Raw genomic sequence first — 41,344 nt, 5'->3', positions numbered from 1 at the left:
CGCGGGGAGCGGCCTTTGAACGTCATCCTGCGCTGGTTGCTGGACCTGTTCCTGCGCCTTACCCGCACCCTGGACTGGCCGCTGCTGGCGGCGCTGCTGGCGCTGATGGGCATCGGCCTGGCGGTGCTGTACAGCGCCAGCGGCCAGAGCGAGGCGATGGTGACGGCGCAGGCCGTGCGCTACGGCGCCGGGCTGGCGGCGATGTGGGCGCTGTCGCGGCTGCCGCCGCTGCGCCTGCGCGCGGCGACGCCGGCGGTCTACGCGCTCTCGCTGCTGCCGCTGGTGCTGGTGCTGTTCATCGGCACCGGCCGCCACGGGCAGCACTGGATCGATCTGGGCGTGTTCTACTTCCAGCCCGCCGAGCTGATGAAACTCAGCCTGCCGATGATGGCGGCCTGGTACCTCAACCATTTCGGCACCCCGCCACGGATCCGCGATGTGCTCGCCTGCTCGGTGCTCATTGCGCTGCCGACCGCGCTGGTGATGCTGCAGCCCGATCTGGGCACCGCCATGCTGGTGGCGGCCAGCGGTGCGTTCGCGCTGTACCTGGCGGGGCTGTCGTGGTGGTGGTTCGCGGCCGCGGCCGGCGGACTCGCGGTGGCGGCGCCGGCGGCGTGGTTCTGGCTGTTGATGCCGTATCAGAAGGACCGGCTGCTGACCTTCCTCGACCCCGAGACCGACCCGCTCGGTGCCGGCTGGAACATCATCCAGTCGAAGATCGCGATCGGCGCGGGAGGCTTCCATGGCCAGGGCTGGGGGCAGGGCACGCAGTCTCACCTCAACTACGTGCCCGAGCACACTACCGACTTCATCTTCGCGGTACTCAGCGAGGAGTTCGGCTGGCTGGGGGTGGTGGCGACGCTCGCGTTGTACCTGTTCATCGTCGGCCGCTGCCTGTGGATCGCCAGCGAGGCGCGCGATGGCTATGCACGGCTGCTGGCGGGCACCCTGGGCCTGGCGATGTTCGTCTACGTGATCGTCAACGGCGGCATGATCTCCGGCCTGCTGCCGGTGGTGGGCGTGCCGATGCCGCTGCTCAGCTATGGCGGCACCGTGGCGGTGTCGCTGCTGGCCGGCATGGGCGTGGTGATGTCGGTGCATGCGCACCGTCCGGTCAGGGCCGGCGGGCTGGCCTAGGCGCCGCGCAGGTCCTCCGCCATCGCCCGTTGCCGGGTTTCGCGACGGCGCGAACCTGCGCCGCGTCCGCGGCGGTCGCCTCCGTCGGCTGCCCCGACAGGGCAAGCGTCGGCTGAACGCGGGCGGCGGCGCCGGACGCAGGCCGATTTCGCCATGCTAACCTCGCGGCCGATGAACCGACGCGCCGCGCTTCCGCTGGCCACGTGCCTGCTTCCCTTCGTGCTCGCCGCCTGCGCGACCCAGGCCAATCCGTCTGCTGGCGAAGCCGATGCGCTGGATCGGCCCGCGGCCGAGCAGGCCGATGCGCAGCAACCCGGCGCGGAGCTGGCCGGTTCGGAGCGGGCGGACGTGCAGCCGCAGCCGGCGGGCGGGCCGGTCCTGCTGCCGCCGGTGCCGCAACCGCAGGAACGCCCGGTGGCGCCCGAGGCCGTCACCGACCCGGCGATCCCGCGGCAGCAGCGGATCGAGAACTTCATCGACTACACGGTGCGCACCTACGGCGTCGACGCCGCAGCGGTGCGCTCCACCCTCGCTGGCGCGCAGGTGCGACAGAGCATCCTCGACGCGATGTCGCGCCCGGCCGAGAAGACCCGCACCTGGGCCGAGTACCGGCCGATCTTCATCAACGACGCGCGCATCTCCGGCGGCCGCGCCTTCTACGCGCAGCACCGCGAGGCGCTCGAGCGGGTCGCCGCCGAGACCGGCGTGCCGGCCGAGTACATCGTCGCGATCATCGGCGTGGAGACCAGCTACGGCCGCGTCACCGGCAACTATCGCGTGCTCGATGCGTTGTACACCCTGGCCTTCGACTTCCCCAGGCGCGCGCCGTTCTTCGCCGGCGAGCTGGCGCAGCTGTTCGCGCTGGCCGCCGAGGAACCGCAACTGGACATCCCTGCGCTCAAGGGCAGCTATGCCGGCGCCATGGGCCTGGGCCAGTTCATGCCCTCCAGCTACCGGCTATGGGCCGCCGACGGCGACGGCGACGGCCGCCGCGACCTGCTCACCCATCTGCCGGACGTGTTCGCCTCGGTCGCCAACTACTTCGTGGTGCACGGCTGGGAACGCGGCGGGCCGGTGGTGGCGCGCGCGGTGCGCGATCCCGGGGCGGAGGACTTCGCCCCGGAGGGGTACGACCCGGTGTATCCGCTCGCCGACCTCGCCGCGCGCGGCTATCGCCCGCAGCCGGGCGAGCCCATAGCCGCCGGGGCCACGTTGATCTCGCTCGAGGGCGATGCCGGCCCGGAGTACTGGCTCGGCTACCGGAACTTCTACGTCATCACCCGCTACAACCGCTCGCCGATGTACGCGTTGGCGGTGCACCAGCTGGCGCAGTCGATCCGCGCAGGGGCAGGGGCAGGGCCGTGAGGACCGCGGCGGCGCTCGCGGTCGCGGTCCTGCTCGCCGCCTGCAGCGGCGCCCCGACGAAGACCCCGCCGCCCGGCGATGCCGGCCACCGGCCGTCCGCGCCCGCCTCCGGCGCGCGCCAGCCGCGACGCTCGCCGTATCCGCCGGCGCAGGAGGATCTTTCCAAGCGCGGCGACTACACCGCCGGCGGCCTGTACGCCCCGCACATCAACGACAGCGCGCCCGACTACCTCCCCGATGTCGATGCGATCCCGGAGCCGGAGGTCGTCGACGAGCCGCGCTCGCCGTACGGCAACCGCTCGCCCTATCGGGTGCTGGGGCGCAGCTACCGCGTGCTCGACCGCCCGGACGGCTTCGTCGAGCGCGGTCGCGCCTCGTACTACGGCAACAAGTTCCACGGCCGCCGCACCTCGAATCTCGAGGTCTACGACATGTACGCCTTCACCGCCGCGCACAAGTCGCTGCCGCTGCCGAGCTTCGCCCGGGTGACCAACCTGGAGAACGGCCGCTCGGTGGTGGTGCGGGTCAACGACCGCGGGCCGTTCCACGAGGGCCGGGTGGTGGACCTGAGCTGGGCCGCCGCCGTCAAGCTCGACATGCACCGTGCCGGCACCGCCCAGGTGGAGGTGCGCGCGCTCAGCCCCGGCGAGAACGCGCGCCACGACCACGGCGCGGTGGCCGGCGCGCCGGCAGCGGAGGCGCCAACCCCCGTGGCGGCGCCCACCGCGATCGACCGCCTGGTGGAGGCGCTGCCGATCGCTGCCGCCAGCGCCGGCGAGCGCCCCGCAGCCCCGGCCCCGGCAGCCGGGGTGCAGCCGGCGCCGGCCGGCGAATGGCGCTTCGACATGCTGCGCGACGGCCGGGTGATGACGGCCGACGAGTTCGATGCATGGATGGCCGAGCGGCGCGTGCGCGTGGCGACCGGCCGGCCCGGCATCCCCGCGTCGCCCGCGGCGGCTGCTGCCGCGCCCGTGGTGAGCCCCGCACGGGCCGCCGCCACGGCGACCGCGGAAGTCCAGCCCGCCGCACGCGCCGGGGACGGCGTGACCCTGCAGGTAGCCGCTTTCGGGGCCCGTTCCAACGCCGAGCGCGCGTTGTCGATGCTGCGCGGCGCCGGCATCGCGGGGGCGCAGCTGGTCGACGGCGACGCCGGCGGCAAGCCGGTATGGCGGGTGCGCGTCGGCCCGGTCGATGCCGGGCGCGTGGCCGAGCTGAGCGCGCGCTTCGCCGGGCTGGGCTTCGGCCAGCCCCACGTGGTCCGCGAGTAGACTTTCCGCCCATTTCCCACCACATGCCGCGGCCAGGGAGTGCCCGGGCCAATGGAGTTCCGCTGTCGATGAAACGTTCCGCCGTCCGTCCGACCCTCGCCGCCGTCCTGGCCCTGGCCGTTTCCATGCTCGGGCTGGCCCTCGCCCAGGCGCCGGCCCCGGCGCAGGCGCCCCCGGCGGCGCTCAGCGACGACCTGCCGACCCCGCCGCCACCGCCCGTCGTCGGCACCGCCTGGCTGCTGATGGACTACGAGACCGGGCAGGTCCTCGCCGGCGAGAACGTCGAGGCGCGGGTCGAGCCGGCCAGCATCACCAAGGTGATGACCAGCTACGTGGTCGCTGCGGAAATCGCCGCCGGCAAGGTGTCGGCGGACGACCAGGTGATGATGAGCGAGAACGCCTGGCGCAAGGGCGGAGCGATGACCGACGGCAGCTACAGCGGCTTCCCGGTCAACGAGACCGCCACCCTGCTGGACATGGAGAAGGGCATGGCGGTGCAGTCCGGCAACGACGCCGCGATCGCCCTGGCCGAGCACGTGGCCGGCAGCGAGGAGTCCTTCGCCGCGCTGATGAACGCCTATGCCAAGCGCATCGGCCTGAACAACAGCAACTTCGTCAATTCGCACGGACTGTCGGAGGAGAACCACTATTCCACCGCGCGCGACCTGGCGCAGCTCGGCCGGGCGATGATCCGCGACTATCCCGAGGAATACGCCCACAACAAGATCAAGCAGTTCACCGTCGGGCCGATCACCCAGCGCAACCGCAACCTGCTGCTGTGGCGCGACGACAGCGTCGACGGCATCAAGACCGGCCACCATTCCAAGGCCGGGTACTGCCTGCTGTCCTCGGCCAAGCGTGGCGACCAGCGCCTGATCGCGGTGGTGATGGGCTCGACCGGCGAGGCGCAGCGCGCCACCGATTCGCTGGCGCTGCTGAACTGGGGCTTCCGCTTCTTCGAGACCCACAAGCTCTACGACTCCGGCCAGGAGATCACCAGCCAGAAGCTGTGGAAGGGCCAGACCAACGAGCTGCGGCTGGGCCTGTCCGAGCCGCTGCTGGTCAGCATGCCGCGCGGCAAGTACCAGCAGCTCAGGCCGACCATGGACGTGCCGCGCACGCTGGTGGCGCCGATCGAGCAGGGCCAGCAGATCGGCACCGTGCGCGTGACCCTCGACGGCGAGGTGGTCGCCGAACGCCCGCTGGTGGCGCTCGACGCGGTGGAGCAGGCCGGCTTCTTCAAGCGGCTCTGGCACGAGTTCCTGATGTGGTGGAACTCGGACTGAGACGCTTCCGCGGATCGGCCGGGCGGCGCAGGCGCCGCGGTCCGGGTTGGGAAAGGGCCGCGGCGCGCCCATAATCGGTCCATGACCATCAGCTCCGACAACCCCGAACACGGCTTCCAGTTTCCCGGCGATTTCGAGATCACCGCGATGGGGCCGGCCGGTGCCGGGCTCGAGACCGAGATCCCGAACCTGCTGGCCGCCGCCGGCATCACCGTGCTGCACGAGACCGTCGCCACCCGCGAATCCAGCGGCGGCCGGTTCGTGTCGGTGCGGCTGAGTTTCCGCGCCGGCTCGCGCGAGGAGTACGAGACCGCGCACGCCGCGCTGCGCGAGCACCCCGAGGTGAAGTGGACGCTGTGAAGCCCGGACGGCCGGGCCCGGGGCGCCGCCGGTGACCGCCGCCGCACGGGCCATCGTCCGCGATCTGGGCCGCCGGCCCTACGAACCGGTGTGGCGGGCGATGCAGCGCTTTACCGATGCCCGCGACGCGGACACCGTCGACGAGTTGTGGCTGGTCGAGCACGAGCCCGTGTTCACCCTGGGCCAGGCCGGCAGGCCCGAGCACGTGTTGATGCCGGGCGCGATCCCGGTCCTGCACGTCGATCGTGGCGGCCAGGTGACCTACCACGGTCCCGGACAGATCGTCGCCTATCCGCTGCTCGACCTGCGCCGGCTGCGGATCGGCGTGCGCGAATACGTCGATCGTATCGAGCAGGCGGTGATCGAGACCCTGGCCGAATGGAACATCGCCGGCGGGCGCCGCGACGGCGCGCCCGGCGTCTACGTCGCCGGGGCGAAGGTGGCCGCCCTGGGCATCCGCGTGCGCCGCGGCTGCACTTTCCATGGCCTGGCGTTCAACGTGGCGATGGACCTGGAGCCGTTCCGGCGCATCAACCCCTGCGGCTACCGGGGCCTGCAGGTGACCGCGGTGGCCGACCTGGGCGGCCCGTCCGGCCCGGACGCGGTCAAGCCGGTGCTGCTGCAGCGGCTGGCACGGCAGTTCGGACTGGAGCTGCAGGCCGCTGCCCCGCCGGACCTCTCCGCGGCGGCTTGACGACCGCGCCGCCGATCCCCCGCGTAGAGCCGAGCTTGCTCTGCTGCGCAGGATCCGGCGCGGCATGGGCTCCGGGGCGGGGGCAGCGGAGCAAGCTCCGCTCTACGGGCGTGGGGGCGGTGCGGCGGCCGTTCGCGGGACAGCGTCGGTGCACCGTTCTACAATGGCGCCTCACCCGGGATAGCGAGCGGCCATGATGTCCCCTGCCGACAGATCCATCCCGCTGCAGGTGGTGCAGCCCGCGGCCGCGGCGCCGGCGCGCGAGCCGCTGCAGCCCGGCGTCCGCCAGGTCGCCGGCGACAAGATCGCGCGTTCGCCGGTGCAGTTCGCCGACGCCCCCGTCCTGCGCAAGCCGTCATGGATCCGCGTGCGGATCCCCTCCAACGGCGCAGTCGCGGCCCTGAAGTCCAAGTTGCGCGCCAACCGCCTGGTGACGGTGTGCGAGGACGCCAGCTGTCCGAACATCCACGAGTGCTTCGGCCACGGCACCGCCACGTTCATGATCCTCGGCGACGTCTGCACCCGCCGCTGCAGTTTCTGCGACGTGGCCCACGGGCGCCCGAAGCCTCCGGACCCCGACGAGCCGCGGCGACTGGCGGAGACGGTGGCCGATATGGGGCTGAAGTACGTGGTGGTGACCAGCGTCGACCGCGACGACCTGCGCGACGGCGGAGCGCAGCATTTCGTCGACTGCATCGCCGCGATCCGCGCGCACGCGCCGGGCACTAAGATCGAGATCCTCACGCCCGACTTCCGCGGCAAAGGGCGCATGGACCGGGCCCTGGAGATCCTCGCAGCCGACCCGCCGGACGTGTTCAACCATAACGTCGAGACGGTGCCGGAGCTGTACCGCAACGTGCGCCCCGGCGCCGACTACCAGTGGTCGCTGACCCTGCTGCAGAAGTTCAAGGGGCAGCATCCACGGCTGCCCACCAAGTCCGGGATCATGCTCGGCCTCGGCGAGACCATGGACCAGGTGCAGGGCACCCTGCGCGACCTGCGCGCGCACGCGGTCGACATGATCACCATCGGCCAGTACCTGCAGCCCAGCCCGCACCATCACCCGGTGCTGCGCTACTGGACTCCGGAGGAGTTCAAGGCGCTGGAGACGTTCGGCCTGGAGTTGGGGTTCGACCACGTCGCCTCCGGGCCGCTGGTGCGGTCCTCCTACCACGCCGACCGCCAGGCGATGGAGGCCGGGGTCGCCGCCTGAGCCGGGGGCGGGGGCGGGCCCTGGCCGTTTCGCCGGCCAAGCGCCGTTCACGTCCGGGCCACGGCGGCCGGTTAGAGTGGAAATCGCGGTCGCCCGTGCCGGATTGCAACTTTCGGCACTGTTTGCCGTCCATACCGTGTCCACACACTGCAGGCCGGCCCCGCCGGGTCGGTCCCCGAGGGTCCAGCCGCGCATGAAATCCTCCCGCCTGATTTCCACCGTCCTGATCGCCCTGGCCCTGTCGGTGCCACTGGCGCTGATGGCGCGCGCCGACGGCGACGGCATTCCGACCTCCCCGAATGCCGACCAGGCGCGAACGTCCAAGCTGGTCCATGGCCTGCTGTCCGACAGCCGCTATGCCTACCGGCCACGGAAGTTCGACGCGGCGATGTCGGCGGACGTCTTCGACCGTTACCTCGAGGCGCTCGACCCGACCAAGATGTACCTGACCGCCGCCGACGTGGCGCGCTTCGAGCGCCACCGGTCGCGGATGGGCGACGCCATCAGCAACGGCGAGCTCGAGCCGGCCCACGCGATGTTCGCCGTCTACAAGGAGCGGGTGGCCGAGCGGGTGGCGCACGTGCGCGGGCTGCTGGAGCGGGACATCTTCGAGTTCGACGGCGAGGACCGCTGGGAGTACGACCGCGAGGACGCGCCCTGGGCCGCGGACCAGGCCGAGCTGGACGTGCTGTGGCGCCAGCAGGTGCGCAACGACTGGCTGCGCCTGAAGCTGGCCGGCCGCGAGCCCGAGGAGATCCGCAAGACCCTCGATCGCCGCTACGTCAATCACGGCAACAACGTCGCCCAGCTCGACGGCGAGGACGCGTTCCAGAGCTTTCTCAACGCCTATACCGCGGCGATCGATCCGCATACCGACTACTTCAATCCGCGCAGCACGCAGCTGTTCAACCAGAGCATGTCGCTGTCGCTGGAGGGCATCGGCGCGCAGCTGCAGAAGCAGGACGACGTGGTGGTGATCCGCGAGCTGATCGCCGGCGGGCCGGCCGCGATCAGCGGCAAGTTCAAGCCCGGCGACCGCATCGTCGGCGTCGGCCAGGGCGCCGACGGCCCGATCGAGGACGTGGTCGGCTGGCGGATCGACGACGTGGTGGAGAAGATCAAGGGCCCCAAGGGCACCCAGGTGCAGCTCGACGTGGTGCCCGGTTCGGCCAATCTCGACAGCGAGCCGGTACGGATCGTGCTCACCCGCGCCCGGGTGCGGCTGGAGGAGCAGGCCGCCAAGTCCGAGATCATCACCGTGCCCGGCGGCGGCGACGCGGGCGTCGACAAGCGCATCGGCGTGATCAAGCTGCCGGCCTTTTATCAGGACTTCCAGGGCCGCCGCAACCGCGACGGCGACTATGCGTCCGCCACCCGCGACGTGGCGCGCATCCTCAACGAATTCGCCGGCGAGGGCGTCGACGGCGTGGTGCTGGACCTGCGCAACAACGGCGGCGGCTCGCTGAACGAGGCGGTGGAGCTGACCGGCCTGTTCATCGATACCGGCCCGGTGGTACAGGTCCGCGAGTCCGGCGGCCGCGTCAGCGTGGAAGGCGATCGCACCGCCGGTGTCGCGTGGGACGGCCCGCTCGCGGTGCTGATCAACCGCGGCTCGGCCTCGGCCTCGGAGATCGTCGCCGGCGCGATCCAGGACTACGGCCGCGGCCTGGTGATCGGCGAGACCACGTTCGGCAAGGGCACGGTGCAGAACCTGGTCGACCTCGACAGATGGCCCGGCGGCGAGGAGAAGCGTTTCGGCTCGGTCAAGCTGACCGTGGCGCAGTTCTTCCTGCCCGGCGGCAGCAGCACCCAGAACCGCGGCGTGGTCCCCGACATCCGCTTCCCGGTGACCGTCGACGCCAGCGAGTTCGGCGAGAGTACCCACGACAACGCCCTGCCGTGGACCCGCATCGCCGCCGTCCCGCACACCCGCTACGGCGATTTCAAGCCGCTGCTGCCGCAGCTCGACGCGCTGCACGAGGCCCGCATCGTCCAGGATCCCGAGTTCCAGTGGTGGGTGGAGGACGTGGAACAGTTCCGCGCCGAGCGGGCGAAGAAATACGTGTCGCTCAACGAGGCCGAGCGCCGCGCCGAGCGCGAACGGGAGGACGTCAAGCGCCGCGAGCGCCAGGCGCAGCGGCGCGAGCTCGGCCTGCCGCTCGACCCGCTGGCCGAGGACGGCAGCGACGACGGCCTGCAGGCCAACGAGCGCGACGTGGCCCTGGACACCGCCCGGGAGAAGGCCGCCGAGGAGCGTCCGGATCCGCTGCTGCAGGAGTCGGCGGCGATCCTCGCCGATGCCATGCGCCTGCTGACCAGCGATCGCCAGCTGTCGGCGCAGGTGCTTCCGGAGTCGACCCAGCCCGGCAGCTGGGCGCGCTGAACCGAGCCGGCCGGACCGCGGTTCGGCCCGGCCGGCGGAGTCGCGGTTTCCGCAGCCGTCTTGGCCTCGGCCGGCGCCGCGCGGGCAACCGCTGCTGAATCGGGCGCCCTGCAACGGCGCATCCGCAGAGCGACCATGCGCGGTGGGTCATCCCCGTTCCGGAGTCTCCGGCAGGATGCCCGCATGCGGCACGCAGTGTCGCGCACGAGCACCGTTCGCGAGCCCGACATGGGCGTAAGATGACGCGCCTCCGCGCATCTGCCCGCCGTCCCCCGCGCCCCGACCTCTGCACCCCCACCGGACGCTTTCCCATGAGTGCCGTGCCGTCGCTCGTGTCTCGCCCTGCTTCCGCGCTGGCGGTGGCGGGCGCGCTGGCCCTGGTCTACGTGATCTGGGGTTCCACCTACCTCGGGATCCGCTTCGCCCTGGAGGGCGGCTTTCCGCCGCTGTTGATGGCCGGCTCGCGCTTCGTCGCAGCCGGCGCGCTGATGTATGCGGCGCTGCGGCTGCGCGGCGTGCCGGCGCCGAGCGCCGCGCAATGGCGCAATTGCACGATCATGGGAATCCTGCTGCTGGGCGGCGGCAACGGCCTGGTCTGCATCGCCGAACAGACCGTGTCCTCGGGGCTGGCCGCGATCGCGGTGGCGTCGGCGCCGCTGTGGATCGGCCTGTTCGTGACCCTGCGCGGGCAGCGCCCCGGCCCGCTCGAATGGACCGGCCTGGCGATCGGCTTCGTCGGGGTGCTGTGGCTCAATGCCGGCAGTTCGCTGACCGCGACGCCGGTGGGCCTGGTCGCGCTGCTGGTGGCGCCGGTAGCCTGGGCGTTCGGCTCGGTGTGGAGCCGCGGCCGCGACCTGCCCTCGCCGTTCATGACCGCGGCAGCGCAGATGCTCTGCGGCGGCGGCGCGATGTTGCTGGCGGGACCGCTGCTGGGCGAGCGCTTCGACGGACTGCCGACGCTGCATGGCACGCTGTCGGTGCTGTATCTGGTCGGCTTCGGTTCCATCGTCGCCTTCACCGCCTATGTCTGGCTGCTGCACCACGTACGGCCGACGCTCGCCGGCAGCTATGCCTACGTCAACCCGGTGATCGCAGTGGTCCTCGGCGCCTGGCTTGCGGCCGAGCGCTTCACCAGCCACGACATCGGTGCGATGGCGGTGATCCTGTGCGGGGTGGTGGCCATCACCCTGGCCAGGGCGCGGGTGGCGAAGCCGGCGCCCGAAGCGGATCCGGCCACATGAAGGATGCGGCGGGCGAACTGCGCGCCGGGCTCTGGACCGCGGCCGGCGCATTCGTGCTGTGGGGGCTCATGCCGCTGTACTGGCACCTGCTCAAGGCGGTGCCGTCGCTGCAGATCGTCGCCCACCGGATCCTCTGGAGCACGCTGCTGCTGGTCGCCTGGCTGGCCTGGAAGCGCGGCGGCGGCTGGCTGCGCGCGACCCTGGCGCAGCCGCGGCTGGCATGGATGCTGGCGCTCAGCGCGCTGCTGATCGGCTGCAACTGGGCGCTGTACATTTGGGCGGTCAACGCCGGGCACGTGATCGAGACCAGCCTGGGTTATTTCATCAACCCGCTGCTGAACGTGGTGATCGGGGTGCTGTTCCTGCGCGAGCGCCTGTCCACGCCGCAATGGGCGTCGGTGGCGATGGCCGCGGCCGGGGTGCTGTGGCTGACCTTCCACTACGGCAGCTTCCCGTGGATCGCGCTGGGCCTGGCGCTGTCGTTCGCGCTGTACGGGCTGGTGCGCAAGCTGGCGGCGGTGGAGTCGATCCCCGGGCTGGGCGTGGAAAGTCTATACCTGCTGCTGCCCGGGCTGGCGCTGCTGCTGTGGGGCGAGACCCACGGCCAGGGCGGGTTCTTCGCCGGCTGGGGCGCCGGGCTGGTCGCGCTTCTGGTGGTCGGCGGCGCGCTGACCGCGCTGCCGCTGATCGGTTTCGCCTACGCGGTACGGCGGGTGCCGCTGTCGGTGGTGGGGGTGATGCAGTACATCGCCCCGACCCTGCAGTTCCTGCTCGGCGTGTTCTTCTTCCAGGAGGCGTTCGATCGCGACCGCGCGATCGGCTTCGCCTTCATCTGGGCCGCGCTGGCGGTATTCGCGTTCGACGGCTGGCGGCGGTCGCGACGCAGGGCGCTGGCGCCGGTCGCCTGATTCTGCGGCGCCGCTGCTTCGTAGAGCCGAGCTTGCTCGGCTGTGCGGTGGGTCGGGGCTTCGGAGGCGGGAGCAGCGGAGCAAGCTCCGCTCTACGTGCGGGGAGGGGCCGTCGGTTTTCGGGGAGGAAGTCTCTGCTTCGTAGAGCCGAGTTCGCTCGGCTGCGCAGGCTCCGAAGCCTGGCAGGGACCAGGGCCTGTCAACCCCGGACCATCAGCCACAACAGCGCTCCGCTGCCGCCGATCGCCGTCGCCACGGTGGCGAGCCACCAGCGGCGCGCGCGTCGCCGCAGGCGCGCCACGCGCTCGGCGTGCACCGCGCGTGCCTGCTCGATCAGCGGCGCTGCCAGCGCCTGCGCGCGCGCGGTCGCGGTGTCGCGGTCGACGCGGCCGGACTCGGCCGCCAGTTCGGCGTCGTCGTAGCACTCGAACACGCGCCGGTGCAGGTCGGCGTACAGCGCCTCGAGTTCGCGCCGGGGCAGGCGCCGCAGCGCTTCCGGCGCGACGGGCCCGCCCGGCGCGCCGGCGTTCACGCCGCCCGCAGCGCGGTGGTCACCGGCAGCCGCGCCGCGCGCACCGCCGGGAACAGGCCGCCGACGAAGCCGATCGCCAGCGCCCATTTCAGGCCGTTCCACAGCAGTTCGGGGGTGACCCGGAACTCGAAGGTCAGCTGGCCGACGCCGCCGGCGAGCGTGGAGGCGGTATAGCCGTTGAACACCAGCCAGGCGACCAGCCCGCCGAGCACGCCGCCGATCGCCGCCAGCAGCATCGTCTCCAGCATCACCGCCACCACCACCGGCATCCCGCGAAAGCCGATGGCGCGCAGCGTGGCGATCTCGCGCGCCCGCGAGGCCACGGTGGCGAACATGGTGTTGAGCGCGCCGAACACGGCGCCGATCGCCATGATCGATCCGACCACGATGCCGATGATGCGCAGCACCTTGGTCATGCCTTCGGATTGCTTGGCGAAGTACTCGGCAGTCGTCGAGGCCTCCACCTGCAGCCGTGGATCGGACGCCAGGGTCGCCTTGAACGCGCTGAAGGCGCCCGGGTCGGTCAGCTGCGCCGTGATCGAATTGCGGCTGCTGCCGCGCCGGTAGGTGGCGGCCACGATCTCGGCATCGGCCCACATCTCCGATTCCATGGCATCGCCGGATTCGAACACCCCGGCCACGGTCCACACGTCGCTGCCCAGGCGCACCTCGCTGCCCGGGTCCAGGCCGAGGAACTGGCGCCGCGCGCCGGTGCCGACCACCAGTTCGCGGCGGCCGGGTTCGAAGTCGCGACCCTCGACGATGCGCATCCCAGGTCGCACCTTCCAGGCCTCGGCGCCGACGCCGCGCAACTGCACGCTGCCGTCCTCGTCGGGCGCGCCGCCGCGGATCGGCAGGTTGGCGGCGACCACGATCTCGGCAGACGCCAGGGGCTGCCCCTCGGCGTCGCGGGCGACCTCGGGAGCCTGCAGCACCGCCAGCACCGCATCGCGCTCGAGCACCGACATCACTTCCGCGGCGGAGCCGCCGCGCAATACCATCGCGGTCTCCTCGTTGCCGGTGCTGCTCAGCGTTTCGCGGTAGCCCTCGGCCATCGCCAGCAATGCCACCAGCACCGCGACCACGCCGGCGATGCCGATCACCACCACCGAGGAGGCGGCCAGCCGCTGCGGCAGGGTACTGATGCCGACATTGGTGACCGAACCGGCTTGGCGGCCGCTGCGGGTGAGCAGCATCCACAGCGCCAGCACGACACCGAGCGCCACCAGCCCCGGCCACGGCAGGAACGACCACACCGCCAGGCCCGCCAGCACCACCAGGGCCATCGCGCAGCCGAACAGGAACGATTTGAACTTGCCCATGTGCGTGTCCTCTCAGCGGCCGGCGAGTGCGTCGACGATGTTCAGGCGCATCCCGCGCAGGGCCGGCAGCGCGCCCACCAGCAGTCCGATCGCCACCATCAGGCCGAGCCCGAGCAGCCAGCTCTGCAGGCCGATCGGCGGCAGGCTGATCACCCCGCCGCTGGCGGAGGTGACGATCGGGCTCAGCACCGCGGCCAGGCCGAGGCCGAGCACGCCGCCGATCAGCACCAGCAGCACCGACTCGGCCAGCACCATCGCCAGCACGCTGGTGCTGGAAAAGCCGATCGTCTTGAGCACCGCCAGCTCCGAGGTCCGCTCGCGCACCGCCTGCGCCATGGTGTTGCCGGTCAGCAGCAGGAGGGTGAAGAACACCGCGCCCATGATCGAGCCCACGATCAGGCCGATGTCGGCCATCTGCTTGAGCTGCGAGGCGAACGCCGCCTGCTCGGTCATGGTCTTGGTCTCGTCGGGCGAATTGGCCGACAACGCGTCGATCGCCTTGGCGGCGCGGTCGGCCTGGCGGACGTCGCCGACGCGGCTGACGTACCAGCCGACGTCGCCGTCCACGTAGGGGGTCGACTCCTCGAAATAGTCCCAGCGCAGCAGCAGCAGGCTGTCGTTGAAGCCTGCGCTCTTCTCGTCGCGCGAGCGCAGGATGCCGACGATGTCGAACTCCCAGTTCAGGCTGCCGTCGCTGTTGGGAAAGATGGTCGACTGCAGCGGGATGCGGTCGCCCACCTTCCAGTCGAAGCGCCGGGCCAGGTCCTGGCCGACCAGGATGGCGGTGCGCGTGCTCGCGAACGCCTGACGCTCCTCGGCGCTGACCTCGATCTCCGGGTACAGGTCGAGATAATTGTCCGCCACCGCGAAGCTGAAGATCTGGTTGCGTGGGTCCTGGTAGGCGCCGCCGAACCAGTTGGCGTAGGTCACCGCCTCGATGTTGTCGACCCGGGCGATGCGCGCCCCCAGCGACAGCGGCAGGGTCTCGATGAACGACAGCCGCGAGCTGGTCTGCAGCCGCTGCGCGCCGTCGGCGTTCTGGCCGAGCTGGGCGAAGCTGGTGCGGATACCGTCGAGCATGCCGAACAGCAGGAACGCCGCGACGATCGAGGCGAGGGTGAGGAAGGTGCGGGTCTTGCGCCGGAACAGCGCCGCCCAAACCAGGTGCAGGTATTTCATGCCGGCATCTCCCGGTCAGGCGGCCTGGGCCGGGGCTTCGACCAGCGTGCCCTTGTCCAGGTGCAGGGTGTGCGAGGCGTGCTCGGCGGCCTTGGGGTCGTGGGTGACCATGACGATGGTCTTGCCGTGCTCGCGGTTGAGCGTCTGCAGCAGGCCGAGGATCTCTTCCGCCGACTGGCGGTCGAGGTCGCCAGTGGGCTCGTCGCAGATCAGCAGGGTGGGATCGGAGACGATCGCGCGGGCGATCGCCACGCGCTGCTGCTGGCCGCCGGACAGCTCCATCGGCTTGTGCCGGGTGCGGTCGGCCAGGCCCACCAGGGTCAGGGCGATCTCGGCGTTGCGCTTGCGCTGCGCGCCGCCGAGCTTGGTGAGCAGCAGCGGCAGTTCGACGTTCTTCTGCGCGGTCAGCGCCGGCATCAGGTTGTAGAACTGGAACACGTAGCCGACGTTGCCGCTGCGCCAGGTGGACAGCTGGCCGGCGCCCATCCGGTCGATGCGCTCGCCGGCAACCTCGATCTCGCCGGAGGTCGGGGTATCCAGCCCGCCGATCAGGTTGAGCAGGGTGGTCTTGCCCGAGCCGGATGGGCCCATCAGCGCGACGAAATCGCCGGCCTCGATCTCCAGGTCGATGCCGTGCAGCACCTCGATCTTCTCGGGACCGCGCTGGTAGGTCTTGGTCAGGTTGCGGATCGAAACCAGGGATGTCATCGGCGTTGCCTCGTAGTCTGCGGGAATGGCCGTCGCCCGGCCTGCAGTTGCCTGTGCGTGGTTCGCGGCAGGCGGCTGGAATGTCACGGCCGGGGGGCGCAAGCGCCAACGCCGGCCCTACTGCTGTGCGATGCGGATCCTGTCGCCGTCGGCCAGGTCGGCGGGCGGGTCGAGCACCACCTCGTCGCCGGGCGCCAGCCCCGAGAGCACCTCGCGCTGCTCGCCGGCGCCGCCCGCGACCTGCAGCACCCGCCGCTCGACCCGGTCCTCGCCGGCCAGCGCGAACGCGACCGTGTCGCCGTCGCGCTCTACCACCGCCGCGGCCGGCACGCGGAGCGTGCGGCGCTGCGCCTCGCCCTCGGGGCGCGCCTGCTCCAGGAAGCTCACCGAGGCACCCATGTCCGGCACGATGCGGGGGTCTTTCTCCTTCAGCGCGACGCGCACCTTCACCGTGGCCTTGCCGCGGTCGGCGGTGGGGACGATGGCGATCACCTCGGCGGGGATCTTCCAGTCGGGATAGGCATTGAGCGTCGCCTCCACCGGCATCTTCGGCTTGACCCGGCCGATATAGGCCTCGCCCACGTCCACCTCGATCTCCAGCGAATCCATGTCGACCACGGTGCCGATGCCGGTGCGGGTGAAGCCGCCTCCGGCCGAGAGCGGGGAGACGATCTCGCCCGGCTGCGCCGCCTTGGCCACCACCACGCCGTCGAACGGGGCGCGCACCACGGTGTTGTCGACGCCGATGTCGGCGATCTTCAGCTGGTCCGCGGCGACATCGACGTTGCGCTGCGCCGACGCCAGTTGCGCGCGCAGCGAGTCGCGTTGCGCCACCGCCTGCTCGTACTGCGAGCGCGAGACCAATTGCTGCTCGACCAGCGTGGCGAGGCGGCGCGCGTTGGCCTCGGCCTCTTTCAGCTGCGCCTGGACGTTGCCGACCTGTGTGCGCGCCGCGGCCAGCTGCGCCGAGGTCAGGCTGCGCTGGGCGTCGGCGTCGATGGGGTCCAGCGTGGCCATCACTTGGCCTTCCTCGACCCGCATGCCTTCCTCGATCAGGACCTCGCGCACGCGACCGGTGATCTTGGCGGAGACCGTGGCCATGCGCCGCGCCACCACGTAGCCGCTGGCGTCGAGCACTGAGGCCCCGGCACCGCCGCCGCCGCTGGCCACCACCGGCGCGGTGCGCACCTCGATGGCGCCGTCGCGGGCGAACAGCGCCCACGCGGCAAGGGCCACCACCAGCAGCGCCACCACCACGGCGATCGCGATCCACAGGCCGCGCCGCGAGGGCGGCGGACCGGGCTTGCGGTCGATGCGCAGTTCCTTGAGCAGATCGGCTTGGCTGTTCATGCGGCTTTGGACGGAGGATGCGGTGCGAGTGTGACCGGGCGAGGCGCCGGCGCCAGTTGCCGGAAGTCATCGGCTGCCCGCCGCGGCAGGGCGGCGTCGGCACAGACTGCCGCGGATCCCGCCGGCGATCACCTGACGGTTGTCATCCGCTTTTCCTGATCCCGGCCACTGCCGGCATCGGGCCCCGGGGCCGAGCATGGCGTCATCCGGTCATGAGGGCAAGCGACGATGGCAGACGACGATTCCACGCTGGCGCAGCTGAGCGCGGCCGCAAAGCGCTATGGCGGGACCTGCGCGCTCGACGGCGTCGACCTGTCGCTCCGCGGCGGCGAGGTGGTGGCGCTGCTCGGCGCCAACGGCGCCGGCAAGAGCACGGCGGTGGGCCTGCTGCTGGGGCTGCTGCAGCCCGACGCCGGCCGGGCGCGCCTGTTCGGCATGCCGCCCAGCGCGCTGGCGGCGCGCCGCGGCGCCGGGGTGATGCTGCAGGCCGCGGGCATTCCGGCCACGCTGCGCGTCGGGGAACTGCTGCAACTGACCCGCAGCTACTACCCGGCGCCGCGCAGCGTCGCCGACTGCGTCGCGCTGGCCGGCCTGGAGGGCCTGCTCGGGCGCAGGTACGGCAGGCTCTCCGGCGGGCAGCAGCGGCGGGTGCAGTTCGCGCTGGCGATCTGCGGGCGGCCGCGGCTGCTGTTCCTCGACGAGCCGACCACCGGGCTCGACATCCAGGCGCGCGAGCAGGTCTGGCGGGCGGTGCGCGAACTGGTGGCGCAGGGCAGCGCGGTGCTGCTGACCACGCACTACCTGGAGGAAGCCGAGGCCCTGGCCGATCGCGTGGTGATGCTCGACGCCGGCCGCGTCGCCGCCGAAGGGAGCGTGGCGCAGATCCGCGCGCGGGTGGTGCAGCAGCGGATCCGCTGCGTGTCGACGCTCGATGCCGCCGTGGTCGCGGGCTGGCCGCAGGTGCGCAGCGCGGTGCGCCTGGACGACACCCTGGAGATCGTGACCGCCGGGGCCGAGGCCGTGGTGCGGCGGCTGCTCGACGAGGACTCGGGGCTGAGCGAGCTCGAGGTGCGCCGCGCAAGTCTCGCCGAGGCGTTCCTCGAACTCGGCCGCGAACCGCTGCCGGAGGCTGCCTGATGAACGCGCATATCCGATCCACGCATCTGTCCGCGGCTGCACCGCGCTGGCGCAGCTACCTCCTCGAGGCGCGCTGCGAGTTCCTGCGCCTGCTGCGCGAGCCGATGTACGTCCTGCCGACGCTGCTGTTCCCGGCGCTGTTCTATCTGCTGTTCGCGGTGCTGCTGGGCAGCGGCCGCGGCGCCGCGGGTCCGGCGCTGCTCGCCAACTACTGCGCCTTCGGCGTCATCGGCGCCGGATTGTTCGGCTTCGGCGTCACCACCGCGATGGACCGGGAGCAGGGATTCCTGCAGCTCAAGCGTGCGCTGCCGCTGCCGCCCGGCGCATGGCTGCTGGCGCGGATGGCGATGGCGGTGTTGTTCGCGATCATGGTCGCGCTGCTGCTCATGGTGCTGGCCGCCGGCGTCGCCGGCGTGGTGCTTCCGGCCGCCACCTGGGCGCTGCTGCTGGCGGTGAGCGCGCTCGGGGTGCTGCCGTTCTGCGCGCTCGGCATGTATCTGGGTTCGCTGGTCAGCGGCAACGCCGCACCGGGGCTGATCAACCTGCTGTTCCTGCCGATGGCGTTCCTGTCCGGCCTGCTGCTGCCGCTGGCGGTGCTGCCCGGCCCGCTGGCGGCGATGGCGCCGGCCTGGCCCGCCTTCCACCTCGGCCAGGTGGCGTTGAAGGCGGTCGGCAGCGATGCGGGCGACAGCCTGTGGTTGCACCTGGCGGTACTGGTGCTGGTCACGCTGGCGTTCTTCCTGCTCGCGCACCGCCGCCTGGCGACGGTGGGCTGAACCCGTCGACACACATACTGGAGCCAACGATGACAAGACTGCCTGAATTCCTCGCCCTGGGCGCGCTGGTCGCCGTGCTCGGCCTCGCCGTCGCACGCGGCGGGCCAGACGGGGGTGCCGCTCCCGGCGATGTCGACGGCTTCGCGATCCGCGACGTGCGGGTGTTCGACGGCGAGCGCGATCTCGGTCCGGTCACGGTGGTGGTACGCGAGGGACGGGTCGCCGCGGTCGCGGCCGATGCCGTGGCGCCAGCAGGAGTGCCGGTGATCGACGGCGCCGGACGCACCCTGCTGCCCGGCCTGATCGACGCGCATGTGCATGCCTGGGGCGACGCGCAGCGCGACGCGGTGCGCTTCGGCGTCACCACCATGCTCGACATGCACGGCATGGCGGACCGGCTGCCGGCGATGCGCGCGCAGCGCGAGTCTCTGGACCGCGGCGACCGCGCCGACCTGTGGGCGGCGGGCTACGCGATCACCGCGCCGGACGGCCACGGCACCCAGTACGGCTTCCCGGTGCCGACCGTCGACGCCGATACCGATGTTCCCGCCTTCGTCGCCGCGCGCGTGGCCGAGGGCGCCGACTACATCAAGTTGATCGTCGAGGACCTCGCCGCCCACGGCAGCGAACGCCGGTTGCCGACGCTGTCGCCGGCACAGGTGCAGCAGGTCGTCGCCGCCGCCCATGCTGCCGACCGGCTGGCGCTGGTGCACGTCTCGGCGCAGGAAGACGCGCGCCACGCGCTGGCGGCGGGCGCCGACGGGCTGGTGCACGTGTTCGTGGACGAAGCGGCCGACGACGCGCTCGTCGCCGCCGCCCGCGACGGCGGTGCGTTCGTGGTGCCGACGCTGTCGGTGCTGGCCTCGTTTTCGGGGCGCAGCGACGGCCCGGCGCTGGTGGAGGATTCGCGGCTGGGGCCGCTGCTGACGCAGGCGCAGCGCGAGTCGCTGGAGGCCGTGCCGCCGTGGGGCGGCGGCCGCGGCCAGGCGCTGGACCATGCACTGGAGAGCGTGCGCAGGCTGCACGCTGCGGGTGTGCCGATCCTTGCCGGTACCGATGCGCTCAACCCCGGCACCGCCCACGGCGCCAGTCTGCATGGCGAACTGGCGCTGCTGGTGCGCGCCGGCCTGTCGCCGGTGCAGGCGCTGGCCGCCGCCACCTCGCTGCCGGCACGCCACTTCGGGTTGGGCGACCGCGGCCGCATCGCCCCCGGGATGCGCGCCGATCTGGTGCTGGTCGAGGGCGATCCGCAGACCGATATCACGGCCACGCGCGCCATCGCCGGGGTGTGGAAGAACGGCCGCCGCGTCGAGCGCGATCCCGGCGGCGCCGCGATCGCGGTCGCCCCGGCGGGCGCGCTGGTCAGCGACTTCGAGGCGGGGGCGGCAGAGGCCGCGTTCGGCAGCTGGCAGCCGACCACCGACCGCATGGCCGGCGGCGCATCGGAGGTCGAACACCGGATCGTCGCCGGCGGTGCCGGTGGGTCGCGCGGCGCGCTGGCGGTGGAAGGCGAGGTGCGCGCGGGCTTCGTCCATCCCTGGGCGGGGGCGATGTTCTGGCCCGGCGGCGCGCCGATGGAGGCGGTCGACCTGTCGTCGCGCTCGACCCTGGTGTTCAAGGTGCGCGGCGACGGCCGGCGCTACAGCGTGCTGCTGTTCTCCGGGGAGTCGATGCAGGGGATGCCCGCGATGCAGACCTTCGAGGCGGGACCGGAATGGAGCGAGGTGCGTCTGGACATGGGCGGCTTCGCCGGCGCCGACCTCACGCGCCTGCGCGGCATCGCCTTCACCGCCGGGATGCCCGCCGGTCGGTTCCGGTTCCTGCTCGACGATCTCGAGTTGCGCTGAGTCGATGGCATGATGCCGGCATGAATCCCGACCGGCTGCCGCGATGGCTACGCCCGGCCGCCGACTCGGTGGTCGGGCACGCCATGCGTCTGGGCAAGTCGCCTTGGATCGAGGCCGTCCACCTGCTCTGGTCGGTGTGGATCTTCATCACCCCGGCGTTCACCCCCCACGGCTACGACCTGCGCTGGCTGCTGCTCACGCTGGCGTCCTATCCGCTGTTCCTGCTGCTCTATGCGCGGGTGCTGCTGGCGCCGGCGCGCACCGCGCACCGCCATGCGGTGGCGATGGTCGCCATGAGCCTGGCGCTGCTGCCCTGGTATCCGGCCGGCCTGAGCTATTTCGTGTTCGGCTGCGTGCTGCTGCATCCGCAGCGCATGCGCGCGCTGCCCTACCTCGGGCTATTGCTGGCGCTCAATGGCATCCTGATCGGCTGGGCGCTGTGGCTCGGCTACCCGTGGCGAACGCTGCTGGCGATGCCGCTGGTCACGCTGGTCGTCGGCGTCGTCGTCCACGTCGAGCGCATCGGGCAACGCAATGATCGCGCGCTCAAGCTGTCCCACGACGAGGTGCGGCGGCTGGCCGCCACCGCCGAGCGCGAGCGCATCGGCCGCGACCTGCACGACCTGCTGGGCCACACCCTGTCGATGGTGGCGTTGAAGTCGGATCTGGCCGCCCGATTGGTGGCGCGCGATCCCAACGCGGCGCGCGCCGAGATCGAGCAGGTCGCGCGCGGTGCCCGCGATGCGCTGGCGCAGGTGCGGCGCGCGGTCAGCGGCATCCGCGCTGCCGGCATTGCCGCGGAGCTGGCATCGGCGCGGCTGCTGCTGGAAACCGACGGCGTGGCGTTCGGCTACCGCGTCGACGGCGACGCCGGCGCGGCGGCGCTCCCGCCCGGCGTCGAGACGGCGCTGGCGCTGACCGTGCGCGAGGCGGTCACCAACATCCAGCGCCACGCGCGCGCGAACCATGCGGAGGTGCGTCTCGCCCTGGAGGATGGCGAGGCGGTGCTGTGCATCGTCGACGACGGGCGCGGCGGGGCCATCGTCCCCGGCAACGGCCTGGGGGGAATGCGCGAGCGGCTGGAGGCGGCGCGCGGCCGCCTGTGCATCGAGCCGGCTCCGGGCGGCGGTACCCGGATCGAGGCGCGGGTGCCGCTCGGCGTCCAGGAGCAGGGTGCCGCTTGATCGCGGCGATGCATGGAGGATCGTCGCACCGAGCCGACCCGATTCGATTCGATTCGACCAGGCGCGATGGAGGACGCGGCGCGCGCCGCGTCCGCTCTGCTATGTTGCGCCGATGCCCGTCCTACGACCGTACCGCCGATGATCCGCGTGCTGCTCGCCGAGGACCAGGCGCTGGTGCGCGGCGCGCTGTCGGCGCTGCTGGGGCTGGAGCAGGACATCGAAGTGCTGGGCGCGTGCGCCGAGGGCGAGAGCGCCTGGCGCGAGCTGCAGCGGCTGCGGCCCGACGTGCTGGTCACCGACATCGAGATGCCGGGGCTGACCGGCCTGGAACTGGCGCAGCGCATCCAGCGCCACGAATTGCCGGTGAAGGTCGTGATCGTCACCACGTTCGCCCGGCCCGGCTTCCTGCGCCGGGCGCTCGACGCCGGCGTCTCTGGCTACCTGCTCAAGGACGCCCCGGCGGAAGACCTGGCCGAGGCGTTGCGCAAGGTGCATCGCGGCGGCCGTGCGCTGGACCCGCAGCTGGCGCTGGAGGCATGGTCCGAGGCCGACCCGCTCAGCGATCGCGAGCGCCAGGTGCTGCGCCTGGCCGGCGAGGGACGCTCGGCGGCGGAGATCGCCGGCCAGCTGGGGCTGTCGCAGGGCACAGTACGCAACTACCTGTCCGAGGCGATCGGCAAGCTCGGGGTGGGCAACCGTATCGAGGCCTACCGGCTGGCGCGGCAGAAGGGGTGGCTGTAGGCCCCGGGGCACTGGATGGCGCCGCGGGCCGGGAGTAGGCTCGGCGCCGTCGCCTGACGATCCCGGGGAGGGAGCATGGACACGACGAAGGTGCCGACCACGTTCTGGGTGGTCGCGGCGCTCGCGCTGGTCTGGAACCTGATCGGCGTGGCGATGTTCTTCCTGCAGACGAACATGGGCCCGGAGCAGATCGCGGCGCTGCCGCCCGAACAGCAGCAGATCTATGCGGTGATGCCGGCCTGGCTGGACATCCCGTACGGCGTGGCGGTGTTCGGCGGCGTGCTCGGGTCGCTCGCCCTGCTGCTGCGGCGGCGCTGGGCGGTGGCGGCGTTCGCCGTTTCGCTGCTGGCGGTGGTGGTGCAGATGGCCGGCGTCTACGCGCTGACCCCGGCGTGGGCGGTCTCCGGCGCATCCGGACTGCCGATGACCCTGTTGATCGTCGCCATCGCCGGGTTCCTGGTCTGGTACGCGAACCGCGCCGCGGCGCGGGGCTGGCTGCGCTGACGCCTCGACGCGGGCATGCGCCGCAGCCACGGCGCGGGGCGGTAGACTGGCGGCCTGTCCCGCCCGGTTTCCCGTCATGTCCGCAGCCGAAGTCCTTCCCGAGCAAGCCAACGCCCGACAGCGCTACGAGGTCCGCCGCGCCGATCTGCCGCTGAGCTGCCCGCTGCCGGCGATGGCCCTGTGGAATTCGCATCCGCGCGTGTACCTGCCGATCGAAGCGGAGGGCGGCGAGTCCGACTGCCCGTACTGCGGCGCCCACTTCGTGCTGGTCGACTGACCGACGGCGCGGCGGCGCCGCACCGGCCCGGTCCTGCAGATGCCTGCCGCCGAACCTGGGTTGACCGTGGTGCAGCTGCTGCCGGCGCTGGAGTCCGGCGGCGTCGAACGCTCCACCCTGGAAATCGCCGGGGCCCTGGTGCGGGCGGGCCACCGCGCGGTGGTGGTCTCGGCCGGGGGGCGGCTGTTGCCGGCGCTGCGCGACACCGGCGCCGAGCACGTCGCGCTCGATATCGGCCGCAAGTCGCTGCTCGCCCTGCGCCATGTCCGCACCCTGCGGCGGTTGTTCGCCGACACCGGCGCCGACATCGTGCACGCGCGCTCGCGACTGCCGGCCTGGCTCGGCTGGCGCGCGCTGCGCGGCATGCCCGCCGCCGCGCGCCCGCGTTTGGTCACCACCGCGCACGGGCTCAACTCGCCCTCGCGCTACAGCGCGATCATGGCGCGCGGCGAACGGGTGATCTGCGTGTCGGCGACGGTGCGAGCGCACCTGTTGCACCACTACCGGGACACTCCGGCGGCGACGCTGCGGGTCATTCCCCGCGGCATCGACCCGGCCGCGTTCCCCGCCCGGCCGCTGCCGGACCCGGCCGCGCGCGCGCGCGTCGCAGTCGAGCATTCGCAGTTGGCGGGGGACGGGCCGCTGCTGCTGCTGCCCGGCCGTGGCACCCGCCTGAAGGGCCACGCCGACGCGTTGGCGCTGCTGGCGCGGCTGCGCGCCGAAGGGCGTGACGCACGGTTGTGGATGCCCGGCGCGCGCGAGCCGGGCCGCGAGCGCTATCTCGTCGAACTCGAGCAGCGTGCCGCCGCCCTCGGCATCGGCGAAGCGCTGGCGATGACCCCACCGATCGCCGCCATCGCCGAGGCCTATGCCGCCAGCGACCTGGTGCTGCAGCTGTCGCGCAAGCCGGAGGCGTTCGGGCGCACGGTGATCGAGGCGCTGGCGGTCGGGCGCCCGGTGCTCGGCTGGGACCACGGCGGGGTGGGGGAACTGCTGCGCGAGCTGCAGCCCGGCGGCGCCGTGGTCCCGTTCGACGACACCGCACTGGCCGCCGCCGCCCACCTGCTGCTCGGACAGGCCCCGGTCCTTCCCGCTACGATGCCCTACACCCTCGATGCCATGCAGGCCGCTACCCTCGCCGTCTATGCCGAACTCGACCGCCGCTGACCGTTCCCCCGCCGTGCCGGGCTGGCGCTGGGCGCCGCACTGGGTGCTGGCCTTCGTCGCGCTGTGGCCGGCGCCGGGCTATGCCGAGGGCGTGATGGTGCTCGGCGCGCTGGTGGCGATCGCGCGGCTGCTGATGGCGCGCTTCGCCAACGGCACCGCGCTGCTCAGCGTGCAGGCCTGGGCGTTGACCAGCGTGCTGTTCTGCGCCTACTGGCTGCCGGAACTGTTCTCCTCGATCGGGGCGGTCGACGGCGGCCGCGCGCTCCGCGAATCGGTGGTCGATCTGCGCTACCTGCCGTTCTTGTGGCTGGTGGCCTCGGCGGTGGCCACCGCGCGCGGCCGCCGCATCACCTTCGGCGGGCTGGCGGTGATCGTGGGGATCTGGACCCTGGACGGCCTGGCCGAGGCGTTCTTCGGCACCAGCCCGCTGTTCTTCGGGATCGATGCCGCCAAACAGCTGATCAGCGGCCGGCCGATGTGCTCGGCCGAGGACGTGGCCGCCGTCGACCGCCTGAGCGGCGTGCTCGGCCCGTGCAACCTCAAGATCGGCCTGGTGCTGGCGAGCCTGTCGCCGTTCGCGCTGTACTTCGCCGGGCGCCGCTTCGGCAGCGGCGGCTGGATCCTGGCGGCGGTGGCGCTGGGGCTGGTGATCCTGTTGGCCGGCGCACGGGCATCGTGGCTGACCTTTGCGCTGGTGCTGCTGTTCTCGGGCTGGCGCCTGCTCGGCTGGAAGCGGCTGGCTGGCGTGTTTCTATTCGGCGTGGCGACCGTGGGCCTGCTCACCCTGGCTTCGCCGCAGGTGCGCGACCGGATCGAGCGCACCGCGCAGATGGTCACGGCCGACGAGTCCGGCGTCGACATGGCGTTGTCCGGACGCACGCGGATCTGGGGCGCGGCGCTGTGCATGGTTGGCGAGCGCCCGATTAACGGGGTCGGTGCGCGCGCCTTCCGCGAGGCCTTCCCGGCCTGCGACCCGCATGCCGGCAAGGTGGCCGCCTGGGGCGATGGCCCGGCGCTGCATGCCCACCAGATCGTGCTGGAAATCCTCAGCGAGACCGGGGGACTGGGGTTGCTGTTGTGGCTGGCCGGCGCCGCCCTGGCCTGGCGCGCCTGGCGCTATGCCGACGCCGAGGCGCGCGACCGTGCGCGTCCGGCGATGCTGGCGCTGGCGGTCACGGTGTTCCCGCTCAACACCCACCTCGCCTTCTATTCCACCTTCTGGGGCGGCCTCACCCTGCTGCTGGCCGCGCTCTACGCCGGCAGCCTGCTGGCGCGTGTGGAGCCGGGGATCGGGAATCGGGAGTCGGGAATGGGCGATGGAGGCGGCAACGACACAGGGGCGGAGCAGTTGCCGGTAGCGGAGAGGTAAGAGCGGGCGTACCGCGCCTCCGCCGCCCGCCCTCGAAGGCAAGCGCTGTTCCGGCATCCAGGACGGTGCGCTCCCGAATGGATGGGGGCTCCCGGCGGACGTGAAGCCGGCGGGAGGTCGACGACGGACGCAAGCTTTTCCCGATTCCCGATTCCCGATTCCCGATTCCCGGCCCCTAGTACACCGCCCCCCCATCCGGCCGCCGCTTGAAGCGCCGGTGGATCCACAGGTACTGCGCCGGCGCCGCGCGGGCCATCGTCTCGATGCCTGCCACCACCCGCGCGGTATCGGCGGCCGCGTCGCCCGAGGGGAACTCCGCAAGCGCCGGCAGCAGCCGCAGCGTGTAGCCGCCGTCGCCGCGGCGCTCGTGCTGGAACAGCACCACTGCGGCCCCCGACAGCCGCGCCAGCTGGTGGGTGGAGGTGAGGCTGTGCGCCGGCTGGCCGAAGAAGGGCACGTAGACCGCGTCGCCGCGGCTCGGATCCTGGTCGGGCGCGTACCAGAGCAGGCCGCCGCGCTTGAGGTGCCGCACCGTGCCGCGCACGTCCTGCTTCGGGAACATCGCCGCGGCATAGCGGGCGCGGCCGCGGCGGACCGCCCATTCCATCGCCGGCTGGGAGTGCGGGCGGTACATGCCGGCCAGCGGCGCGTGATCGCACATCAGCCGCCCGCAGACCTCCAGGGTGGTGAAGTGGCCGGAGACCACGATCACCCCGCGGCCGCCGGCGCGCGCGGCCTGCAGGTGTTCCAGACCTTCCACCACCAGGCCGCGCCGCAGCGGCGCCACCGATCCCCACCAGGCGCGGGCGAACTCGAACACACCGGTGCCCAGTGAGGCGAAGTGCGCGCGCAGCAGCGCCGCGCGCGCACTCGGGTCGAGTTCCGGAAAGCACAGTTCGAGATTGCGTTCGGCTACCCGGCGGCGCGACGCCAGCAGCACGCGCAGCGCGCCGCCGAGCAGGCGTCCCAGCGCGCGCTGCCAGGACCAGGGCAGGCGCGCGAGCGCCGCCATCAGGCCGATGCCGATCCAGGCGGGCCAGTGCCGCGGCGCAAGGGGGGGGCGGCCAATGGGGTCCTTGCCGGTCATGCGGGGAATTGTAGGGGCAGGGTGGAACCTGCCGTGATTGCGGGAATCGGGAATCGGGAATCGGGGATCGGGAGTTGCAAGGCAATCTCCGCCGCGCCGGCGCGGCGACAGCGCGAATCCGGGCGCGCCGCTCACGGCACACCCGGTATCCTTCGCCGATGCCCGAGCCCCTCGTCGAACGCCTGCTGCGCGGCCTGTACTCGGCCGTGCTCTACGTGCTGGTGCCGGTGACGGTCTATCACCTGATCTGGCGTGGATTCCGCCAGGCCGAGTACTTCCAGCGCTGGAGCGAGCGCTACGCGTCCTACGCCGATGCGCCGCAGGCGGCAACGGTGTGGCTGCACGCGGTCTCGGTGGGCGAGGTCAACGCCGCTGCCCCGCTGGTCGACACCCTGCTGTACCAGCGGCCCGACCTGCGGCTGCTGGTGACCACCATCACCCCGACCGGCTCGGCGCGGGTGACCAAGCTGTGGGGCGAACGGGTGGAGCACGTCTACCTGCCCTACGACCTGTCCGGCGCGGTGCGCCGCTTCCTCGACCACTATCGCCCGCAACTCGGGCTGATCGTCGAGACCGAGTTGTGGCCGAACCTGCTGTTCTGCTGCCGCGATCGCGGCGTGCCGGTGTACATCGTCAACGCGCGGCTGTCGGCGCGCTCGCTGCGCGGCTACCGCCTGCTGCGGCCGCTGGTCGGCCGCGCGCTGCGCACCGTGCGCGTGATCGCTGCGCAGTCGGCGGACGACGGCAGGCGCTTCCAGCGCCTCGGCGCCGAGGCGGGGCAGATCGTGGTCACCGGCAACCTCAAGTACGACATCGCCGTGGATCCGCAACTGCCGGGCTTCGCGCGCGCGTTCCGCGACGGCGTCGGCCGGCGCCCGGTCTGGATCGCAGCGAGCACGCACGAGCAGGAGGAGGCGGCCGTGCTGGAGATCCACCGGCGGCTGCGCCGGCGCTGGCCGGAGTTGCTGCTGCTGTGGGCGCCGCGGCATCCGGAGCGGTTTCGAGCGGTGGCGCAGCAGGCGGTGGATGCCGGCTGGCGTACCGCCACGCGCCGGCTCACCCGCGCGCCCGACGCCGGGGACGCGGTGTTCGTGATCGACACCCTGGGCGAGTTGATGAGCTTCTACGGCTGCGCCGACGCGGCCTTCGTCGGCGGCAGCCTGCAGGAGGTCGGCGGACACAACCTGCTCGAGCCGGCGGCCGTGGGTACGGCGATGGTCACCGGCCCGCACCTGCACAACTTCAGCGAGATCGCGCGCCGTCTGGAACGCGCCGGCGGGCTGCGCATCGGCGCCGATGCCGAGGCCGTGGGCGAGGCGCTCGCCGAACTGCTCGGCGACCCGCAGCGGCGCGCGGAGATGACCGCCGCCGCCGCCGCCCTGGTCGAGGAGGGCCGCGGCGCCGTGGACCGCACCATGACGGTGGTGTACGCCGACCTGCCGTAAAGCGGAGCCTGCGCCCGCGCGCTTCGCCAGGGCGGCGGTCTCGCATCCGCGGGTGCGGGGCCGCATATCGATGCCGTCGATCGCGGCACGAGAGTCGCGCCGAGCCCGTTGCGGCAGCCGTGCCGGCTGGACCGCCGCAGCCGAGCGAGCTCGGCTCTACATGGCCGGGGTGGCCAGGCGCGACTCGGCGTCGGCGGTGAGCAGCAGGTTGATCTCGCGCACCTGGTCGATGCCGAGCGACCCCGCCGCCTGCGCCAGCAGGAGTCGGTTCTGCAAGTAGTTGTAGCGGGCCAGCGCATACTCGCGCTCGGCGTTGAACAGGGTCTGCTGGTTGATCAGCACGTCGACCACGGTGCGGGTGCCGACCTCGAGGCCCACCTGCGAGGCGTCGTAGGCGCTGCGCGCCGAGACCACCGCCTGGCGCCTTGCCTCGATCTCGGACACGCCGGCCACCACGGTCTGGTAGGCGTTGCGGGTGTTGCGCTCGAGCGCACGTCGGGTCTGCTCGACTTGGTCCAGGGAGATGTCGCGCCGCGCGATGGCCTCCCGCACGCCGGACTGGGTGGCGCCCCCGCTGAAGATCGGCACGGTCAGGGTCAGGCCGACGTTGTGGCCTTCGTTGGCCGGTTGCAGCCCTGTTTCAGGGTCGCCGGCGAGGCGGCCCCATGACGCGCCGTTGCTGTAGCCGGCGCCGAGCGTGATCCGCGGCAGATGGCCCGACCTGGCCGTGGTGACGCCGTGCTCGGCCGCTTGGTACGCGTATTCGGCGGCGCGCAGCGACGGGTTTTGGGCGATCGCCATGGCCACCCAGTCCTCGACACCGCCCTGCGCCGGTACCTCGGGCTGGAAGTCCTCGGGCAGCGCGCGAAGGTTGCGCACCGGCTGGCCGGTGATCTCGGCCAGGGCCTGGTAAGCGTCCTCGAGCTGGTTGCGCGCGAGGATGACGTTGGCGCGGGCGCCGTCGTACTGCGCGCGGGCCTCGTGCACGTCGGTGATCGGTGCTAGGCCGACTTCCAGGCGCTTGTCGGCGAAGTCGTACTGCTTCTGCAGTGCGGTCTCGGCGGCCTCGGCAGCGGCCAGGGTCTCGATCGCCACCAGCACGTCGAAGTAGGCTGCCGAGGTGCGTGTGATCAATTGGTCGTTGGCAGAGTCGAGGTCGTAGCCGGCGGCGATGTCGAGCTTGGACTGCGCGCGCAGGTTGGAGATCTGCCCGAGGTCGAATACCGTCTGGTTGAGGTCCACCCCGGCACTGCGGCGGCGCAGGTCGCCATCGGCTCCGGCCACGTAATTGCGGCTGAGGGAGGCGTTGCCGTTGATCGACGGCAGCAGCTGCGCCCGCGCCTGTACCCGGCCTTCGCGGGCGATGTCGCGGTTGGACTCGGAGATCGACAGTTGCGGGTCGCCGAGGCGGGCCAGCTCGTAGGTCTGCAGCAGGTCCTCGGCGAAGGCCGCGGTCGGCAGCAGGGCGAGGGTGAGGGCGAGTGCGAGGGGGCGGCGGAGCATGGGAAGTCCTTTGCGTGGCAGGAGCGCGCAGGGAAACGCCTGCGGTGCCCGGGTCGGAGCTGGATCAGAGCTGGAATTCGGGGACCGGCGCGGCGCCGGTGAGATAGCCAAGGTCGGTCTCGAACAACGATTCGGTCACGGGCGCGTTGACATCGCCGCCCCGGCTGCGCACCAGCACCGCTTCCATCGCGGGCGCGCGACCGCGGACGACGAAGATCCTGCCGCCTGGACGCAGCCAGGCGAGGAACCGTGACGGGAGCCCGTCGACCGCGCCATTGACGCAGATCGCATCGAAGCGGCGGTCGGTGTCCCAGGAGAAGGCGTCGGCAGTCTCGACCGCGACGTTGGCGATGCCCTGCGCGCGCAGGCGCCCGCGGGCGGCCTCGGCCAGATCGGCGTGGCGCTCCAGGCTGACCACGTCGCGCGCCAGGCGGCCCAGGCAGGCGCTCAGGTAGCCGCTGCCGGTGCCGATCTCCAGCACCTCTTCGCCGGCGGCGGCTGCCAGCGACTGCAGGATGCGGCCGGCGAGCACCGGCTTGAGCATGCGTTCGCCGTGGCCCAGCGGGATCTCGATGTCGGCATAGGCGAGCGCGCGGTAGGGCTCGGCAACGAAGGCCTCGCGCGGCAGTTCGGTCAGCACGTCGAGCACGCGCTGGTCCAGCACGTCCCAGGGCCGGATCTGCTGCTCGACCATGGTGTCGCGGGCTTTGGCGTAGTCGATCGTCATCGGAAGGTCTCGTGCGCGGGAGGCGCAAGTTTAGCGGGCATTGCTTGCGGCGGGCCTGCTGCGGCCGCGGACAGCATCGCCGCGCGCGGCCCCGGCCACTGAGTGCCATAAGTCATCGCGACCGGCGTCACGGTCGCGGCCGCGAATCCTGCCCCGCAGTCGCGTAGGCGCGCAGGAACATGTCCACCGAAGCTTCGATATGCGCCTCGCGGTGGGCCTCGCACATCTGCTCGTCGTCGCAGCACTGGAACACCAGCCGCGCGTGCAGGTCGCCCTTGAGCAAGGTGAAGAACTGCGCCGAGGCGCGCGGGATGTCGGCGATCTCCAGCTCGCCGGCGGCCGTGCGCTGGCGCAGCAGTTCGGCGAACGCGCTCTGCACCCGCATCGGGCCACCTTCCCAGAACAGCTTCGCCAGCCCCCTGTCGACCATCTGCGGGGTGCAGAGCAGGCGGTGGCCGGCGACTGCCTCGGGCGAAAAGACCATGGCGAAGAAGGCGCGCGCGATCTCCATCAACCGTTCGCGCAGCGGCGTGCCGGGGGCAGGGGCGAACACCGAGGCCGGCATCTGCTGTTCGCAATAGGCCCTGGCCGCCTCGGCGAACAGGGCGTCCTTGTCGCCGAAGTGGCTGTATACGGTGAGCTTGGAGACGCCGGCCTCGGCAGCGATCTGGTCCATGCTCACGCCCTCGTAGCCGTGCTGCAGGAACATCCGCTCGGCGGCGTCGAGGATCGCCGCGCGCTTGGTCAGGTCCTTGGGCCGGCCGGGGCTGGCGGCTGGCTTGGGCGTGCTTTTTCGCGACATCGGTCAATACTAGACCAACCAGTTTGTTATTTATACTATACGCTCCAGTTCATTAATTTGCCGGAATGGCACGGAGCTCCGCGATGTACGGGAAGACCGCCGCCGCATTGGTGATTTCGGCGCTGCTGGCCGGTTGCGGCAGCGAGCCGGTGCCGGAGGCCACCCCCCGGCCGGTGCTGGTCGAGCGGGCCGGCGGCCGCGCTGCCGCGGCCGCGATGGCGCTGCCGGGCGAGATCCGCGCCCGCGAGGAAAGCACGCTGTCGTTCCGGGTCGGCGGCAAGCTGGTCCGGCGCCATGTCGATCCCGGCGCCCGGGTACGGCGCGGCGACCTGCTGGCCGAACTCGATCCGGGCGACCAGCGCCTGCAGGCGCGGTCCGCCGGCGCGCAGGCGGCGGCGGCCGAGGCCGAGCTGGAGCGCGCCCGCGCCGACCACGAGCGCTACCGGCGCCTGGCCGCCGAGCAGCTGGTCAGCCGTTCGACCCTCGACGCCCAGACCACCGCCCTGCGCGCCGCGGAAGGGCAGGCCCGCGCCGCCCGAGCACAGCTCGATGTGGCGCGCAACCAGGCCGGCTATACGGAACTGCGCGCCCCCGACGATGGCGTGATCACCGAGCGCCAGGCCGAGGCCGGACAGGTGCTGGCCGCCGGGCAGGCCGTCTATGCCCTGGCCGTCGACGGCGGCCGCGAGGTGCGGATCGCGCTGCCGGAGTCGCGGATCGATGGGTTCCGGATCGGCCAGGAGGTCGCGGTCGAACTGTGGAGCGCGCCGGGTCGCCGCTGGCCGGGGCGGATCCGCGAGATCGCGCCGGCCGCCGATCCCCAAGCCCGGACCTATGCCGCCCGCGTCGCGCTCGACGACGAGGCCGCGGGGGCCGTGGCGCTGGGCCAGAGCGCGCGGGTCTACCTCGACGGCGGCGCCGACGCCTCGGCGACCAGCGTGCCGCTATCGGCGGTACAGCGCGGCGAGGACGGCGGTGCGGTGGTCTGGGTGGTGGATCCGAAGGAAGGCGTGACCCGGCGCGTGGCGGTGGAGCTGGGCGCATTCGGTCCGGAACGGGTGCCGGTCCTGTCCGGGTTGCGGCCGGGCGCGCTGGTGGTGGCCGCCGGCGGACACCTGCTGCGCGAGGGCCAGGCGGTGGTACCGGTCGACCGCGACAACCGGCCGCTCGCGTCCGCCGGCGACGCACCCGCCGATGAGCCACCCGCCGGTGAGACGCGGTGATGCCGATACAGCGGACCTCCCGCGTCGGTGCGGTGGCTCTCGGCGGCCGGTCGGCTTGCAGGGCCTGGTCGGCGGCACCTCGTGGGCCCGAGTCGGCCCGCAGGCGCGCGCCGCTCGCCCCCGGCCCCGGCCCGGAGTCCGCTGAAGCGGCCGGCGATGCCGTCGCCGCCGGGGGCGCTGCATGAGCCGCTTCAACCTGTCGGAATGGGCGCTCGGCAACCGCGGCCTGGTGCTGTACGCGATGCTGGTGGTGGCGATCGCCGGGGCCTGGTCGTACACGCGGCTGGGCCAGTCCGAAGACCCGCCCTTCACCTTCAAGGCGATGGTGGTGCGCACGCTGTGGCCCGGCGCCACGGCCGAGGAGGTGGCCAGCCAGGTCACCGAGCGCATCGAGAAGAAACTGATGGAGACCGGCGACTACGAGTTCATCCGCTCGTACTCGCGCCCCGGCGAGTCGCAGGTCATTTTCATGGCCCGCGACTCGATGCGCTCCGGCGAGATCCCCGATCTCTGGTACCAGGTGCGCAAGAAAGTCGGCGACATCCGCGCCACCCTGCCCGAGGGCGTGGTGGGACCGTTCTTCAACGACGAGTTCGGCGACACCTTCGGCAACATCTACGCGCTCACCGGCGACGGCTACGACTACGCGGTGATGAAGGACTACGCCGACCGCCTGCAGCTGCAGCTGCAGCGCCTGGACGACGTCGGCAAGGTCGAACTGGTCGGGTTGCAGGACGAGAAGATCTGGATCGAGGTCGACAATGCCCGCCTGGCGACGCTGGGCATTCCGCTGCAGGCGGTGCAGCAGGCGCTGGCGGAGCAGAACGCGGTCGCCGGGGCGGGTTTCTTCGAGACCCCGGGCGAGCGCGTGCGGTTGCGCGTGGACGGCGCCTTCGACTCGATCGACGCGATCCGCGCGTTCCCGATCCGCGCTGGCGACCGCACCATCCGCCTCGACGACATCGCCACCGTCAGCCGCGGCTTCGCCGATCCGGCCGCGCCGCGGATGCGCTTCATGGGCCAGGACGCGATCGGCATCGCCGTGGCGATGCACGAGGGCGGCGACATCCTGCGCCTGGGCGAGAGCCTGGAGCACGAGTTCGCGCGCCTGCAGGAGACCCTGCCGGTGGGCATGGAGCTGCGGCGGGTCGCCGACCAGCCGCGCGCGGTCGAGGACTCGGTGGGCGAGTTCGTCAAGGTGCTGGCCGAGGCCGTGGCGATCGTGTTGCTGGTGAGCTTCTTCTCGCTCGGGTTCCGCACCGGGCTGGTGGTGGCGGTGTCGATCCCGCTGGTGCTGGCGATGACGTTCGCGGCCATGGACTACTTCAGCATCGGCCTGCACAAGATCTCGCTGGGCGCGCTGGTGCTGGCCCTCGGCCTGCTGGTGGACGACGCGATCATCGCGGTGGAGATGATGGCGGTCAGGATGGAGCAGGGCGACAGCCGGCTCAAGGCGGCGAGCTACGCCTGGGACCACACCGCCTTCCCGATGCTCACCGGCACCCTGATCACCGCGGCCGGCTTTCTGCCCATCGCCACCGCGGCGTCGTCGACGGGCGAGTACACCCGCTCGCTGTTCCAGGTGGTGACGATCGCGCTGGTGGTGTCGTGGGTTGCGGCGGTGCTGTTCATCCCCTGGCTCGGCGACCGCATGCTGCCGGACCTCGCCCACCCACGGGCGCCGGCACCGGGCTCGCTGGCGGCGCGGCGGCGGGCGTGGCGCGAACGCCTGGCCGACCGCTGGCCCGCATTCGCCTTCGCACTGGCGCCGCAGCCAGCCGACCGCGGGCCGCACGACCCCTATCAGCGACCGTTCTATCGCCGCTTCCGCGGCTGGCTGCACTGGACCCTGGCGCATCGCTGGCTGGTGATCGGCGCCACCGCCGGGCTGCTCCTCGGCTCGGTGCTGTTGTTCCGCTTCGTGCCGCAGCAGTTCTTCCCGGACTCCACCCGGCTCGAGCTGATGGTCGACGTGGAGCTCGCCGAGGGCAGCTCGCTGCGCGCGACCGAAGTGCAGGCCCGACGCCTGGAGCAGCTGCTCGACGGCCACGACGGCATCGAGAACTACGTGGCCTACGTCGGCACCGGCTCGCCGCGCTTCTACCTGCCGCTCGACCAGCAGCTGCCGCAGGCGAACTTCGCCCAGTTCGTGGTGATGACCCGCGACGTCGAGGCGCGCGAGCGGATCCGCCAGTGGCTGATCGACGAAGTGGCGCCGGGCTTCCCCGAACTGCAGCTGCGGGTCACCCGCCTGGAGACCGGGCCGCCGGTCGGCTACCCGGTGCAGCTGCGGGTCTCGGGCGAGCACGTCGAGCGGGTGCGGGCGATCGCGCGCGAGGTGGCCGAGCGGGTGCGGGCCGATCCCGCCACCACCAACGTCAACCTCGACTGGGACGAGCCGAGCAAGGTGGTGCGGCTGCGCATCGACCAGGACCGCGCCCGCGCCCTGGGGGTGAGCTCGCAGCACGTCGCCCGGTTCCTGTCCGGCTCGCTGTCGGGGCTGCAAGTGAGCGTGTACCGCGAGGGCGACGAGCTGGTGGAGATGCTGATGCGCGGCCCTGCTGACGAACGCATGCGGCTCGACATGCTCGGCAGCCTGGCGGTGCCGACCGAGGGCGGGGAGGCGGTGCCGGTGTCGCAGATCGCGACCCTCGAGTACGCGTTCGAGGACGGCATCATCTGGCACCGCGACCGCCTGCCCACCGTCACCGTGCGCGCCGACATCCGCAACGGCGACACCGCGCCCACCGTGGTCGGCCGCATCCTGCCGACCCTCGACGAGGTCCGTGCCCGCCTGCCGCAGGGCTATCTGCTGGAGACCGGCGGCACGGTCGAGGACTCCGGCCGCGGGCAGCGTTCGATCGCCGCCGGCATGCCGCTGTTCCTGTTCGTGGTGGTGACCCTGCTGATGCTGCAGCTGCGCAGCCTGTCTCGCGCCGGCCTGGTGCTGCTGACCGCGCCGCTGGGGCTGATCGGGGTGACCCTGTTCCTGCTGCTGTTCCGGGTGCCGTTCGGCTTCGTGGCGATGCTTGGCACGATCGCGCTGGCCGGCATGATCATGCGCAACGCGGTGATCCTGGTCGACCAGATCGAGCAGGACGTGAGCGCCGGAGTGGACCGCTGGAACGCCATCGTCGAGGCGACGGTACGCCGCTTCCGCCCCATCGTGCTGACCGCCGCAGCGGCGATCCTGGCGATGGTGCCGCTCTCGCGCAGCGTGTTCTTCGGGCCGATGGCGGTGGCGATCATGGGCGGGCTGACCGTGGCCACGGTGCTGACCCTGATCTTCCTGCCGGCGCTGTACGCGGCCTGGTTCCGGGTGCGGAGCGACGAGCGGGTGGCGCCCGCGGCCGGCTAGCGACCGGCCGCGGCGCCCCGGTTGCCCTGCAGCATGCCCGGCTGCGGTTTCGGCGCTAGACTCGGGCGCGCAAGCGATGGCCGGCGCTCCCGGCCTTGCCAGCGCGGGGGTTCACGACGGTGCAACCGACCGACATCGGCAACCCGGACGTCTTCCACAAGGTGGTGGACTGCCAGTGGGCGTGCCCGGCGCATACCCCGGTGCCCGAGTACATCCGCCTGATCGCCGCCGGCCGCCATGCCGACGCATACATGGTCAACTGGCACAGCAACGTCTTCCCCGGCATCCTCGGCCGCACCTGCGATCGGCCCTGCGAGCCGGCCTGCCGGCGCGGCAGGGTGGAGGAGAACAACGGCGCGAAACCCGAGCCGGTGGCGATCTGCCGGCTCAAGCGCGTCGCCGCCGACCTCAAGGGCGACGTGCGCGCGCGCATGCCCAAGCCGGCGGCGAAGCCGAACGGCCGGCGCGTGGCCTGCGTCGGCGCCGGCCCGGCCTCGCTGACGCTGGCGCGCGACCTGGCGCCGCTCGGCTACCACGTCACCGTGTTCGACGCCGACCCCAAGGCCGGCGGCTTCATGCGCACCCAGGTGCCGCGCTTCCGCCTGCCGGAATCGGTGATCGACGAGGAGACCGGCTACATCCTCGATCTCGGCGTGGAGTTCGTCGGCGGGCGTCGCATCGACTCGATGAAGGACCTGCTGGCGCAAGGCTACGACGCCGTCTTCGTCGGCAGCGGCGCGCCGCGCGGGCGCGACCTCGACCTGCCCGGGCGGCGCGAGGCCGATGCGCAGATCCACGTCGGCCTGGACTGGCTGGCCAACGTCTATTTCGGCCACGTGACCGCGGTCGGCCGCCGGGTGCTGGTGCTCGGCGGCGGCAATACCGCGATGGACTGCTGCCGCAGCGCGCGGCGCCTGGGCGGCGAGGACGTCAAGGTGATCGTGCGCTCCGGCTTCGACCAGATGAAGGCCAGTCCCTGGGAGAAGGAGGACGCGATGCACGAGGGCATCCCGATCCTCGACTGCCGGGTGCCCAAGTCCTTCGTCCATGCCAGCGGCAGGCTGACCGGTATGACCTTCGGGAAGGTGCGGGTGGAATACGGCGACGACGGCCGCCGCCGGCTGGTGCCGACCGGCGAGCCGGACGAGTTCCATCCCTGCGACGAGGTGCTGATCGCGGTGGGACAGGAGAACGCGTTCCCGTGGATCGAGCGCGACCTGGGCATCGCCTTCGACGAATGGGGCATGCCGAAGGTCGACGAAGCCACGTTCCAGTCGACGCTGCCGCACGTCCTGTTCGGCGGCGACGCGGCGTTCGGGCCGAAGAACATCATCTGGGCGGTGGCGCACGGCCGCGCCGCGGCGATCTCGGTCGATCGGTTGCTGAACGGGGAGGATCCGCACGTCCGCCCTGCGCCGGACGTGACCCTGGCGTCGCAGAAGATGGGCATCCACGAATGGAGCTACGACAACGCGGTCTCGCCGGACGAGCGCTACGCGGTGCCGTGGTCCGAGGCGGCGCGCAAGCTGGACAGCATGCACGTCGAGGTGGAGCTGGGTTTCGACGCCGCCACCGCGTGGAAGGAGACCCAGCGCTGCCTCAACTGCGACGTGCAGACGGTGTTCGCCCGCGACAAGTGCATCGAGTGCGACGCCTGCGTCGACATCTGTCCGACCGACTGCATCACCTTCACCGCCAACGGCGCGGAGGAGGAGCTGCGCGGGCGCCTGACCGCGCCGGCGCTGAATCCCGGGCAGGACCTGTACGTGTCGGCGCCGCTCAAGACCGCACGGGTGATGGTCAAGGACGAGGACGTCTGCCTGCACTGCGGGCTTTGCGCCGAGCGCTGCCCGACCGGCGCCTGGGACATGCAGAAGTTCCTGCTGCAGGAGGTCCACGCCGGCGGCGACCGACCCGGTGCGAAGGTCGAGGCAGCCGCGTGATCGCCCGGTGGAGGATCCTCCGTCCTTGTCCGTCATCCCGGCGCAAGCCGGGATCCTGGACCGCGGCCTCTGAACGTGCGCAGGCCTGGATCCCGGCCCGCGCCGGGACGACGACGAAAGGCATCACGGCCTGCGGGGAAGTCGCACGGCGGGGGGCGCCCGCATGACGCCCGCCCATGCGCCGCTGCAGGCGGTCAACGACTTCGTCGTGAAGTTCGCCAACGTCAACGGTTCGGGTTCGGCCTCCGCCAACGAGCTGTTCGCCAAGAGCATCCTGCGCATGGGCGTGCCGGTCGGCCCGCGCAACATCTTTCCGTCCAACATCCAGGGTCTGCCGACCTGGTACGAGGTGCGCGTATGCGAGCGCGGCTGGCTGGGGCGGCGCGGCGGCGTGGACCTGATGGTGGCGATGAACCCCCAGACCTGGGACGAAGACCTGGCCGAGATCGAGCCCGGCGGCTACCTGTTCCACGACAGCAGCAAGCCGCTGCCGCGGTCGCGGTCCCGCGACGACGTCACCGTCATCGGCGTGCCGCTGACCGAGCTCTGCAACGCGGCCTACGACGACCCGCGCCAGCGCCAGCTGTTCAAGAACATCATGTACGTGGGCGCGCTGAGCGCGCTGCTGGAGATCGATCCAGAGGTCATCGAGACGCTGATCGGCGAGCAGTACAGGGGCAAGGAGAAACTGCTCGGGCCCAACGTGGCGGCGCTGCACCTGGGCCGCGACTGGGTCCGCGACCACCTGGCGCATCCGATCGGTCTGCGGGTGCGCAGGGCGGACGCCGTCGGCGAGCGCATCTTCGTCGAGGGCAACGCCGCCGCCGCGCTGGGCTGCGTGTACGGCGGTGCCACCGTCTGCGCCTGGTACCCGATCACGCCGTCGTCGTCGCTGGCCGAAGCGTTCCAGGGGTACTGCCGGAAGCACCGCGTCGACGATGAAGGGCGCGCGCGCTATGCGGTGATCCAGGCCGAGGACGAGATCGCCTCGATCGGCATGGTGGTCGGCGCCGGCTGGAACGGCGCGCGCGCGTTCACCGCCACCGCCGGCCCCGGCATCTCGCTGATGGCCGAGTTCATCGGCCTGGCCTATTTCGCCGAGATCCCGGTGACGATCATCGACGTGCAGCGCGGCGGCCCTTCCACCGGCATGCCCACCCGCACCCAGCAATCGGACGTGCTCGCCTGCGCCTACGCCTCGCACGGGGATACCCGGCACGTGCTGCTGTTCCCCGAGGACCCGCACGAGTGCTTCGACTTCACCGCGCGCGCGCTGGACCTGGCCGATCGCCTGCAGACGCCGGTGTTCGTGATGAGCGACCTGGACATCGGCATGAACCAGCGCCTGTGCGCGCCGCTCGAATGGGACGATGCGCGCGGCTACGATCGCGGCAAGGTGATGACCGCGGAGGACCTGGAGGCCGGCAGGGAGTTCGCCCGCTACAGGGACGTCGACGGCGACGGCATTCCGTGGCGCACCTACCCGGGCACGCACCCGGACAAAGGGGCGTACTTCACCCGCGGTACCTCGCGCGATCCCGCCGCACGCTATTCCGAGCGCGGGGCGGACTACGTCTACAACATGCAGCGGCTGCTGAAGAAGTTCGACAGCGCCAAGGCGCTGGTGCCGCAGCCGGTGCTGGCATGCGCAGAGATGCCCGCGCGCCACGGCGCGATCTTCTACGGCTCCACCAGCCCGGCGATGGCCGAGGCGATCGACCGCCTGCAAACGGCCGGCATCGGGCTGGACACGCTGCGCGTGCGCGCGTTCCCGTTCCCGGACGCGGTGGGGGACTTCGTGCTCGCGCACGAAACGGTTTTCGTGGTCGAGCAGAACCGCGATGGCCAGCTGCGGCTGCTGCTCATCGACGCCTTCGGCATCGACCCGGCGCGCCTGGTGCCGGTGTTGCACTACGACGGCACCCCGATCACGGCGCGCTTCATCGCCGATGCGATCGCCGCGCAGATCCGGCCGGCGGCGAAACGGCACAACGTGGCCTGATGTCGCATCGTCCTCTCACCGCACCACGTAGAGCGGAGCTTGCTCCGCTGTCGTCGGCTCCGGAGCCGGGAGCAGCGGGGCAAGCTCCGCTCTACGGGAGGGCGGCCATCGTTTCGCCGGGTTGGAAGACGGAGGCAACATGACCTACATCGCCAAGCCGAAGCTGCACCACCCGACCCTGGCCTGCAACGCCATCGGCTTCACCCGCCGCGACTACGAGGGCAAGATCAGCACCCTGTGCGCCGGCTGCGGGCACGATTCGATCTCGGCGGCGATCATCCAGGCTTGCTGGGAGCTGGACATCCAGCCGCACCGCCTCGCCAAACTGTCCGGCATCGGCTGCAGCTCCAAGACCCCCGACTACTTCCTCGGCCAGTCGCACGGCTTCAACACCGTGCACGGGCGCATGCCCTCGGTGCTCACCGGCGCCAGTCTGGCCAACCGCGCGCTGATCTACCTGGGCGTGTCCGGCGACGGTGACTCGGCCTCGATCGGCATCGGACAGTTCGTCCACGCGATCCGCCGCGGCGTGGACATGGCCTACATCGTCGAGAACAACGGCGTGTACGGCCTGACCAAGGGGCAGTTCTCGGCCACCGCCGACCAGGGCTCGGTGTCGAAGCGGGGCGTGGCCAACAGCGACAGCGCGCTGGACATGGTGACGATGGCGCTGCAGCTGGGCGCCAGCTACGTCGCCCGCGGCTTCTCCGGCGACAAGCGCCAGCTGGTGCCGCTGATCAAGGGGGCCCTGTCGCACCGCGGCGCCGCCTTCATCGACATCGTCAGCCCCTGCGTCGCCTTCAACAACCACGACGGCAGCACCCGCAGCTACGACTACGTCCGGGCCCACAACGAGGCGGTGAACCGGCTCGACGTGATCCCGGCGCGGACGGAAATCGCGGTCGACTACGGCGCCGGGCAAAGCATCGACGTGACCGCCCACGACGGCTCGGTGCTGCGACTGCACAAGCTCGACGCCGGCTACGATCCGCGCGACCGGATCGCGGCGATGAACCTGGTCCAGCAGCGCCATTCCCGCGGCGAGATCGTCACCGGCCTGCTCTACGTCGAGCCGGAGGCGGAGGACCTGCACGTCCATCTCGGTACCGTGGCGGCGCCGCTCAACTCGCTGCAGGCCGACGTGCTGTGTCCTGGCGCCGGGACCCTGGCGGAGATCAACGCCGCATTGCGCTGACCCGGCGTCCGTACCTGCGCGTCGCTCCCCGTGGAGCGGCGCTCCCCAGGCGAACCCTCGTAGAGCGGAGCTTGCTCCGCTGCTATCGGCTCCGGAGCCTACGTAGCGGAG

34 protein-coding genes are annotated in these 41,344 nt (G+C 71.9%); 25 read left to right on the top strand and 9 right to left on the bottom strand.

Annotation, left to right across the window (positions count from 1 at the left end; all coding sequences use genetic code 11):
- The first annotated feature begins 15 nt into the window (after positions 1 to 15).
- The 10 genes from rodA (at position 16) to rarD (ending at position 11,855) form a co-directional block, all read left to right on the top strand.
- Positions 16 to 1,137: a rod shape-determining protein RodA gene (rodA, locus tag H0E84_RS11375; protein WP_180678767.1), complete on the top strand. Its 1,122-nt coding sequence runs from the start codon at positions 16 to 18 to the stop codon at positions 1,135 to 1,137.
- Positions 1,138 to 1,308: 171 nt separating this feature from the next.
- The gene (gene mltB / locus H0E84_RS11370; protein WP_180678766.1) at positions 1,309 to 2,502 is read left to right on the top strand and encodes a lytic murein transglycosylase B; all 1,194 of its coding nucleotides are present in this window, start codon (positions 1,309 to 1,311) and stop codon (positions 2,500 to 2,502) included.
- Positions 2,499 to 3,770: a septal ring lytic transglycosylase RlpA family protein gene (locus H0E84_RS11365; RefSeq protein ID WP_180678765.1), complete on the top strand. Its 1,272-nt coding sequence runs from the start codon at positions 2,499 to 2,501 to the stop codon at positions 3,768 to 3,770. Before mltB ends, H0E84_RS11365 begins: the two co-directional genes overlap by 4 nt.
- A 68-nt stretch (positions 3,771 to 3,838) precedes the next feature.
- Positions 3,839 to 5,056 carry a D-alanyl-D-alanine carboxypeptidase family protein gene (locus H0E84_RS11360; protein ID WP_425600485.1) on the top strand — a complete coding sequence of 406 codons (1,218 nt, stop codon included), beginning with the start codon at positions 3,839 to 3,841 and terminating at the stop codon, positions 5,054 to 5,056.
- An 81-nt stretch (positions 5,057 to 5,137) separates the two neighbouring features.
- On the top strand, positions 5,138 to 5,416 hold the full coding sequence (locus H0E84_RS11355) for a DUF493 family protein (RefSeq protein ID WP_180678764.1): 279 nt from the start codon (positions 5,138 to 5,140) through the stop codon (positions 5,414 to 5,416).
- A 31-nt stretch (positions 5,417 to 5,447) separates the two neighbouring features.
- On the top strand, positions 5,448 to 6,110 hold the full coding sequence (lipB, locus tag H0E84_RS11350) for a lipoyl(octanoyl) transferase LipB (RefSeq protein WP_180678763.1): 663 nt from the start codon (positions 5,448 to 5,450) through the stop codon (positions 6,108 to 6,110).
- 193 nt (positions 6,111 to 6,303) lie between these two features.
- Positions 6,304 to 7,323, top strand: coding sequence for a lipoyl synthase (gene lipA / locus H0E84_RS11345; protein ID WP_180678762.1), 1,020 nt, complete (start codon positions 6,304 to 6,306; stop codon positions 7,321 to 7,323).
- A gap of 193 nt (positions 7,324 to 7,516) precedes the next feature.
- Positions 7,517 to 9,706: a carboxy terminal-processing peptidase gene (locus H0E84_RS11340; RefSeq protein ID WP_180678761.1), complete on the top strand. Its 2,190-nt coding sequence runs from the start codon at positions 7,517 to 7,519 to the stop codon at positions 9,704 to 9,706.
- 239 nt (positions 9,707 to 9,945) lie between these two features.
- The gene (gene yedA, locus H0E84_RS11335) at positions 9,946 to 10,947 is read left to right on the top strand and encodes a drug/metabolite exporter YedA (RefSeq protein ID WP_425600484.1); all 1,002 of its coding nucleotides are present in this window, start codon (positions 9,946 to 9,948) and stop codon (positions 10,945 to 10,947) included.
- Positions 10,944 to 11,855 (top strand): EamA family transporter RarD, encoded by a 912-nt coding sequence (rarD, locus tag H0E84_RS11330; RefSeq protein WP_180678759.1) that lies wholly within the window; start codon positions 10,944 to 10,946, stop codon positions 11,853 to 11,855. Before yedA ends, rarD begins: the two co-directional genes overlap by 4 nt.
- Positions 11,856 to 12,054: 199 nt before the next feature.
- On the opposite strand, the gene H0E84_RS11325 is transcribed toward rarD, so the two are convergent.
- The 5 genes from H0E84_RS11325 to H0E84_RS11305 all read right to left on the bottom strand — a co-directional run bounded on the left by H0E84_RS11325 (position 12,055) and on the right by H0E84_RS11305 (position 16,946).
- Positions 12,055 to 12,387, bottom strand: coding sequence for a hypothetical protein (locus H0E84_RS11325; RefSeq protein WP_180678758.1), 333 nt, complete (start codon positions 12,385 to 12,387; stop codon positions 12,055 to 12,057).
- Positions 12,384 to 13,709 carry an ABC transporter permease gene (locus H0E84_RS11320; RefSeq protein WP_180678757.1) on the bottom strand — a complete coding sequence of 442 codons (1,326 nt, stop codon included), beginning with the start codon at positions 13,707 to 13,709 and terminating at the stop codon, positions 12,384 to 12,386. The genes H0E84_RS11325 and H0E84_RS11320 overlap by 4 nt, the downstream gene beginning before the upstream one ends.
- 12 nt (positions 13,710 to 13,721) lie before the next feature.
- The gene (locus H0E84_RS11315) at positions 13,722 to 14,888 is read right to left on the bottom strand and encodes an ABC transporter permease (protein WP_180678756.1); all 1,167 of its coding nucleotides are present in this window, start codon (positions 14,886 to 14,888) and stop codon (positions 13,722 to 13,724) included.
- Between the two features lie 15 nt (positions 14,889 to 14,903).
- Complete coding sequence (locus H0E84_RS11310) at positions 14,904 to 15,596, bottom strand: ABC transporter ATP-binding protein (RefSeq protein WP_180678755.1); 693 nt, start codon at positions 15,594 to 15,596, stop codon at positions 14,904 to 14,906.
- Between the two features lie 117 nt (positions 15,597 to 15,713).
- Positions 15,714 to 16,946: an efflux RND transporter periplasmic adaptor subunit gene (locus tag H0E84_RS11305; RefSeq protein WP_180678754.1), complete on the bottom strand. Its 1,233-nt coding sequence runs from the start codon at positions 16,944 to 16,946 to the stop codon at positions 15,714 to 15,716.
- Between the two features lie 228 nt (positions 16,947 to 17,174).
- On the opposite strand from H0E84_RS11305, the gene H0E84_RS11300 reads away from it, so the two are divergent.
- The 9 genes from H0E84_RS11300 (at position 17,175) to H0E84_RS11260 (ending at position 25,948) form a co-directional block, all read left to right on the top strand.
- Positions 17,175 to 18,083, top strand: coding sequence for an ABC transporter ATP-binding protein (locus H0E84_RS11300; protein WP_180678753.1), 909 nt, complete (start codon positions 17,175 to 17,177; stop codon positions 18,081 to 18,083).
- Entirely contained in the window at positions 18,083 to 18,859 is a 777-nt protein-coding gene (locus H0E84_RS11295) for an ABC transporter permease (protein ID WP_180678752.1), read from the top strand. Before H0E84_RS11300 ends, H0E84_RS11295 begins: the two co-directional genes overlap by 1 nt.
- 29 nt (positions 18,860 to 18,888) lie before the next feature.
- Positions 18,889 to 20,706, top strand: a complete 1,818-nt coding sequence (locus H0E84_RS11290; RefSeq protein WP_180678751.1) for a CIA30 family protein — start codon at positions 18,889 to 18,891, stop codon at positions 20,704 to 20,706.
- A 20-nt stretch (positions 20,707 to 20,726) separates the two neighbouring features.
- A complete protein-coding gene (locus H0E84_RS11285; RefSeq protein ID WP_180678750.1) occupies positions 20,727 to 21,890 on the top strand; it encodes a sensor histidine kinase in 1,164 nt (387 codons plus the stop codon).
- Positions 21,891 to 22,028: 138 nt separating this feature from the next.
- The gene (locus tag H0E84_RS11280) at positions 22,029 to 22,631 is read left to right on the top strand and encodes a response regulator transcription factor (protein WP_180678749.1); all 603 of its coding nucleotides are present in this window, start codon (positions 22,029 to 22,031) and stop codon (positions 22,629 to 22,631) included.
- Between the two features lie 75 nt (positions 22,632 to 22,706).
- Complete coding sequence (locus tag H0E84_RS11275; RefSeq protein ID WP_180678748.1) at positions 22,707 to 23,135, top strand: hypothetical protein; 429 nt, start codon at positions 22,707 to 22,709, stop codon at positions 23,133 to 23,135.
- Positions 23,136 to 23,211: 76 nt separating this feature from the next.
- Positions 23,212 to 23,412, top strand: coding sequence for a zinc-finger domain-containing protein (locus H0E84_RS11270; RefSeq protein WP_180678747.1), 201 nt, complete (start codon positions 23,212 to 23,214; stop codon positions 23,410 to 23,412).
- A gap of 39 nt (positions 23,413 to 23,451) precedes the next feature.
- Positions 23,452 to 24,579 (top strand): glycosyltransferase, encoded by a 1,128-nt coding sequence (locus H0E84_RS11265; protein WP_180678746.1) that lies wholly within the window; start codon positions 23,452 to 23,454, stop codon positions 24,577 to 24,579.
- A complete protein-coding gene (locus H0E84_RS11260) occupies positions 24,557 to 25,948 on the top strand; it encodes an O-antigen ligase family protein (RefSeq protein ID WP_180678745.1) in 1,392 nt (463 codons plus the stop codon). The genes H0E84_RS11265 and H0E84_RS11260 overlap by 23 nt, the downstream gene beginning before the upstream one ends.
- Positions 25,949 to 26,123: 175 nt before the next feature.
- Here H0E84_RS11260 and lpxL read toward each other — a convergent pair whose 3' ends face one another.
- Entirely contained in the window at positions 26,124 to 27,035 is a 912-nt protein-coding gene (lpxL, locus tag H0E84_RS11255; protein WP_180678744.1) for an LpxL/LpxP family Kdo(2)-lipid IV(A) lauroyl/palmitoleoyl acyltransferase, read from the bottom strand.
- A 158-nt stretch (positions 27,036 to 27,193) separates the two neighbouring features.
- On the opposite strand from lpxL, the gene waaA reads away from it, so the two are divergent.
- Entirely contained in the window at positions 27,194 to 28,480 is a 1,287-nt protein-coding gene (gene waaA / locus H0E84_RS11250) for a lipid IV(A) 3-deoxy-D-manno-octulosonic acid transferase (RefSeq protein ID WP_180678743.1), read from the top strand.
- A 156-nt stretch (positions 28,481 to 28,636) separates the two neighbouring features.
- Here the strand turns inward: waaA and H0E84_RS11245 are convergent, their stop codons facing one another.
- The 3 genes from H0E84_RS11245 to H0E84_RS11235 all read right to left on the bottom strand — a co-directional run bounded on the left by H0E84_RS11245 (position 28,637) and on the right by H0E84_RS11235 (position 31,512).
- Positions 28,637 to 29,983, bottom strand: coding sequence for a TolC family outer membrane protein (locus H0E84_RS11245; protein ID WP_180678742.1), 1,347 nt, complete (start codon positions 29,981 to 29,983; stop codon positions 28,637 to 28,639).
- Between the two features lie 64 nt (positions 29,984 to 30,047).
- The gene (locus tag H0E84_RS11240; protein ID WP_180678741.1) at positions 30,048 to 30,710 is read right to left on the bottom strand and encodes a protein-L-isoaspartate O-methyltransferase family protein; all 663 of its coding nucleotides are present in this window, start codon (positions 30,708 to 30,710) and stop codon (positions 30,048 to 30,050) included.
- A gap of 127 nt (positions 30,711 to 30,837) precedes the next feature.
- A complete protein-coding gene (locus tag H0E84_RS11235; protein ID WP_180678740.1) occupies positions 30,838 to 31,512 on the bottom strand; it encodes a TetR/AcrR family transcriptional regulator in 675 nt (224 codons plus the stop codon).
- An 83-nt stretch (positions 31,513 to 31,595) separates the two neighbouring features.
- Here H0E84_RS11235 and H0E84_RS11230 point away from each other — a divergent pair, with 83 nt between their 5' ends.
- The 5 genes from H0E84_RS11230 to H0E84_RS11210 all read left to right on the top strand — a co-directional run bounded on the left by H0E84_RS11230 (position 31,596) and on the right by H0E84_RS11210 (position 41,233).
- Positions 31,596 to 32,735 carry an efflux RND transporter periplasmic adaptor subunit gene (locus H0E84_RS11230; RefSeq protein ID WP_180678739.1) on the top strand — a complete coding sequence of 380 codons (1,140 nt, stop codon included), beginning with the start codon at positions 31,596 to 31,598 and terminating at the stop codon, positions 32,733 to 32,735.
- A 181-nt stretch (positions 32,736 to 32,916) separates the two neighbouring features.
- Positions 32,917 to 36,093, top strand: coding sequence for an efflux RND transporter permease subunit (locus H0E84_RS11225; RefSeq protein ID WP_180678738.1), 3,177 nt, complete (start codon positions 32,917 to 32,919; stop codon positions 36,091 to 36,093).
- Between the two features lie 119 nt (positions 36,094 to 36,212).
- Positions 36,213 to 38,036: an FAD-dependent oxidoreductase gene (locus tag H0E84_RS11220; protein WP_180678737.1), complete on the top strand. Its 1,824-nt coding sequence runs from the start codon at positions 36,213 to 36,215 to the stop codon at positions 38,034 to 38,036.
- Positions 38,037 to 38,199: 163 nt separating this feature from the next.
- Positions 38,200 to 40,038 (top strand): 2-oxoacid:acceptor oxidoreductase subunit alpha, encoded by a 1,839-nt coding sequence (locus H0E84_RS11215; RefSeq protein ID WP_180678736.1) that lies wholly within the window; start codon positions 38,200 to 38,202, stop codon positions 40,036 to 40,038.
- A gap of 139 nt (positions 40,039 to 40,177) precedes the next feature.
- Positions 40,178 to 41,233, top strand: coding sequence for a 2-oxoacid:ferredoxin oxidoreductase subunit beta (locus H0E84_RS11210; protein WP_180678735.1), 1,056 nt, complete (start codon positions 40,178 to 40,180; stop codon positions 41,231 to 41,233).
- Positions 41,234 to 41,344 lie beyond the last annotated feature (111 nt).

It is taken from the genome of Luteimonas salinisoli, from assembly GCF_013425525.1.
Taxonomy (GTDB): Bacteria; Pseudomonadota; Gammaproteobacteria; order Xanthomonadales; family Xanthomonadaceae; genus Luteimonas; species Luteimonas salinisoli.
Note: the sequence above shows the minus strand (reverse complement) of the source record. Positions and strands in the feature narration are given on the sequence as shown.

Excerpts from the sequence above, each read along its gene's own strand:
- waaA (WP_180678743.1), top strand. The coding sequence starts at position 27,194 with ATGCCCGAGCCCCTCGTCGAACGCCTGCTGCGCGGCCTGTACTCGGCC.
- H0E84_RS11320 (WP_180678757.1), bottom strand. The coding sequence starts at position 13,709 with ATGGGCAAGTTCAAATCGTTCCTGTTCGGCTGCGCGATGGCCCTGGTG.
- H0E84_RS11240 (WP_180678741.1), bottom strand. The coding sequence starts at position 30,710 with ATGACGATCGACTACGCCAAAGCCCGCGACACCATGGTCGAGCAGCAG.
- H0E84_RS11360 (WP_425600485.1), top strand. The coding sequence starts at position 3,839 with ATGAAACGTTCCGCCGTCCGTCCGACCCTCGCCGCCGTCCTGGCCCTG.
- H0E84_RS11280 (WP_180678749.1), top strand. The coding sequence starts at position 22,029 with ATGATCCGCGTGCTGCTCGCCGAGGACCAGGCGCTGGTGCGCGGCGCG.
- rarD (WP_180678759.1), top strand. The coding sequence starts at position 10,944 with ATGAAGGATGCGGCGGGCGAACTGCGCGCCGGGCTCTGGACCGCGGCC.
- lpxL (WP_180678744.1), bottom strand. The coding sequence starts at position 27,035 with ATGACCGGCAAGGACCCCATTGGCCGCCCCCCCCTTGCGCCGCGGCAC.
- H0E84_RS11225 (WP_180678738.1), top strand. The coding sequence starts at position 32,917 with ATGAGCCGCTTCAACCTGTCGGAATGGGCGCTCGGCAACCGCGGCCTG.
- H0E84_RS11295 (WP_180678752.1), top strand. The coding sequence starts at position 18,083 with ATGAACGCGCATATCCGATCCACGCATCTGTCCGCGGCTGCACCGCGC.
- H0E84_RS11285 (WP_180678750.1), top strand. The coding sequence starts at position 20,727 with ATGAATCCCGACCGGCTGCCGCGATGGCTACGCCCGGCCGCCGACTCG.
- H0E84_RS11355 (WP_180678764.1), top strand. The coding sequence starts at position 5,138 with ATGACCATCAGCTCCGACAACCCCGAACACGGCTTCCAGTTTCCCGGC.
- mltB (WP_180678766.1), top strand. The coding sequence starts at position 1,309 with ATGAACCGACGCGCCGCGCTTCCGCTGGCCACGTGCCTGCTTCCCTTC.
- H0E84_RS11245 (WP_180678742.1), bottom strand. The coding sequence starts at position 29,983 with ATGCTCCGCCGCCCCCTCGCACTCGCCCTCACCCTCGCCCTGCTGCCG.
- H0E84_RS11310 (WP_180678755.1), bottom strand. The coding sequence starts at position 15,596 with ATGACATCCCTGGTTTCGATCCGCAACCTGACCAAGACCTACCAGCGC.
- H0E84_RS11235 (WP_180678740.1), bottom strand. The coding sequence starts at position 31,512 with ATGTCGCGAAAAAGCACGCCCAAGCCAGCCGCCAGCCCCGGCCGGCCC.
- yedA (WP_425600484.1), top strand. The coding sequence starts at position 9,946 with ATGACGCGCCTCCGCGCATCTGCCCGCCGTCCCCCGCGCCCCGACCTC.
- H0E84_RS11265 (WP_180678746.1), top strand. The coding sequence starts at position 23,452 with ATGCCTGCCGCCGAACCTGGGTTGACCGTGGTGCAGCTGCTGCCGGCG.
- H0E84_RS11340 (WP_180678761.1), top strand. The coding sequence starts at position 7,517 with ATGAAATCCTCCCGCCTGATTTCCACCGTCCTGATCGCCCTGGCCCTG.
- H0E84_RS11315 (WP_180678756.1), bottom strand. The coding sequence starts at position 14,888 with ATGAAATACCTGCACCTGGTTTGGGCGGCGCTGTTCCGGCGCAAGACC.
- H0E84_RS11300 (WP_180678753.1), top strand. The coding sequence starts at position 17,175 with ATGGCAGACGACGATTCCACGCTGGCGCAGCTGAGCGCGGCCGCAAAG.
- H0E84_RS11210 (WP_180678735.1), top strand. The coding sequence starts at position 40,178 with ATGACCTACATCGCCAAGCCGAAGCTGCACCACCCGACCCTGGCCTGC.
- H0E84_RS11260 (WP_180678745.1), top strand. The coding sequence starts at position 24,557 with ATGCCGAACTCGACCGCCGCTGACCGTTCCCCCGCCGTGCCGGGCTGG.
- H0E84_RS11230 (WP_180678739.1), top strand. The coding sequence starts at position 31,596 with ATGTACGGGAAGACCGCCGCCGCATTGGTGATTTCGGCGCTGCTGGCC.
- H0E84_RS11215 (WP_180678736.1), top strand. The coding sequence starts at position 38,200 with ATGACGCCCGCCCATGCGCCGCTGCAGGCGGTCAACGACTTCGTCGTG.
- H0E84_RS11275 (WP_180678748.1), top strand. The coding sequence starts at position 22,707 with ATGGACACGACGAAGGTGCCGACCACGTTCTGGGTGGTCGCGGCGCTC.
- H0E84_RS11270 (WP_180678747.1), top strand. The coding sequence starts at position 23,212 with ATGTCCGCAGCCGAAGTCCTTCCCGAGCAAGCCAACGCCCGACAGCGC.
- H0E84_RS11290 (WP_180678751.1), top strand. The coding sequence starts at position 18,889 with ATGACAAGACTGCCTGAATTCCTCGCCCTGGGCGCGCTGGTCGCCGTG.
- lipA (WP_180678762.1), top strand. The coding sequence starts at position 6,304 with ATGATGTCCCCTGCCGACAGATCCATCCCGCTGCAGGTGGTGCAGCCC.
- H0E84_RS11305 (WP_180678754.1), bottom strand. The coding sequence starts at position 16,946 with ATGAACAGCCAAGCCGATCTGCTCAAGGAACTGCGCATCGACCGCAAG.